47 protein-coding genes and 4 pseudogenes are annotated in these 52,831 nt (G+C 62.5%); 33 read left to right on the top strand and 18 right to left on the bottom strand.

Annotated elements, in window-relative coordinates; all coding sequences use genetic code 11:
• Together HDG37_RS38900 and HDG37_RS35070 are read left to right on the top strand one after the other, a co-directional pair.
• Positions 1-241: hypothetical protein (locus HDG37_RS38900; RefSeq protein ID WP_221312249.1), on the top strand; the 241-nt coding region annotated here is incomplete at its 5' end.
• Positions 213-611 carry a VOC family protein gene (locus tag HDG37_RS35070; RefSeq protein ID WP_184055671.1) on the top strand — a complete coding sequence of 133 codons (399 nt, stop codon included), beginning with the start codon at positions 213-215 and terminating at the stop codon, positions 609-611. The genes HDG37_RS38900 and HDG37_RS35070, both read left to right, overlap by 29 nt.
• Before the next feature lie 163 nt (positions 612-774).
• On the opposite strand, the gene HDG37_RS35065 is transcribed toward HDG37_RS35070, so the two are convergent.
• Entirely contained in the window at positions 775-1,035 is a 261-nt protein-coding gene (locus tag HDG37_RS35065) for a hypothetical protein (RefSeq protein ID WP_184055669.1), read from the bottom strand.
• Here HDG37_RS35065 and HDG37_RS39810 point away from each other — a divergent pair.
• Positions 1,034-1,171, top strand: a pseudogene (locus tag HDG37_RS39810) (IS5/IS1182 family transposase); the annotation flags it as partial. The gene HDG37_RS35065 and the pseudogene HDG37_RS39810 sit on opposite strands and share 2 nt — an antisense overlap.
• A 202-nt stretch (positions 1,172-1,373) precedes the next feature.
• On the opposite strand, the gene HDG37_RS35060 reads toward HDG37_RS39810, so the two are convergent.
• Both HDG37_RS35060 and HDG37_RS35055 read right to left on the bottom strand, forming a co-directional pair.
• Entirely contained in the window at positions 1,374-2,501 is a 1,128-nt protein-coding gene (locus tag HDG37_RS35060; protein WP_184055667.1) for an aminotransferase class V-fold PLP-dependent enzyme, read from the bottom strand.
• A gap of 146 nt (positions 2,502-2,647) precedes the next feature.
• Positions 2,648-3,157 carry a DUF1269 domain-containing protein gene (locus HDG37_RS35055; RefSeq protein ID WP_184055665.1) on the bottom strand — a complete coding sequence of 170 codons (510 nt, stop codon included), beginning with the start codon at positions 3,155-3,157 and terminating at the stop codon, positions 2,648-2,650.
• A 264-nt stretch (positions 3,158-3,421) separates the two neighbouring features.
• Between HDG37_RS35055 and HDG37_RS35050 the strand changes: the two genes are divergently transcribed.
• From HDG37_RS35050 to HDG37_RS35025, 6 genes are all read left to right on the top strand, one after another.
• Entirely contained in the window at positions 3,422-4,084 is a 663-nt protein-coding gene (locus tag HDG37_RS35050) for a dihydrofolate reductase family protein (RefSeq protein WP_184055663.1), read from the top strand.
• 62 nt (positions 4,085-4,146) lie between these two features.
• Positions 4,147-5,094, top strand: a complete 948-nt coding sequence (locus HDG37_RS35045) for a pseudouridine-5'-phosphate glycosidase (RefSeq protein ID WP_184055678.1) — start codon at positions 4,147-4,149, stop codon at positions 5,092-5,094.
• Between the two features lie 304 nt (positions 5,095-5,398).
• The gene (locus HDG37_RS35040; RefSeq protein ID WP_184055661.1) at positions 5,399-8,701 is read left to right on the top strand and encodes an adenylate/guanylate cyclase domain-containing protein; all 3,303 of its coding nucleotides are present in this window, start codon (positions 5,399-5,401) and stop codon (positions 8,699-8,701) included.
• Between the two features lie 118 nt (positions 8,702-8,819).
• Complete coding sequence (locus HDG37_RS35035) at positions 8,820-10,265, top strand: adenylate/guanylate cyclase domain-containing protein (protein WP_184055659.1); 1,446 nt, start codon at positions 8,820-8,822, stop codon at positions 10,263-10,265.
• Between the two features lie 75 nt (positions 10,266-10,340).
• Complete coding sequence (locus HDG37_RS35030) at positions 10,341-11,861, top strand: aspartate aminotransferase family protein (RefSeq protein WP_184055657.1); 1,521 nt, start codon at positions 10,341-10,343, stop codon at positions 11,859-11,861.
• Positions 11,753-12,268 carry a BON domain-containing protein gene (locus HDG37_RS35025; RefSeq protein ID WP_311541773.1) on the top strand — a complete coding sequence of 172 codons (516 nt, stop codon included), beginning with the start codon at positions 11,753-11,755 and terminating at the stop codon, positions 12,266-12,268. Before HDG37_RS35030 ends, HDG37_RS35025 begins: the two co-directional genes overlap by 109 nt.
• A 57-nt stretch (positions 12,269-12,325) precedes the next feature.
• Here HDG37_RS35025 and HDG37_RS35020 read toward each other — a convergent pair whose 3' ends face one another.
• Positions 12,326-14,806 (bottom strand): FAD-dependent oxidoreductase, encoded by a 2,481-nt coding sequence (locus HDG37_RS35020; protein ID WP_184055653.1) that lies wholly within the window; start codon positions 14,804-14,806, stop codon positions 12,326-12,328.
• Positions 14,807-15,089: 283 nt separating this feature from the next.
• Between HDG37_RS35020 and HDG37_RS35015 the strand changes: the two genes are divergently transcribed.
• From HDG37_RS35015 to phnY, 5 genes are all read left to right on the top strand, one after another.
• Entirely contained in the window at positions 15,090-15,983 is an 894-nt protein-coding gene (locus tag HDG37_RS35015; protein WP_184055651.1) for a DeoR/GlpR family DNA-binding transcription regulator, read from the top strand.
• A 129-nt stretch (positions 15,984-16,112) separates the two neighbouring features.
• The gene (locus HDG37_RS35010) at positions 16,113-16,964 is read left to right on the top strand and encodes an EamA family transporter (RefSeq protein ID WP_184055649.1); all 852 of its coding nucleotides are present in this window, start codon (positions 16,113-16,115) and stop codon (positions 16,962-16,964) included.
• Positions 16,965-17,171: 207 nt separating this feature from the next.
• The gene (locus tag HDG37_RS35005; RefSeq protein ID WP_184055647.1) at positions 17,172-18,329 is read left to right on the top strand and encodes a 2-aminoethylphosphonate--pyruvate transaminase; all 1,158 of its coding nucleotides are present in this window, start codon (positions 17,172-17,174) and stop codon (positions 18,327-18,329) included.
• An 11-nt stretch (positions 18,330-18,340) separates the two neighbouring features.
• Positions 18,341-19,612 (top strand): phosphonoacetate hydrolase, encoded by a 1,272-nt coding sequence (gene phnA, locus HDG37_RS35000; protein WP_184055644.1) that lies wholly within the window; start codon positions 18,341-18,343, stop codon positions 19,610-19,612.
• 75 nt (positions 19,613-19,687) lie between these two features.
• On the top strand, positions 19,688-21,136 hold the full coding sequence (gene phnY, locus HDG37_RS34995; RefSeq protein WP_221312248.1) for a phosphonoacetaldehyde dehydrogenase: 1,449 nt from the start codon (positions 19,688-19,690) through the stop codon (positions 21,134-21,136).
• Between the two features lie 187 nt (positions 21,137-21,323).
• On the opposite strand, the gene HDG37_RS34990 is transcribed toward phnY, so the two are convergent.
• Positions 21,324-22,238 carry an AraC family transcriptional regulator gene (locus HDG37_RS34990; RefSeq protein WP_184055642.1) on the bottom strand — a complete coding sequence of 305 codons (915 nt, stop codon included), beginning with the start codon at positions 22,236-22,238 and terminating at the stop codon, positions 21,324-21,326.
• 99 nt (positions 22,239-22,337) lie between these two features.
• Between HDG37_RS34990 and HDG37_RS34985 the strand changes: the two genes are divergently transcribed.
• On the top strand, positions 22,338-23,087 hold the full coding sequence (locus HDG37_RS34985; protein ID WP_184055640.1) for an SDR family oxidoreductase: 750 nt from the start codon (positions 22,338-22,340) through the stop codon (positions 23,085-23,087).
• Between the two features lie 36 nt (positions 23,088-23,123).
• Here HDG37_RS34985 and HDG37_RS34980 read toward each other — a convergent pair whose 3' ends face one another.
• Positions 23,124-23,864 carry an SDR family NAD(P)-dependent oxidoreductase gene (locus HDG37_RS34980; RefSeq protein ID WP_184055638.1) on the bottom strand — a complete coding sequence of 247 codons (741 nt, stop codon included), beginning with the start codon at positions 23,862-23,864 and terminating at the stop codon, positions 23,124-23,126.
• 121 nt (positions 23,865-23,985) lie between these two features.
• Between HDG37_RS34980 and HDG37_RS34975 the strand changes: the two genes are divergently transcribed.
• Positions 23,986-24,876 (top strand): LysR family transcriptional regulator, encoded by an 891-nt coding sequence (locus tag HDG37_RS34975; RefSeq protein WP_184055636.1) that lies wholly within the window; start codon positions 23,986-23,988, stop codon positions 24,874-24,876.
• 87 nt (positions 24,877-24,963) lie between these two features.
• Here HDG37_RS34975 and HDG37_RS34970 read toward each other — a convergent pair whose 3' ends face one another.
• The gene (locus HDG37_RS34970) at positions 24,964-25,854 is read right to left on the bottom strand and encodes a LysR substrate-binding domain-containing protein (protein WP_184055634.1); all 891 of its coding nucleotides are present in this window, start codon (positions 25,852-25,854) and stop codon (positions 24,964-24,966) included.
• A gap of 100 nt (positions 25,855-25,954) precedes the next feature.
• Between HDG37_RS34970 and HDG37_RS34965 the strand changes: the two genes are divergently transcribed.
• Together HDG37_RS34965 and HDG37_RS34960 are read left to right on the top strand one after the other, a co-directional pair.
• Positions 25,955-26,545, top strand: a complete 591-nt coding sequence (locus HDG37_RS34965; protein ID WP_184055632.1) for a LysE family translocator — start codon at positions 25,955-25,957, stop codon at positions 26,543-26,545.
• A 2-nt stretch (positions 26,546-26,547) separates the two neighbouring features.
• Positions 26,548-26,709, top strand: a pseudogene (locus HDG37_RS34960) (cupin domain-containing protein); the annotation flags it as partial.
• A 144-nt stretch (positions 26,710-26,853) separates the two neighbouring features.
• On the opposite strand, the gene HDG37_RS34955 reads toward HDG37_RS34960, so the two are convergent.
• A complete protein-coding gene (locus HDG37_RS34955) occupies positions 26,854-28,203 on the bottom strand; it encodes an NAD(P)/FAD-dependent oxidoreductase (RefSeq protein WP_184055630.1) in 1,350 nt (449 codons plus the stop codon).
• A 580-nt stretch (positions 28,204-28,783) separates the two neighbouring features.
• The gene (locus HDG37_RS34950; protein WP_184055628.1) at positions 28,784-29,254 is read right to left on the bottom strand and encodes a ribonuclease; all 471 of its coding nucleotides are present in this window, start codon (positions 29,252-29,254) and stop codon (positions 28,784-28,786) included.
• 660 nt (positions 29,255-29,914) lie between these two features.
• On the opposite strand from HDG37_RS34950, the gene HDG37_RS34945 reads away from it, so the two are divergent.
• Positions 29,915-30,334 (top strand): DUF1810 domain-containing protein, encoded by a 420-nt coding sequence (locus HDG37_RS34945; RefSeq protein WP_184055626.1) that lies wholly within the window; start codon positions 29,915-29,917, stop codon positions 30,332-30,334.
• Positions 30,335-30,407: 73 nt separating this feature from the next.
• Here the strand turns inward: HDG37_RS34945 and HDG37_RS34940 are convergent, their stop codons facing one another.
• Positions 30,408-31,562 (bottom strand): SMP-30/gluconolactonase/LRE family protein, encoded by a 1,155-nt coding sequence (locus tag HDG37_RS34940; RefSeq protein ID WP_184055624.1) that lies wholly within the window; start codon positions 31,560-31,562, stop codon positions 30,408-30,410.
• Between the two features lie 295 nt (positions 31,563-31,857).
• Here HDG37_RS34940 and HDG37_RS34935 point away from each other — a divergent pair, with 295 nt between their 5' ends.
• Together HDG37_RS34935 and HDG37_RS34930 are read left to right on the top strand one after the other, a co-directional pair.
• Positions 31,858-33,543 carry an FAD-dependent oxidoreductase gene (locus HDG37_RS34935; RefSeq protein WP_184055622.1) on the top strand — a complete coding sequence of 562 codons (1,686 nt, stop codon included), beginning with the start codon at positions 31,858-31,860 and terminating at the stop codon, positions 33,541-33,543.
• Between the two features lie 5 nt (positions 33,544-33,548).
• The gene (locus tag HDG37_RS34930; RefSeq protein WP_013094246.1) at positions 33,549-33,740 is read left to right on the top strand and encodes a DUF2783 domain-containing protein; all 192 of its coding nucleotides are present in this window, start codon (positions 33,549-33,551) and stop codon (positions 33,738-33,740) included.
• A 10-nt stretch (positions 33,741-33,750) separates the two neighbouring features.
• Here HDG37_RS34930 and HDG37_RS34925 read toward each other — a convergent pair whose 3' ends face one another.
• Both HDG37_RS34925 and HDG37_RS34920 read right to left on the bottom strand, forming a co-directional pair.
• Positions 33,751-34,605, bottom strand: coding sequence for an IclR family transcriptional regulator (locus HDG37_RS34925; RefSeq protein WP_184055620.1), 855 nt, complete (start codon positions 34,603-34,605; stop codon positions 33,751-33,753).
• A 5-nt stretch (positions 34,606-34,610) separates the two neighbouring features.
• The gene (locus HDG37_RS34920; RefSeq protein ID WP_184055618.1) at positions 34,611-35,414 is read right to left on the bottom strand and encodes an IclR family transcriptional regulator; all 804 of its coding nucleotides are present in this window, start codon (positions 35,412-35,414) and stop codon (positions 34,611-34,613) included.
• Positions 35,415-35,619: 205 nt separating this feature from the next.
• Between HDG37_RS34920 and HDG37_RS34915 the strand changes: the two genes are divergently transcribed.
• Together HDG37_RS34915 and HDG37_RS34910 are read left to right on the top strand one after the other, a co-directional pair.
• Positions 35,620-36,579, top strand: coding sequence for an MBL fold metallo-hydrolase (locus HDG37_RS34915; protein ID WP_184055616.1), 960 nt, complete (start codon positions 35,620-35,622; stop codon positions 36,577-36,579).
• Positions 36,580-36,703: 124 nt separating this feature from the next.
• Positions 36,704-38,029, top strand: a complete 1,326-nt coding sequence (locus tag HDG37_RS34910; protein WP_184055614.1) for an MFS transporter — start codon at positions 36,704-36,706, stop codon at positions 38,027-38,029.
• A gap of 56 nt (positions 38,030-38,085) precedes the next feature.
• Here the strand turns inward: HDG37_RS34910 and HDG37_RS34905 are convergent, their stop codons facing one another.
• Positions 38,086-38,391 carry a hypothetical protein gene (locus HDG37_RS34905; protein WP_184055612.1) on the bottom strand — a complete coding sequence of 102 codons (306 nt, stop codon included), beginning with the start codon at positions 38,389-38,391 and terminating at the stop codon, positions 38,086-38,088.
• On the opposite strand from HDG37_RS34905, the gene HDG37_RS34900 reads away from it, so the two are divergent.
• The 5 genes and pseudogenes from HDG37_RS34900 (at position 38,390) to HDG37_RS34880 (ending at position 43,081) form a co-directional block, all read left to right on the top strand.
• A complete protein-coding gene (locus HDG37_RS34900) occupies positions 38,390-38,596 on the top strand; it encodes a hypothetical protein (protein WP_184055610.1) in 207 nt (68 codons plus the stop codon). The genes HDG37_RS34905 and HDG37_RS34900 overlap by 2 nt on opposite strands.
• A 212-nt stretch (positions 38,597-38,808) precedes the next feature.
• On the top strand, positions 38,809-40,704 hold the full coding sequence (locus tag HDG37_RS34895) for an FAD-binding monooxygenase (protein WP_184055608.1): 1,896 nt from the start codon (positions 38,809-38,811) through the stop codon (positions 40,702-40,704).
• Between the two features lie 27 nt (positions 40,705-40,731).
• Positions 40,732-41,172: a MarR family winged helix-turn-helix transcriptional regulator gene (locus HDG37_RS34890; protein ID WP_018422184.1), complete on the top strand. Its 441-nt coding sequence runs from the start codon at positions 40,732-40,734 to the stop codon at positions 41,170-41,172.
• Between the two features lie 397 nt (positions 41,173-41,569).
• Positions 41,570-41,965, top strand: a pseudogene (locus tag HDG37_RS34885) (MetQ/NlpA family ABC transporter substrate-binding protein); the annotation flags it as partial.
• A 150-nt stretch (positions 41,966-42,115) separates the two neighbouring features.
• Entirely contained in the window at positions 42,116-43,081 is a 966-nt protein-coding gene (locus HDG37_RS34880) for a sulfonate ABC transporter substrate-binding protein (protein WP_184055604.1), read from the top strand.
• Positions 43,082-43,113: 32 nt separating this feature from the next.
• Here HDG37_RS34880 and HDG37_RS34875 read toward each other — a convergent pair whose 3' ends face one another.
• Complete coding sequence (locus HDG37_RS34875; RefSeq protein WP_184055601.1) at positions 43,114-44,514, bottom strand: MFS transporter; 1,401 nt, start codon at positions 44,512-44,514, stop codon at positions 43,114-43,116.
• Positions 44,515-44,801: 287 nt separating this feature from the next.
• Here HDG37_RS34875 and HDG37_RS34870 point away from each other — a divergent pair, with 287 nt between their 5' ends.
• The 5 genes from HDG37_RS34870 to HDG37_RS34850 all read left to right on the top strand — a co-directional run bounded on the left by HDG37_RS34870 (position 44,802) and on the right by HDG37_RS34850 (position 49,245).
• Complete coding sequence (locus tag HDG37_RS34870; protein WP_184055599.1) at positions 44,802-45,344, top strand: DUF488 family protein; 543 nt, start codon at positions 44,802-44,804, stop codon at positions 45,342-45,344.
• Between the two features lie 51 nt (positions 45,345-45,395).
• Positions 45,396-46,010, top strand: coding sequence for a uracil-DNA glycosylase family protein (locus HDG37_RS34865; protein WP_184055597.1), 615 nt, complete (start codon positions 45,396-45,398; stop codon positions 46,008-46,010).
• A 291-nt stretch (positions 46,011-46,301) separates the two neighbouring features.
• Positions 46,302-47,411 carry a sugar ABC transporter substrate-binding protein gene (locus HDG37_RS34860; RefSeq protein WP_184055595.1) on the top strand — a complete coding sequence of 370 codons (1,110 nt, stop codon included), beginning with the start codon at positions 46,302-46,304 and terminating at the stop codon, positions 47,409-47,411.
• On the top strand, positions 47,411-48,415 hold the full coding sequence (locus HDG37_RS34855; protein ID WP_018422192.1) for an ABC transporter permease: 1,005 nt from the start codon (positions 47,411-47,413) through the stop codon (positions 48,413-48,415). The genes HDG37_RS34860 and HDG37_RS34855 overlap by 1 nt, the downstream gene beginning before the upstream one ends.
• A complete protein-coding gene (locus tag HDG37_RS34850) occupies positions 48,412-49,245 on the top strand; it encodes an ATP-binding cassette domain-containing protein (RefSeq protein ID WP_260335214.1) in 834 nt (277 codons plus the stop codon). The genes HDG37_RS34855 and HDG37_RS34850 overlap by 4 nt, the downstream gene beginning before the upstream one ends.
• Positions 49,246-49,279: 34 nt before the next feature.
• Here HDG37_RS34850 and HDG37_RS34845 read toward each other — a convergent pair.
• The 4 genes and pseudogenes from HDG37_RS34845 to HDG37_RS34830 form a co-directional block, all read right to left on the bottom strand.
• A pseudogene (locus HDG37_RS34845) lies at positions 49,280-49,453 on the bottom strand (hypothetical protein); the annotation flags it as partial.
• Between the two features lie 45 nt (positions 49,454-49,498).
• The gene (locus tag HDG37_RS34840; RefSeq protein WP_184055593.1) at positions 49,499-50,647 is read right to left on the bottom strand and encodes a hypothetical protein; all 1,149 of its coding nucleotides are present in this window, start codon (positions 50,645-50,647) and stop codon (positions 49,499-49,501) included.
• An 82-nt stretch (positions 50,648-50,729) separates the two neighbouring features.
• Positions 50,730-51,968 (bottom strand): lipopolysaccharide biosynthesis protein, encoded by a 1,239-nt coding sequence (locus HDG37_RS34835; RefSeq protein WP_184055590.1) that lies wholly within the window; start codon positions 51,966-51,968, stop codon positions 50,730-50,732.
• 68 nt (positions 51,969-52,036) lie between these two features.
• Positions 52,037-52,831 (bottom strand): CpsD/CapB family tyrosine-protein kinase (locus HDG37_RS34830; RefSeq protein ID WP_184055588.1); only part of this gene is annotated, 795 nt, incomplete at its 5' end.

Below are 52,831 nucleotides of genomic sequence, written 5' to 3'. Positions count from 1 at the left end.
CACCTTCTCACACGACGTCGGCAAGGCAACATTGCGACAACAGAAAACCACATTTGTGCTTGCGCTCAATGGGGAAGCCCTTGTAGTAGCCTTAGTCGAAGCTTCCAGGTTTCCACTCGCACGCCCGACGCTCGCGAGCGTTCAAGAGGTCGAGCGCAACTCCGCCGTGATAACGTGCAAAGACATCGCAACTCGAACAGGAACAGATCAGGATGATTTCGCATGTTTTCGTTGGGGTTAATGACTTTGACCGTGCGTTGAAGTTCTATTCGGCCGTCATGAGCGAGTTGGGACATCGACTGAAGTTTTGCGAGCCAGATAAACCGTGGGCTGGTTGGATGGCTGAGGGTATGCCGCGCCCGCTCTTCCTTATCGGCAGGCCATATGATGGCAACTCAGCAGAACACGGAAACGGTCAAATGGTGGCATTGCTTGCGCCTGATCGTCGTTCAGTCGACAACGCATACGCCAGCGCGCTGGCAAACTCAGGTTCTTGCGAAGGTCCTCCCGGCTTGCGAGCACACTATCACCCGGACTATTACGGGGCGTACTTCCGAGACCCGGAGGGAAACAGGATTTGCGTTTGTTGTCACGATCCCGTGACTCCGTAGCATTCGCAAAGCCCCGAACACGCTATACACCGGCCTATTTTCGAAGCGGCGCGAGCGGTCGACGGGATCGGGCCCGCTACTGTTCAGTGAACCTAACATTCGGTTGACTTCCTGAGGCATTCGTCACCCCCGATGATCCCGTCGAGGGCTTCCATTCAGCAAGTCAGTCGTTAGCCGAGGTAATCTTGATGAACGGCCTCAGTTCAGGATTTGACAGAGCGAGAAGATTGAGCGTCGCCCCGCCGAACCGACGCGCGAACTCATCGTCCAGCGTATTGTTGTAGTCGGCCACCGGCAGTTCTAAAGGAAACTGTCGCGTGGTAACCGCCAGCACCTTTTCAACGTCAAGCGTATAGGAGACCAGTGCCTGCTTTTCCTCGGACCACATGACCACGACACATCGCTTTTGGGGGTGAGTTGCCATTCAATATCCATATCCGACTGATGCGTCGGATGAGAAATGAAGTTTCGCGGCGCCGTATCCGACGCTAATGGACGTCGACACGCCCCAGCGCAAATATGAACCGCGCGACATGTTTGATGCATTGCGCTGGATGGCTATTTTCAATTTAGGACACTTTTTCCCGATATATTCGGAACCTTAGCCCATCATTCTTCTTTGGAACGGTTTCTGTATCGCGCGGGAGACCAGTCGCACAGCCACTTGCAACCGGATGGTGCGCAGCCAGTCGCACCATCCGCGGCGCCGTGCGGCGGCCGGTCGCGAAAGCGAGCCACGCGCACGTGCTTTGGAAAGACGCTCTAAAGAATACTGTCCAACGCCTTGGCGAGCCTGGCGACCACACCTTCGACGTCATGCAGTTTGTCCAGGCCAAATAATCCGACGCGGAAGGTTTTGAAGTCGTCTGGCTCGTCGCATTGAAGGGGAACACCGGCCGCGATCTGCAAGCCGGCATCGGCGAATTTCTTGCCGGATCGTATGCCGTCATCGTCCGTATAGCAGACCACGACGCCAGGAGCCTGAAAACCTTCAGCCGCCACGCTTTTGAAACCTTTGTCACTCATGAGCGAGCGAATGCGCTTGCCGAGTTCAAGCTGCTCAGCTTTGACTTTCTCGAAGCCATATGCCTCGGTTTCCTTCATGACGTCGCGCAGCGTCGCGAGACTGTCCGTGGGCATCGTGGCGTGATAGGCGAACCCGCCGTTCTCGTAGGCTTCCATGATCTGCAGCCATTTCCCAAGATCACAAGCGAAACTGGTGCTGGTCGTGGCGTCGATTCTTTCGCGGGCGAGAGGGCTGAGCATGACCATTGCGCAGCAGGGTGACGCGCTCCATCCTTTTTGCGGTGCGCTGATCAGGACATCGATGCCGCTGGCCTGCATGTCCACCCAGATCGTACCGGAGGCGATGCAATCCAGTACAAACATGCCGCCGACGGCATGCACCGCGTCGGACACCGCGCGCAAGTAGGCATCAGGCAGCATCATCCCGGATGCGGTTTCGACATGCGGCGCAAAGACCAGATCCGGCTTGTTTTCCTTGATCGCAGCGACGACTTCTTCGATCGGAGCCGGTGCATATGCGGCCTGCCTACCTCGTTCGACCGGACGCGCCTTCAACACCACCGATTCAGACGGAATGTCGCCCATGTCGAAAATCTGCGACCAGCGGAAGCTGAACCAGCCGTTGCGGATGACCAGACACTTCCTGTTCGTCGCGAACTGCCGGGCGACGGCTTCCATGCCGAAAGTCCCGCTGCCCGGGACGATAACGGCCGACTTCGCGTTGTAGACTTTTTTCAGGGCGCCGGAAATATCGCGTACGACTCCTTGAAAGAGCTGCGACATGTGATTGATTGATCGGTCGGTGTAGACAACCGAATATTCGAGGAGTCCCTCGCGGTCGACATCGGGAAGTAAACCTGGCACGCTCGCCTCCGGTAATTGACGGGTAAAAGAATCGAAAACTGATTCTAACGAAAGCCGCCTGCAACGGTATCGGCCGAGACGCCCTCGCCCTTCTTCGATCGCAGTCGCCCCAAAGGTGGCGCCGCTCGGCTCCTCCCGACTGCTTCTCAGGGGAAGATCGGTGTCGTGGGCTCCGCGCCCTCGATATCGGCCTTCGGAAAATGCTGCGCGACCATCTGCTCGATCTCCTGTTCGCGCGATCCAGGCACGTCAGCCATGATCAGGAGCTGGCCGCCACGGATGGCGTCCCGAAAGCGCTCGAGTCGTGCATTCGGTTCGGCGACGCCGATCATCGCGGCCGTCCAGGCCCCGAAGCCGGCACCCGCCAACGTCAATGAGATGACGGCTCCGCCCGCAATAGCGAGTTCCGCGGGAGGAAACGCCAGCGCCACGAGGCCGACAAGCGCTCCGGTCGCACCGCCGAGCGCCACGCCGCGTTCGAGCGAGTGCACGACGTCGCTGCTCTGCAGCAAAGTTGCCTCGGGTAACTGTTCGAGTGCGACGCTGTGATTCGCGAGAACATGGAGATGTCGCCATGTGATCCGCGCCCGCAGCAAGTCGTCTACGATCGCCTTCGCCGTCGACGTGTCAGATGCGAGGAAATAAAGACGTCTCATCTCGACCCTCCGTCAATCAAGCCGTCCTCAAACGGGACTATGCCGTTCATCGTACGCCTGCGGCAGGCAAAAGTTGGCTCCGGGCAGGTGCGTGCCGTGTTTGGATGGATGCTCGCCGCTGTATGCCAGCTTACAAATTCGGAAAACTTCTCCTGGAGACATATGGTTGAGCAAAAATCTGCTGCCAGACTATTTCGCGTAGTTCCGGCAAACCATGCAGGTTTGCGGTCCACATTACGTTAGGCGTCTAAACGGAGGCAAACGATGACACGCGTTCGCGTTGCGGGCTTCACCATTTCGCTCGACGGATACGGTGCAGGCCCGAATCAAGACATCAACAATCCGCTCGGCGTTGGCGGGACGGAACTGCATCAGTGGCTAGTCCCAACACACACGTTCCAGCAAGCCTTGTTCGGCAAGGACGGCGGTACGACCGGGGTTGACGATGATTTCGCCGCCCGTGGGTTTCAGAATGTCGGGGCCTGGATTCTTGGGCGGAACATGTTCGGACCCATTCGTGGGGACTGGCCGGACACAAACTGGAAAGGCTGGTGGGGAGACAATCCACCGTATCACGTTCCAGTCTTCATCTTGACCCATCACGCTCGTCCCCCCATCGAGATGGCAGGCGGCACGACGTTCCACTTCATAACCGGAGGTATTCGCGAGGCGCTCGACCGTGCACGCGAGGCCGCTGCCGGAATGGACGTGCGGATTGGCGGTGGGCCGGACACCATTCAGCAGTATCTTCGCGAGGGCCTCATCGATGATCTGCACATTGCCGTCGCGCCGGTCCTGCTCGGCCGGGGAGAATCGCTGTTCGAAGGGGTCGACTTGCGGGCTCTGGGATACGAATGCGTTGAATTCGTAGCGTCGGAGAAGGCCACGCATGTCGTCCTAAGGCGCCAGGGGCACACGGACGCCTAAGCACTCGCTGAAGGCCTCTTGTACCGCATACTTCAGTGAATCACACCACCGAAAGGATCGACATGGTTGCTGACCTTGCACGCTCCTGGTTGACCTGGAGCGCGCCTGCGGCCGCTGCGCAGGCCTCCGGTCGCCCGCTCGTGGCGCTGGAATCGACCATCATCGCCCACGGCATGCCCTACCCGGAGAACGTTCGCACTGCGCGCGAAGTGGAAGCCTTGATCCGTGACGCGGGTGCCGAGCCGGCGACTATTGCGCTGATCGATGGGCGAATCCACATCGGCCTTTCGGATGACGAGCTGGAAACGATCGGCCGATCGGACCACGTACATAAGGTCAGCCGCCGCGACCTGCCGGCCGTGCTGGCCGGCGGCGGGCTGGGCGCCACGACCGTGGCTGGCACGATGATATGTGCGGCGTTGGCCGGCATCGAGGTCTTCGTCACCGGAGGCATTGGCGGCGTACACCGAGGCGCGCATGAAACCTTTGACATCTCGGCCGACCTGCAAGAACTGGCGAAGACCTCGGTGGCGGTGATCTGTGCCGGTGCGAAGTCCATCCTGGACATCGGGCTCACATTGGAATACCTGGAAACCCACGGCGTGCCGGTGCTCAGTTGCGAACAGGACAATTTTGCGGCGTTCTACACGCGTGACAGCGGCTTTCGCGCGGACTTCAGGCTGGACGACGCGGCGGAACAGGCACGGTTCATTCGCACCAAGTGGGACCTGGGCCTCGACGGCGGTGTGGTGTTGAGCACTCCGGTGCCGGAAGCCGCAGCGATGTCGTTCGAAGAGATCGACGCGCTGACCCAGCAGGCGCTCGACGAGGCCGCTGCACAAGGAATCACCGGCAAGGCCGTCACCCCCTTCCTGCTGGCGCGCATCAAGGCGTTGACAGGCGGGCGCAGCCTGGCGACAAACATCGCGCTCGTGAAACACAACGCCGAGGTCGGCGCAAGGCTGGCGCTAGCGTTGGCACGCTCAAAGCCCAGCACAGGCGCGGTGTAGCCTCACTGCGGTTTCGCGCGGCTGGTGATTTCCTTGACGGCCACCGCGCTGATTTCGAGCCAGTGCCGAAGCTGTTCGCCCGGCCGCTATATGAGGCGCTGGCTCGTCGATATCTGCCTCGCGGAAGTCCCAGGCGTCCAATCGGCAATGCGCGAGACGCACCTTCTCCGCTGCTTTCCACCGGTCGACAACCGCGCCCATGGGCGGCAGCGATGCGTCGGCCGCCGCCCCGGGGCGCAGGGCTGCACGAAGCCAGCCCCGTGCTATCTTTGACGGATTCGACACCTTCCTCTCAGGAGGGCTCGTGGACGTCGCCGTGTGGCTGCACAGCCTCGGAATGGAGCGGTATGAACCGGTGTTTCGCGAGAACGCCATCGACGCCGACGTGCTTCGCGATCTCACCGCGGACGATCTGAAAGAACTGGGTATTGCGTCGGTCGGTCATCGCCGCAAACTGCTCGATGCCTTGACTGAATTGCGGGCGCGAACCGGGCCCCGGCATAGCGCCGCGAGCCCAGGCGAGGCGAAAGGCGAACGACGGCAGGTCGCCGTCCTGTTCGCCGATCTGTGTGGCTTCACGCGGATGAGCCGTGAAGTCGACGCGGAGGAAGTACTCGCCGTGCTCGATCGCTACTTCGAGCAGGTTGACCGCACCATCGAGCAGCATGGCGGGCACGTCGACAAGCACGTCGGCGACTGCGTCATGGCAGTATTCGGCGCGCCGGTCTCGCATGGCAATGATGTCGAACGCGCCGTGCGGGCGGCACTCGCGATCAGGGACGGGATGCCCGACCTGTCGCGTGCGCTCGGCCGCCCGGTCTGCGTGCATATCGGCATAGCCGGCGGCGAAGTCGTCGCAAGCGGCTCCGGTAGCCCGACTCACAGGGAATACACCGTCACCGGCGACACGGTCAACCTCGCCTCGCGTCTCACCGATGCGGCTGAGCCGGGGACGATCCTGATCTCGGAAAGCGTGCGACGCCCGCTGGCTGACCGCCTGGACTGTGTCGAACGCGGCGCGCTGTCGGTCAAAGGCTTCGCGCAAGCGGTCACGGCGTGGTGTATTGCCGGCCTTCGGCGCTCACGCCCGGGCCGGCCGTTCGTCGGCCGGCATCATGAGATGCGGCAATTTCGAGCCGTGCTCCATTCCTGCCGCGAGACCGGAGGCGGACGCACCGTTCTGCTGCGCGGTGAGGCCGGGATCGGCAAAACACGCCTGGTCGAGGAATTCGAACGCGAGGCGCGGGAGTCAGGATTCCTTTCTCATACTGGCCTCGTGCTCGACTTCGGTGCGTCAACCGGACGTGGCGCAATCCGGTCTCTCGTGCGCGGCCTGTTGGCAGCCGACGGCTCAACCGACCGAGCGAGTGCCACTGGCGTCGAGCACGCGCTCGCCAGCGGTTTGATCGACGCTGGCGACGCACTCTTTCTCGAAGATCTGGTCGATTTGCCGATGGGGTTCGAGGACCGGGCAGTCTACGACGCCATGGACAATGAAATGCGCGTTCGCGGCCGACGCAACGCCCTGACCCGGCTCGTCCAACGCGCGAGCCGCCAGCAACCTCGGGTACTGGTCGTCGAGGACATTCACTGGTCGGACGAATCGACGCTTCGCGACCTCGCCGGACTATCGGAAACGATGGCGGGATGTCCGGCCGTACTCGTGCTGACAGTGCGGACGCACGGCGATTCGAGTGAACAGCCGTGGCGCGTGGCGACCGGCGGACCGTATTCGCTGATCGATCTGGGTCCGCTGAGCGCCGGCGACGCGCATGCGATGGCCAGATCGTTTCCCGGGACGCAGGCAGGTCTGGCGGGACGCTGCATCGAACGGGCGGCGGGCAATCCGCTGTTTCTCGAGCAGTTGCTGAACGATGCGCAGGACGGCGAAGGGACCGGCGTGCCGGGGTCGGTGCGAAGCCTCGTACAGGCACGGCTCGATCGGCTTGATCCCGCCGATAAGACAGTGCTGCAGGCTGCCTCGGTGCTCGGCCAGTTGTTCGAGAAGGAGGCGGTCGATTTTCTCGTCGATGGCGCTGGCGCCGATGCGGATGCCGGCGTTGCGCTGGAACCGCTTGTGATCGGTCTGCTGTTACGACGTCAAGGCACCGGATTCATCTTCCATCACGCACTGATTCGCGACGCAATTTATGACGGGCTGCTGAAAAGCCGGCGCCGCGATTTGCATCGTCGCGCCGCACAGTGGTACGGCGAGCGCGACCTCGTCCTGCGAGCCGAACATCTCGATCGCGCGGGAGAACCCGGGGCAGCGCTCGCCTATTGCGAAGCAGCGCGCTCGCAGGCGTCGGGGCACCGCCATGAAGCCGCGCTGCGGCTTGTCGAACGAGGGCTCGATCTCGCGGACCAACGTAGCGACCGCGCCGCACTCGAGTGTCTACATGGCAACGTCTTGCATGATCTGGGCGACATGAAGTCGGCACTTCATGCATTCGAAATCGCCCTCGAATATGCGACGACGGACGCGGAGCGGTGCCGCGCATGGATCGGGCGGGCCACGGTGAAACGGATCATCGACGATCTCGACGGTGCATGGGCCGACCTCGACTCCGCCGCTGAAGCCTCCCAAGGCCTGTTGCGCGAAGAGGCGCGCATTCACTTCCTGCGCGGCAATCTGTGTTTTCCCCGCGGCGATATCGACGGCTGCGTACGTGAGCACGGGCGCAGCCTTGCCCTCGCGCGCGACGCGTGCGATCCCGAACAGGAGGCGGCCGCACTCGGCGGCCTTGGCGATGGCGAGTACATGCGCGGCCGGATGATCAGCGCCCACGCGGCCTTCAGCCGCTGCATCGAACTCTGCCAATGCCATGGCTTCGGACGGATCGAGGTGGCCAACCTTCCGATGCGGGCGATCACGACGTGGTTTACCGGCGAAGCCGCGAGCGCACTCGACGCCGCGCTTGCCAGCGTCGCCGCAGCGCAGAAGGTGGGGCATCCCCGCGCACTCGCCGTCGCCCATCACGCTGCCTGGCACTGCCTGCACGATCGCGCGGAGTGGGATCGCGCGTGGGAGCACGTCGCTCCTGCGCTACAGTGCGCGCGCGAGCTGAAATCAAGGCGCTTCGAAGGTGAAGCGCTCGCGTTTCGCGCGGAATTGCATCGGGTCGCCGGCCGTCCGCGCGAAGCGCGCGCCGATATCGAAGCGGCGCTGTCGATCAGCCGGGAGACCGGCATGAACTACCTGGGCCCCGCTTATCTCGGCGTGCTCGCGCGCACGACGGACGACCCCGTTGTCTTCGCACAGGCGCTCGCGGAAGGCGAAGCTTTGCTCGCGGCCGGTGCGGTGAGCCACAACCACTTTCTGTTTCGACGTGATGCGATAGATGCATGCATCGACCGCAAACGCTGGGATGCAGCCGCGCACCATGCTGCGGCCCTTGAAGACTACGCTCGCCGCGAGCCATCGCCCTTTTCCGGATTTTTCGTGGCGCGCGCACGGGCGCTTGTCTCGTATGGAACCGGCAATCGCGATCCGGCATCGCTGAAGGAACTCCAGCGGCTACGGCAGGAGGGCAGCGGCCTGGGTTTCCTTTATGCGCTCCAGGCGATCGAGGCCGCGCTTGCGGGCGAAGCCGATAGAGGAGGATAGGGTCGCCGCGCTCACTCCTGTTGACGCCGTCCAACCATCACCGTATCTTGCAATCCAAGGTAAAGCGACATGACACGGCAGTTGTGTCTGACTGTTTTCCGTTGACCTGGCCACGACGATGAACATTGACGATCGGCTTCTCGAGAGCAAAATGATCGCGATCGAGCAGGCGAGATCATGGAGTCCGCGCGTCATTTCCAAGCTCGAGACTCTGATCAGGAGCGGCGACGAGCTGTCCGTCTACCGGGTCAATCCGCTGGCGTTTGCGCGAGATCGCGGCATAAGCGAGGCTGAATGCATTGACCTCTTTCTTCATGCGGCGCGATACGGATTGTTCGAGATGAACTGGGACGTTCTTTGTCCGCAGTCGGGAATGGTCCTCCACAGCTTCGGATCATTGCGCACTCTCAAGACCCATTACGTCTGTGGGCTATGCGACGTTACGGGCGAAACCGACCTCGACGATTTCATCCAGGTCACGTTTTCAATATCACCCGAACTTCGGAGGCTGACGTTCCACGATCCCGAGTCGCTTTCCGTTGAAGATTTCCACTGGAAACTGCGATTTAACGGTGACGGTCGGTTCGCCGGCCAGCAAGTCCGGTTTCTCGACTTCTTGCGGGGGCTCGTGCGCGGCCTCACGTTCCTGCCGCCAGGTTCGACGACGACCCTGCAGGCTGTTCTTGGCCCCGGTGCCTTGACGGGTGTGAATGTCGAGACACAAGCCGCTCTCATTGTTCCGATCGCTGGTGAGGCCGCTACCTCGCCGACACTGTTGCAGGTCGGTTATGACGGTCAACGGTTTGCCCCGGCGCTCTCCGTTGTGCCGCCTGGTCCTGTCGTCATTCAAGTAAGGAATACCGGGAGCACGCGCGGGTCGCTGCTCTTGATCAATTGGCCTCCAGAGGTCGTTGCTCAGGCCATCAAGCCGCCGCTCGAATTCGAACCGTATCTCTCCGGAGGGGCGCTGGTGGCACGACAAACCTTCCGGCGCCTGTTCCGCTCGGAGAACGTTGACGAGAAGGAAGGCCTTGGGATTCGGCAGGTGACGTTCGTTTTCACGGATCTCAAGGGTTCGACGGCCATGTATGAACGCATCGGTGATCTGAATGCGTACGGCCTCGTCAGACAGCATTTCGCCTTGCTTGAGATGATCGCACAACGGTACTCCGGCGCTATCGTAAAGACGATTGGCGACGCTGTGATGGCCGTCTTTTGTCGACCAACGGACGCAGTTTGCGCGTCGTTGAGTATCGTGGAGGAAATCGGCCGCTTCAATCGCGAACGTGGAGAACCGGCGATCATCCTGAAGATCGGGGCACATTGCGGGCCGTCGATTGCGGTGACACTGAACGACAATCTCGATTATTTCGGCCAGGCCGTCAACGTCGCCGCGCGCGTGCAGTCTCTCGCCGACGCCGGGGAGATTTGCATTTCGGAAGCGCTCTATAGTGCGCCTGGGGTCCGCGACCTCCTTGGTGGCCGCACTGTCGTCGAATTTGAGGCTCCGCTTCGCGGCCTCCAGGGCAGGGCAAGCGTGTATCGCATCGTGTCCGAGTGGTGACGGCTTACGGCGCCGATCCTGCCTCCTCCTGGGGCTATTCTTGTTTGCTCAACATTGAACCCGACAGGTGCCGTGATGGAGAAGAACGACGCAGCCGGTTTGCTCCCTATGCACGGCGTTCAGCCGCGTTCCGAGGAAACGCTCGATCCGGACGATTGGACCGCGCTGCGGACACTCTCGCACCGCATCGTCGACGATGCGGTCGACTACCTGCGCGACGTGCGCAGCCGGCCAGTGTGGCGAAGCATGCCCGAGGGCGCCAAGGCCTTGTTCGGGCAGGCGCTGCCACACTCGGCGTCATCGGCGGAAAGTATTTATCACGAGCTTGGCGAGAATTTGATGCCCTATCCACTGGGCAACGTACATCCTCGCTTCTGGTCCTGGTATATGGGGGCAAGCAACTTCACCGGCGCACTGGGAGACTTCCTGGCGGCAATTCAGGGTTCCAACCTGGGTGGCGGCAATCATGCGGCGGCTTTGATGGATCAGCAGGTCGTCAACTGGTGCAAGGAGATGGTTGGCTTTCCAGTTTCCGCCAGCGGCACATTGGTCAGCGGCGGCTCGATGGCAAATATCATTGCCTTGACAGTGGCCCGCAATGCGAAGGCTGGAGTCGACGTGCGCGAGCTTGGTGTAGCCGCCATCGACCGACCGTTGCGATTTTATGGCTCGGATCAGATGCATAGCTGCCATCGTAAGGCGATGGAGTCGCTAGGCCTGGGAAACGCGGCGTTGCGGCGGATCCCGACAGACGCGGCGCTGAGAATCGACGCCGCCGCTCTGCGGATTGCGATCGCAGAGGACCGGTCAGCGGGATTTCAGCCTGCTTGCGTGATCGCAACTGCGGGGACAGTCAATACAGGTGCGATCGACGATCTGATGGCGCTGGCGGATCTGGCCGCTGAAGAGGACGTCTGGTTACACGTAGACGGATGCATCGGCGCGCTGCTTGCGATCGCACCCGACAATTCATATCGCGTCGCGGGCATTGCACGCGCTGATTCGATCGCCCTCGATCCTCACAAGTGGCTGCACGCTCCGTTTGAGGTCGGCTGCGCCCTCGTTCGCGACGCTGCGGCGCATCGAGGCGCATTCGCGGTGACACCGGAATATCTGCAACCAACAGCGCGCGGAATTGCTTCGGCCCCCTGGCTCTACGAGTATGGATTGCAGACGTCCAGAGGTTTCCGTGCGCTAAAAGTCTGGATGGCTCTAAAAGAGCATGGAGTCGAGAAGTTCGGCCGTCTGATCGACCAGAACATCGCGCAGGCTCGCTACCTCAGCGACCTCATCGAGTCCGAGCGACACCTCGAGTTAGTCGTGCCAACCGACATCAACATCGTATGCTTCAGATATCGACCGGAGGAGATGGAAGAGGCAGCATTGAAGGCGCTTAACATCGAGATCATGTTGCAGCTTCAGGAAGCTGGCATCGCTGCCTTGTCCGACACAACGGTGCACGGCGTGCATTGCCTCAGGGTCGCGATATGCAACCACCGAACCAGCAAGGACGACCTGGATCTGCTGGTCAAAGAAATCGTTCGACACGGACAGCGGATTTTGCAAGGTTGGCAGAACCCAAAGGAGCCAGCATGAACATAAGCAATGCGAGCAGAATAATCGGCGCAATGTTAATTACGGCCATCGCGAGTGGCGCGGCCTATGCGAACGCGCAACAAGGTATGAGCGCGACGGCCGGCGCGGTCGCACAAAGGGTGGCGGCCTCGGGCTCACCGCCTCGACCCAGGCCGGATACTTCGATAGTTCGTGACGTTCGCCGCGCCCTCAGGCGTGTACCGGATATGGATGATTCAGAGATTCACATCAGGGCGAGCCACGGCGTCGTCACGCTCACCGGATCGGTGCCGGAAAGCTGGCAGATCTCGCGCGCTGGCAATGCAGCAAGATCAGTGCTCGGAGTCAAGTCAGTGACGAACAGATTGACAGAGCGAAAGAGCGATGCAGCAAGCATTGAGCAACGTCTCGCGGCATCGGCCGGATAGGCTCGATGTTATTTTCATCACTTCGGCGTAGACGATGCTCTACTCAGCTCGCTGCATTTAGCCCTTCACGCGTTCCGATCGCGGATCGTACGGCGCCCTGAGATGCACGGTTGCCATCACCTGTTCGCCCGCCACGTCGATCGTATAGCGGCCTTGCGTGAGCCACGCGGCATCGGCGGCACCATCGGCACGGTTCACGAAACCCATTGCAACCGGACATCGCAATGTATGCCCAAACGCGGCTGAGGTTACCGCCCCTACCGGCTTGCCGTCGCGCAAGATTGCTTCGCCACCCCACAGCATCAGATGTGCGGCGCCGTCGACCGTCAGGGTAACGAGACGCCGGCGCAGCGGCGCCTCGCGCAGACGCAGAAGGGCGTCGCGACCGCGGAAGGCGATGTCCTGGTCGAGCTTGCAGGCGAACGCCAGGCCTGCCTCGAAGGGATTGCAATCCGGCGAAAGCTCGCGGCCCCAGGCCCGATAGCCTTTTTCGATCCGTAGCGATTCGATCGCGTAGTAACCGGCGTTGACGAGGCCGAACGGCTCGCCAGCCGCGCGCAAGGTCTCGTAGACGCCGACCGCGAATTCGACCGGCACATACAACTCCCAGCCCAACTCGCCTACATAGGTAAGGCGCGTCGCCCGCACCGTCGCGTAGCCGATGTCGACTTCGCGGCTCTGGCCGAACGGGAACGCCCCATTGCTCCAGTCCGCCTTCGACACGCTTTGCAACAGCGCGCGAGCGTGCGGCCCCATCACGGCGAGCACGGCGTACTGACTCGTGACATCGACCAGCACGCAGTGGCGCTCGGGCGCGATCGCCTTCTCCAGATAATCGAGGTCGCGCGTTGCCTGCGCCGAGCCCGTCACGATCAGGTATTGGTCGTCGGCGAGGCGAGTCAGCGTAACGTCCGATTCGTAGTTGCCGCGCTCGTTCAGCACACCGGTATAGACGGTGGTGCCGGGCGGCACGGCGACGTCATTCGCTACGATGCCTTGCAGCACCGCTTCGGCGTCGCGTCCCTTGACCAGCAGTTTCGCGAACGAGCTCGTGTCGAAGAGGGCGACCCGCTCGCGGCACGCGCGGTGCTCGGCGCCGCTCCACGGCAGCCAGTTCTGCTGGCCGAACGCGTAGTCGATGCGCGCAACGCCTGGGCTCGGTGCGAAAAAGTTTGCGCGCTCCCAGCCCATCTTGCTGCCGAAGCACGCGCCGTCGTCGCGCAGCAGCGCATACAAGGGCGAACGCCGGAACGGCCGCGCCGTATCGAGCTCGCGGTTGGGCCACGGCATCGCGTAATGCAGGCCGAGCGTTTCCTTCACACGGTCGTGCAGCCACGTGTCGTTGCCATTGAAACGCGCAAAGCGGCGGATGTCGACGGGCCACAGGTCGATGGTCGGCTCGCCGGCGACGATCCACCCGGCGAGCGCCATGCCCGCGCCGCCCGCCGACGCGATGCCCATCGAGTTGAACCCGGCGGCCACGAAAAAGCGGCGCAGTTCCGGCGCTTCACCGAGGATGAAGTTGTTGTCCGGCGTGAACGATTCGGGCCCGTTATAGAACTGCCTGACCTGCGCGGTTTCGAGCGCCGGCACGCGCACGAGCGCGTTTTCCATCAGGATCTCGAACTGGTCCCAGTCATCCGGCAGAAGCTGAAACTCGAAGTTCTCGGGGATGCCCGCCATGCCCCACGGCTTCGCGTTCGGCTCGAAGCCGCCCATCACGAGGCCGCCCACTTCCTCCTTGAAGTAGATGTAGCCGTCCGGATCGCGCATCACGGGCAGATCGCGATGCACGCCGGCGATCGGCTCGGTGACGATGTAGTAGTGCTCGGCCGAATGCAGCGGCACCGTGACGCCGCACAGCCGCCCGACCGCCTTGGCCCACTGGCCTGCGCAGTTGACGACGATATCGGCGTGCAGCGTACCTTCGGCGCCGTCCTTGCGGCGCCATGTGACGCCGCAGGCCTCGCGGCCCTGACGCGTCGGGCGAGTCTGCACTGCGGTGATGCGAACGTTTTCGACGATACGTGCGCCGCGTATGCGTGCCCCACGCGCGAGCGACTGGGTCAGATCAGTCGGGTTCGCCTTGCCGTCGCCCGGCAGCCAGACCGCGCCGAGCAGATCGTCGGTGCGCATCACCGGCCACAGTTCGCCGGCCTCGCGCGGCCCGATGACTTCGCAGGCAACGCCGTAGGCGCGGGCGACGGCCGCAGTGCGCTTCAGTTGCGTCATGCGTTCGGCGGTGCGCGCGACCGACAGCGAGCCGCACTGCTTCCAGCCCGTGGCGAGACCCGTCTCGGCCTCGAGCTCCGCGTAAAGCTTCGTCGAGTAGCGGATCAGTTTCGTCATGCTTTCCTGCGCCCGCAACTGCCCGACGAGACCGGCCGCATGCCAGGTGGTGCCGCACGACAGATACCCCTGTTCGAGCAGCACGATGTCGGTCCAGCCGAGCTTCGTCAGGTGCCAGGCAACCGAGCAACCGACGATGCCGCCGCCGATGATGACGACACGAGCATGGCTTGGGATTTCCGTGGACATCGATGGACCTCGCCGTGGAAGTGTGTGGCAATGTGTGGAAAACACTGTTGGCATAGACTGCAACAAAACGCCGCAACAAACAACATCCATAGGCCGATGACACATGACTGGAACCTGTGGGACGCCTCGGACCTTGTTTTTTCGAGTGGTGGCTCCGGGTAATCTGACCTCAATAAAACTCCAAATTACGAGGAAATGTGTGTTATTTTGTGGCGTTGTGGCGGTCGAATCCTGACCCACCCTTACGCGTCGCGCCCCTTTTATTTTTGTCGCCTGATCGCTTATGTATCCGTTGCTGCGTCGTGCCGAAATTTTGCGGATCGCCCAGGCGCAGGGCACCACGTCGATCGCCCAGCTCGCACAGGCGCTCGCCGTATCGGACGAAACGATCCGACGCACCGTCAAGCCGCTCATCACGGAGGGCCTGCTCGTCAAGGTGCATGGCGGCGTGATGCTGCCCAGCCATCTCGAAGAGTCGCCGTTCCGGCGGCGTATGCACGAGCACCGGGCGGAAAAAGAAATCGTCGCGCAGCAGATTTGCCAACTGGTGCAAGACGGCGATTCGCTGATCCTCGACAGCGGTACGACCTGCACGCACATCGCCCAGGCGCTGCGCAGCCGCTCACGGCTCACGGTGATCACCAACTCTGCCGCCATCGCCAGCCTGCTCGCGCAGCACAACGGCAATCGCGTGTTCATGGCGGGCGGCGAGCTTTGCGCGGACGACGCCGCCGCGCTCGGCGAGCCGGTGCTCGCCTACATCCGGCAGTTTCATGTCAAGTACGCAATCGTCTCGGTCACGGCCGTCGATGGCGCGGGACGCTTGATGGACGCACAGCCCTGGGATGTCGAGTTCACGCGTGCCGCGTTCGGGCAGGCGCGGCAGCGGGTCGTCGCCGCCGTGCACGCCAAGTTCGAGCACAGCGCGCTAGTGCGCGCGATGGACGCCGACGAGATCGACATGCTGGTCACCGATGCGCCGCCAGACGCGCACTTTGCGCAGATCTTCGCCGCGGCAGGCGTCGAGGTGCGCTATCCGGGCAGCGCGGCCGCGCCGATGACCGTTGCGCCCGAAGCGGAGCCGACGCCCCCGCGCGGTCTGCCCGACGCGACTTGCCATCCATCCAGCGGCGCCATCGCCGACGATGCGCACGGAGAGCCACACCATGCTCGATAACCGGTCAGCTGCGCCCGTGCCCGCTTCATTGCACCCGAACCGGCGGCTCGCGATCAAGCGCATCGACTATCGTCCGCGCATGCGCCGAACAGCGCTGGGAAATCACCATCGCCAATAGCCACAGCTAACATGTCGATGACGCTTCCCGTCTTTTTCGCCGTGCTGTCGGCCGCGCTTCTGCATGCGGGCTGGAACGCGGTGATCAAGGTGCGGCTCGATCCTTTTCTGGCGATGACCCTGCTGTGCATCGCCTGCGGTCTCATCGCGCTGCCGCCGCTGGTGTTCATAGGGCTCGCTCGTCCAGCTTCGTGGCCTTGGGTGGCTGCATCGGTGGTGCTTCATTTCGGTTACTACGTGTGTCTGAGCGAGGCATACCGTCGCGCCGACATGAGCCAGATCTACCCGATCGCGCGCGGCTCCGCTCCGCTGATCACCGCCCTCGTCTCCGTCACGATATTGCGCGAGACGATGAGCGCGGGCAGCGTCGCGGGAATCGTGCTGCTCGGCAGCGGCGTCTTGCTGCTGTCGCTGCGCGGCCGCCATCACTCCGCGTCGGAAAACCGTGTCGCGCTCGGCTTCGCGCTGCTCACGGCGCTGACGATCGCGGGCTACACGGTCGTCGACGGCGTGGGCGCGCGCGTCGCCGGCAACCCCAACGCTTATGCGGCGACGCTGTTCGTCTTCGATGCGTTACCGATGCTGGCGCTTTGCCTCTATCGCTACGGCCCGGCTGGCATGGCACCGATGCGGCGTTTCCTGCTGCCGGGTTTCGCGGGCGGCGCGATGTCGCTCGCGGCGTACTGGATCGTGATCTGGGCGATGACGCGCGCTCCCATCGCCCTCGTTGCGGCAGTGCGCGAGACGAGCGTGGTATTCGCCGGTTTCATCGCCGTGTATGTGCTCAACGAGCCGTTCAGCCGCGTGCGCACCGCGGCCGCTACTTTGACGGTGGCCGGCCTTGCGCTGATGCGGCTTTTCTGAGCGCAGGCTCCACCTCCCAATGCGGGTTTGTCCCGAGCGGAGGCGGCTTTCCCATATCCATCGCGGACTTCGCCATCCTCCGGGCGGGATTCCGCGCGTCCTAGACGAATGCGGCAATTTGTGGCATCTTGAATGTTTTTGTTGCACCTTCTAGAGTGGGTCTCACGCACCGACGCAGCACTCAAATCGACCCGCAAGGAGACATCGATGACCGGTTCCACGTATGCATCGCCGGCTTGTTCCGAAACTGGCGATCCGCTGTTGCTGACACCAGGCCCTTTGACCACGTCGCGCACCGTCAAGGCGGCGATGGTTCACGACTGGGGCTCACGCGACGCCAACTTCATCGAGATCAATCGCTCGGTGCTCGCGCGCCTTGCCGCGATCGCCAATGGCGCGCACGACTGGGTGACGGTGCCGATGCAGGGCTCGGGCACCTTCGCCGTCGAGGCGATGCTCACCACCTTCGTGCCGCCCGCCGGCGAGGTGCTGGTGCTGATCAACGGCGCGTATGGCAAGCGCGCGAAGCGCATCCTCGAGATAGCTGGCCGCAAGAGCGTCGTCCACGAAACGGCCGAGGACACGCCGCCCGATCTCGCCGAGATCGACAAGATGCTGTCCGCCACGCCATCGATCACGCATGTGTTCGCCGTCCACTGCGAGACCACCGCGGGCATTCTCAATCCGATCGCGCAGATCGGCGCACTCGCGGCCCGCTACGGCAAGAGCTATCTGGTCGATTCGATGAGCGCGTTCGGCGCGTTGCCGCTCGACGTCCAGACGATGCATATCGATGCGCTCGCCGCGTCGTCGAACAAGTGCATCGAAGGCGTGCCCGGCCTCGGCTTCGTGATCTGCCGCCGTGAGGCGCTCGCCCGCACGCAGGGCAACGCGACCACGCTCGTGCTCGATCTGCACGAGCAGTGGACCAACCTCGAAAAGACGAGCCAATACCGCTTCACGCCGCCGACGCACGTGATCGTCGCATTCCATCAGGCGCTGGAGGAATTCGACGCCGAAGGCGGCGTCGCGGGGCGCGGCGCGCGCTATCGCAACAACTGCCGGATTCTCGTTGAAGGCATGCGCGCGCTCGGCTTCAAGCCGCTGCTGCCTGAAGCGCTGCAGGCTCCGATCATCGTGACCTTCCACATGCCCGCGGACCCGCGCTTCGAATTCCAGCGCTTCTACGACCGCCTGAAGGCGCGCGGCTATGTGATCTATCCGGGCAAGCTGACCGTCGCGGATTCGTTTCGCATCGGCTGTATCGGCCGGCTCGGCGAGCGCGAGATGCGCGCCGCGCTCGGCGCGATCGGCGAGGTGCTCGATGAGATCGGCGCGAGCCGGCCGCTGGCGAAAACGGCATGAAGGGGGACACCATGGTTACGCAGCAAGACACCGTGCTGAGCATCAACGGCCGCGACTATCGCTTTCCGTCCGAGCCGATCGTCGTGATCTGCCTCGACGGCTCGGAGCCCGCCTATATCGAGGAAGCCGCGAAGGCCGGACACGCGCCGCATCTTGCGAAGCTGCTGCGCACGGGCACGAGCCGCATCGCCCAATGCGTGATGCCGAGCTTCACGAACCCGAACAATCTGTCGATCGTGACGGGCCGTCCGCCGAAGGTACATGGCATCGCGGGCAACTACTTCTACGACCGCGCGAGCGGTGAAGAAGTCATGATGAACGATGCCCGCTTCCTGCGTGCGCCGACGATCTTCGCGGCGTTCCACGACGCCGGCGCGAAGGTCGCCGTGATCACCGCGAAGGACAAGCTGCGCATGCTGCTCGGCAAGGGGCTCGACTTCACTAGCGGCCGCGCGATCGCCTTTTCGGCTGAAAAGGCCAACGAGGCTTCGCGCGCACAGAACGGCCTCGGCGACGTGCTCGCCTACGTCGGCAAGCCGCTGCCGGATGTCTATTCGGCGGGCCTGTCCGAGTTCGTGTTCGCGGCAGGCGTAAAACTGCTCGACACTTTCCGGCCCGATCTGATGTACCTGTCGACGACCGACTACGTGCAGCACAAGGCGGCGCCGGGCTCGCCAAAAGCCAACGAGTTCTACGCGATGTTCGACCGCTACGTCGGCGCGCTCGATGCGGCAGGCTGCGTGCTTGCGATCACCGCCGATCACGGCATGAACGACAAACATCGCGCGGATGGTGCGCCCGACGTGCTGTACCTGCAGGATCTGTTCGACGAATGGACCGGCAAAGGCCGCTCGCGCGTGATCCTCCCCATCACCGATCCGTACGTCGCGCATCACGGGGCACTTGGCTCTTTCGCAACCATCTACCTGCCCGAGGGGATCGGAGCGGCTGACGCAGCGGCGCTGCTCGAACAGCTGCGCCGGACCGAAGGCATCCAGCTCGCGCTGACGAGCGCCGAGGCCTGCGAGCGCTTCGAACTGCCGCCCGACCGTATCGGCGACGTCGTCGTGATCGGCACACGCGCCAAGGTGTTCGGCACGAGCGCCGCGCGTCACGACCTGTCGGGCCTGACCGAGCCGTTGCGTTCGCATGGCGGGCTATCGGAACAGAACGTGCCGCTCATCGTCAACCGCAGAACCGACTGGCCGGCGGAGCGCGCACTGCGCAACTTCGACATCTTCGATGTCGCGCTGAATCACGTAGCGCAGGGCGCCGCGGCATAACGAGCCGCTCACGACCCGCTCGCCCCGCTTGCGCGGCGGCCTGCGGGCTCCACCGATCATTGAACGAGGTATTCGATGAACGTCATGACCAAACCCGCCGTCAGGCAGGAATCGATGCGCATCGCCGGACAACACACGACCACCGATGAGCTGATCGAAGTCTTCAACCCCTACACGAACGAGGTCGTCGGCACCGTGCCCGCGGGTCGTCCCGAACACGTGCAAGAGGCGTTCGCCAAGGCGCACGCATTCAAGCCGCGGCTCACGCGCTTCGAGCGTCAGCGCATCCTGCAGCGCACGGCCGAGATGCTGAGCGACCGTAAAGAAGACTTCGCATGCCTGATCACCGCGGAGTCGGGGCTGTGCTGGAAGGATGGGCTTTACGAGGCGAGCCGCGCCTACGACGTGTGGTCGTTTGCGGCGCAGCTCACGATCAGGGACGACGGCGAGATCTATTCCTGCGATGTCAGTCCGAACGGCAGGAACCGCAAGATTTTCACCACGCGGCTGCCGCTGCTCGGCGTGATCTCGGCGATCACGCCGTTCAATCATCCGCTGAACATGGTGAGCCACAAGCTCGCACCCGCGATCGCGACCAACAACCGCGTGGTGCTCAAACCCACCGAACTCACGCCGCTCACGGCGCTCGCGCTTGCCGACGTGCTGTATGAAGCGGGCCTGCCGCCGGAGATGCTAAGCGTCGTCACCGGCAATCCGCGCGCCATGGGCGACGCGATGATCACCGATCCGCACTGCGATCTCGTCACGTTCACGGGCTCCGTGCGAGTCGGCAAATACATCGCGCAGAACGCGGGCTATCGCCGCACGGTGCTCGAACTCGGCGGCAACGATCCGCTCATCGTGATGGAGGACGCCGATCTCGACAAGGCCGCGCAGCTCGCGGTAACCGGTGCGACGAAAAACTCGGGGCAGCGCTGCACGGCGGTCAAGCGGATTCTCGTGGTGCAAAGCGTGGCCGACGCGTTTGTCGAGCGCGTGCTCGTGCATGCGAAAAAGCTCAAGTGCGGCGACCCCATGGATCCGTCCGTCGACGTGGGCACCGTCATCAACGAGGCATCCGCGCAACTGTTCGAGCGCCGCGTGGCCGACGCGCAGACCCAAGGTGCCCGTGTCCTGTACGGCGCACCGCGCGAGGGCGCGCTGTTTCATCCGACCGTCGTCGACCACGTGCCGTACGGCTGCGAGCTCGTGCGCGAGGAGACCTTCGGCCCGGTGATTCCGATCATCCGCGTGCCCGATGCGCTCGATGAAGTCATCCGGATTTCGAACTCGACGGCGTATGGCCTTTCGTCGGGCGTCTGCACGAACCGGCTCGACTACATCACGCGCTTCGTCAGGGAACTGGAGGTCGGCACCGTGAACGTCTGGGAAGTGCCCGGCTATCGCACGGAGATGTCGCCGTTCGGCGGCATCAAGGATTCAGGCAATGGTTACAAGGAGGGCATGGTCGAGGCAATGAAGAGCTACACCAACGTGCGGACCTGGTCGTTGCCCTGGGAGTGACCGGCCGCGCGACTCAGTGAAATGCTGAGCTCATCCGAACTCAATTCGCGTCAAGCTCATTGCATCTCGACGTGCTGCGCGACCTCGTGCGGATCCAGTCGCACATCTGTGCCCTCGCTTATCCGCTGCTCGAGCGCGAGGCAGCTATCGATGGCGATGCGCAGGTCGCATGAGGCAAACCACGACGCTATCGAGCGACGACATTCGCTGCGTCTCGAGCATACTGCGTGGGCGGCAGCCCGACATGACGCGTGAACGCGACGCTGAATGCGCTCGCCGAGCCGTAACCGACACGTTCCGCGATCACCGCGATGCTGACTTCGTTCCGGCGCAGCAGGCTCCTCGCGACGGCCATGCGCCACGACAACAGATACTCCATCGGTGCCACGCCGACTGCGCGGCTGAATCGATCGAAGAAAGAGGACCGTGAAAGCGCGGCGGTTTTTGCGAGTTGTGCGATCGTCCAGGGCTTGTGCGGACTCTCGTGCATATGACGGATGGCGAGCGCAAGACGGGCGTCGGCGAGGCCGCGGACGAGTCCGGGCGAGGCCCCCGTCCCCGTGGCTCGCAACGCTTCAATGAAGAGCACCTCGAGCAGTCGCGCCAGCACGACCTCGCGCGCGGGCCGCTGCGCGCGCGATTCTTCCCTCACGAGCTTGACGAGCGTCGCCAGCCTGGGTTCACCGCGCACGTGCGCGAGCCTGGGCAAGAGCGAGACAAGCAAGGCCGCATCCGGCGAACCGAACGCGCAGAGCCCCGCAAGCCATTGGGCTTCTGGCGCGACCGATGCATCGCCGAAACGAAAGCTGCCGTCGGGCAGTGCCGCGGGCGCGATATCGGAGACGTCGTCATCGTCGGGCGGGTTGATGCTCGTCATCGTGAAGCTAAAAACTTCGGGCACGAGCACGAAGTCATCGGCCTGAAGAACGAACGGCTCGCAACCATTGACGGATAGACGGAAGGAACCTTCGAGCACCACGCAATAGAACGGCTGGCCGACTTCCGTGCGGCTCGCGCGCCAGCGCCCGGCGCCGCTCAGCACTTTCGAGAACGTGGGCGTCGGCTTCAGCAATGTGACGATTTCGGCGAGCGGGTCGATCATGATCGGACGATTTCGAATGAAACCTGGACGCTCAATTGTAGCGAGTCCGGACGGTCAGGACTTATTGTGTTGGGACTGTCACCAACCACAGGATTCGACATGAAGACCGTCTTGATTACCGGTTGCTCGTCCGGCTTTGGCCTCGAAATCGCGCGTTATTTTCTGGATCGCGACTGGCGCGTTATCGCCACGATGCGCGCGCCACGCGAAGACATCTTGCCGCGCTCCGATCGTCTTTCGATTCTCGCCCTCGACGTGAAGGACCCGCAAAGCATTCGCGCCGTCATCGAAGCCGCCGGTCGGATCGACGTGCTCGTCAACAATGCGGGTATCGGTTTTCTGAACGCGCTCGAAGGAACGCCGATGGACACCGTGCGCGATATCTTCGAGACCAATACGCTCGGTACCATTGCGATGGCGCAGGCCGTGTTGCCGCAGTTCCGCGAGCGCCGCGAAGGTGTGATCATCAATGTGACGTCGAGCGTCACCTGCAGACCGCTGCATTTGCTGTCGGTCTACACCGCGAGCAAGTCCGCGGTCAACGCGTTCAGCGAATCGCTCGCGCTCGAACTGGAGCAGTTCAATGTGCGCGTGCGTGTCGTGCTGCCGGGACGCGCGCCTTCCACCCGCTTCGGCGAGAACGCGCAGGCACGTATGAAAGACGGATTCGCCGAGCCGTACGGCGCGCTCGTGGAGCAGATTTTCGCAAACTGGCAGAAAGAAACGGCCGTCACGCACGCATCGGATGTCGCCGAAGCGGTTTGGCTCGCAGCGACCGATTCATCGAGCCCGTTCAACATCCCCGCCGGCGAGGACGCTGTCGAGTGGTACAACGCGGCCACTAAATAGCACGAGTAAAAATCGCGGCGGTGAGAGCCTCGGTCCTCAGACCTGGCCGATGCCGCCGTCATTCATCAAATCCGCGCCCGTCATATAGGAACTCTGTTCGGAGGCGAGAAAGAGCGCCGCGCTGGCCATCTCCTCGGCGCGGGCGAGTCGACCGATCGGGACCATGCTCTTGTACATGCTCACCAGATCCTCGCGTGTCGCCGACTGGGAGTCGAGAATCGGGGTGTCGGTGACACCGGGGCTAAGCATGTTGACGCGAATGCCGCGATCCTTGAATTCGGCGGCCCAGGTGCGGGCATAGGAACGCAACGCGGCCTTGGTCGCCGCATAGGCGGTATGACCTGGGATGCCCATCACGTGCATGGCCGACGAAACCAGGATGATCGACCCACCACCTGTCATCATCGGCAGCAGCTTCTGCACCAGAAATACCGGGCCGCGCGCCATGAGGTTGAATGCCTTGTCGAAATGCTCAGGCGTGATGGTGTCGATCGAAGCCTGCTCGGTAAAGCCCGCGTTCGACACGATGATGTCGACGACACCTTTTTCGTCCCTGACTGCCGCAGCGACACGGTCGAGGTCATCGAGATTCGCGGCGTCGGCCTGAAGCGCGGTAACGTTGCGTCCGAGCAGTTTGACGGCCTCGTCGAGCTGGCCTTGGCGCCGACCGAAGATAAAGACGTGAGCGCCTTCGGCGACGAATCGCCTGGCGATCGCCAGGCCGATACCCGTCGTTCCGCCGCTAATAACCGCGATCTTCCCTGTGAGAGTAGACATTGAAGCTTCTGCCTGTTGGTGAATGGAAGTGACATCGTAATTGCGGCCACTTCGAATGATAATCGGCGGATTTATCATAAGATCCATTCACCGAGAGAATAGATCGCACGAGAGAAATACAATGGATCGGTTTCACGAATTGAACGCCTTCTTCGCCGTCGTTGAAGCGGGTGGCTTTTCCGCCGCGGCGCGCAGAACCGGCGAGTCACAGTCCGCGATCAGTAAGTCGATCGGCGCGCTGGAAAAGCGCCTGGGCGTGCTGCTATTCAACCGAAGCACACGCAGCGTGACCCTGACGGATCAGGGGCAGAAATACTACGAACGCACCAAGCCGTTGCTGGACGAGATTGAGGTGGCCGACAGCGAACTGACCAGCAGCACGCTGGATGTCTCGGGGCTTGTCCGGATCGCCTCTGCCTCTACGTTCGGTCGCCTGCACGTTGTTCCGCTCATTCCCGAGCTGCTGTCGCGCTATCCTGGTCTGCGGGTCGATCTCGTGTTGTCGGATTTCGTACGCGATATGGTCGAGGATCGAATCGATCTCGCGATCCGAGTGGGCTCCGTCAACGATCCGGATTCGGTCGTGAAGCGGATTGCCAGCACCCCGCTGGTCTGCGTCGGATCGCGTCGCTATTTCGAGCAATACGGTGTACCGAAGGATCCTACCGAACTCGCCAATCACAATTGCCTGCTCTACGGCGGTCTGATGGAGTCGGCAAACTGGCCGTTTCATGGGCCACGAGGCCGATTCAGCGTACCGGTGCGAGGCAACCTGTCGTCGAATAGCGTCGAGACAATACGATCGGCCGTGCTCGCGGGCGTGGGAATCGGCCTCTTCGCGAAGCTCTCGCTCGCCGACGAACTCAAGCATCCCGACATTGTGACCGTGCTGGACGACTTCATCCACGACGCCCGTGATGTAAGCATCATCTGGCCGAGGCGTCGTTTCGTGCCTGCGCGCGTGCGCCGGGTGACTGACTATTTTGCGGCTGCGCTGCCGCAGCGCTTGTAGGAGCGACGTCCGTGAACTAAAAGCTGGCTGGCGGCACTGCGTGCGTCTGAATCAGTCGATTCCGGCGCGCACTTCAAACGCCGTCCGTCACGCAATGTTCGCGAGCGGCGCGCGTCGAGTGCCTGCGTCGTTCGACATCGAATCCCGCACATGGCGCGCGAATTCCTGTGCCGCTGGCTGAACCGTCGCGGGCAATCGCAGACAGATCGCGAACGCAGGCAGTGCAGGCAAGCCGCTGACTCGAAACGTGAGCGTCTCCAGATCGGCCGGCACCGTGGAGGCGAGCCAGGCCGTGATCGCGAGGCCCGCGCGCACCGTTGCGGCGGTCGCCTCGATGTTTCCGCTCTCGAACACCGTGCGCCACGCAATGCCCTCGTCCGCGAGCGCGCCGAGCACCACCGGACGGAAAGCACAACGCCCGTCTACCATCGACAGCGGCAACGGCCGCTTCTGCCATGCATCACTGCCGCGCCCCTTGACCCACACCAACGGCTCGATGCAGACCACTTCACCTTCGGCTTCGCTTGCGACATATTCGACCAACGACACGTCGACGCGACCGCTATTCACCGCTTCGCTCAGCTCTGGCGACGCCGCGCACACCAACGAAATTTCGACGTGCGGATGCGCCTCGGCGAATGCCTTCATCGCGGGCGCGAGCCGCGTCACGAGATCGTAAGGCACGCCCACACGCAAGGCGCCGCGCAACGGCTGGCCGGTCATGTCGGCCCAGATTTCATCGTTCAGCCGCAGCAGCTTGCGCGCCTTCACGAGAAACTGCTCGCCCTGGTGCGACAGTTCCAGCCGGCGCGTCTTGCGAACGAACAGAAGGCAATCCAGCACATCTTCGAGGCGCTTCACCTGTTGGCTCACGGCGCCTTGCGTCATGTGCAGCAGATTCGCGGCGACCGTCATGCTGCCGCTATCGGCGACGGCAACGAAGGTGCGGACCAGATCGAGGTCGAGGTTTCGGCTCATCTATGCATTATGCGGCGTAATGTACCGCATCAATATTATTAGCTTTCACGATGCTTTGACGATCCGTACAGTGCAAATTCACTGATCCGAATGTGCACCGATGACCTCGATTCTGCCGCTTCTGCTCTTCGTCGCCGTCGCGACCGTGACGCCCGGCGGCGCGACCACGCTCGCCGCCGCCTCAGGCGCACGCTTCGGCTTCGTACGCTCGATACCGCTGATGCTCGGCATCGCTATGGGCCTCGCCTTGCTCGCTGCGCTCGCCGCACTCGGGCTTGGCGGTCTGCTTCTCACGCTGCCGTCGCTGCAAACGGCGGTGAGGACGCTCGGCTCCGCGTATCTGCTGTGGCTCGCGTGGCGCATCGCGCGCAGCGGGCCGCCAAACGCGAGCAATGGCCCCGTGCGCCCGGTTTCGCTCGTCAACGGTTTCCTGCTGCTCTGGCTCAACCCGAAAGGCTGGGCGATGACGGTTGGCGCGGCGGCGTCTTTCGCGCTGCTCGCAAACAGTCCGAACCGCCTCGCGATGCTGCTCGGTGCAGCGTTCGGGGTGACTGCGTGCGCGTCGCTCGCGCTGTGGTGTGCGCTCGGCGTGCTATTCGCGCGGCTGTTTCGGACGCCGCGCCACTGGCGCATTCTCAATCTCGCGATGGGTGTGCTGCTCGCCGCATCCCTCATTCCGACCTGGAGATAAGCATGTCTTCCCATCCGTTCGCCGAATCGTTCGACCTTGAAGCCGCGTTCGCCGATGTGTCGGATCATTGGTCGCCGAAAGTTGTCGCACAGGTCGACGATCAGTACGTGAAGGTCGCGAAAGTGCGCGGGCGGCTCGTGTGGCACGACCACGAGCACGAGGAGCTTGCCGAAGAACACGAGCACCCCGATATCGAGACCTTGCTGGATGAAGCCATTCGAGACGCCGGAGACGTCGGCATCGTCTGGCCGAGGTGCCGTTTCGAGCGTGCATGGCGCCTCCGCTCGAGTCGACGCTGAAAGGCGTGCTCAGTGCAGTTTGACGTGCGGCGCGGTGCTTCGACGGAGCCGATGCGCGAGGGTATTGACGATCATGCGTGCATAGCCATGCAGCGCTGCAACGTGCATCCGATACAGCGACAAATACATGAAGCGAGCAAGCAGTCCGTCCACGAGCATGCTGCCGCCGATAAGACCTCCCATCAGACTCCCTACCGCATTCGCGTGCCCGAGCGAGACTAGCGAGCCGAGATCGCGATAGGCAAACTCCGGAAGCTTTTGCCCCTCGATGCGTCGCGCAAGTGCCTTGACTAAAAACGATGCCTGCTGATGAGCCGCCTGGGCGCGCGGTGGAACGTTGCGCTCGAAACCCAACCATGGACAGGCCGCGCAATCGCCGAATGCGAATATATGGTCGTCGAGATCCGTTTGAAGCGTGCGACGCACACTGAGTTGCCCCAGATGATTGACGCTCAGCCCATCGAGCGTTGAAAGCACCACGGGTGCCTTGATGCCCGCGGCCCACACCATGAGATCCGCACGTATCGTCTTGCCGTTTTTCGTGCGGATGAGTCCGGGCGCGACCTCCGCGACCCGCTCGTCGACCATCAACTTGACATTGAGTTTGCCCAGCAGTCCGGCCGCTGCGGTGGAAACGCGTTCTTTCAACGCTGGCAGAATCCGCGGCCCAGCTTCAATGAGCACGATCCCAATGTCATGTGTGGGGTCGAGCCGATGCAAGCCGTATGATGAAAGTACCTTCGCCGTATTGCGCAATTCGGCGGACAATTCCACGCCCGTAGCGCCCCCGCCAACGATCGCGACCTGGACACGAGGCGCGTGATCGACGGGCACTCCACATGCACTCCGCTCACCGGCGTCTCGTTGTTGTTCGGCGCGAATGCAAGCTGAAATCAGGCGCTTTCTGAAGCGTTCCGCTTGAGCGACGTTGTCAAGCGCGAGCGAATTTTCCGCCGCGCCCGGCACGCCGAAGTAGTGCGTTGTACTGCCGATGGCAAGAATCAACGAGTCGTACCCGATTCGGCGCGGCGGTACCAGTGCGGCTCCGTCGTCATCGAGCAGTGGCGAAAGCAGGACCTGCCTCGAGCCACGATCCAGTCCGACAAGTTCGCCATGGATGAACTGGAAGCCGTGCCACTGAGCTTGCGCGGCGTACGCCAGTTCCTGTGCGAATGGGTCCAGACTTCCCGCTGCGACCTCGTGCAACAGGGGCTTCCAGATATGCGTCGGGTTGCGGTCGATCAACGTAACGGAGGCACGTTGCGCCCCGCTTCTTCGCCGACCACCATAACGATCGCCTAGCCTCGTTGCGAGTTCGATGCCACCCGCCCCTCCTCCCACGATCACAAAACGATGCATGAAGATTCTCCCTGGACGACGACGCGCGGTACGGAAATCCAACACAACGGTTGAGAACAACTATCGCAGAAGCCCGACGGCAGGAAAATCTCATAGTTCTGATGGTTGCCTTCAGGTTTTCTGATTGAGAGATCTCCTACTGACCTCGCCCTCAACGGCGTACTCGCACTGTCTGGAAACCCTCCAGGTTCACACGCACGATGCCCGAGACCCGACGCGCGACTTCACTTCGGCGCAGTCGGCTCGCCGCGATGGCCAGGTGCTCGAACGCACTGCTGAACGCAGTTCGGCGCCCTTCCACTCGGCGTGGTCGTCAAAGGGATGATCGTAGGTGCCGCGCTGATGGCTGGGGGTCGTTCTTCGCCAGATCTGTGGGTGATCAGGATGAAGCCATCAACGTTCAGACTTTTGGTCGATGGACTGATGCCGTCGGCAGGTATCTCATCGTTGTGGGCCTCAATGGCACGATGACTGCGTCGCCGAACTCGCTCAAACAGGCACCATCGCAGCTAGCGAAAAGATGCCTTGCGACGCCGCCGCCAGTTCGCAGATAGCGTCGCTGATGCAGTTCATTCCGTCTTTATTCTCCAATGCGCTTAAAGCTGGCGTAGTAATCGTCGGTGTAATAGCACTCGCCGGTTTGCTTGCGCGGCCCACCACATACGATCCGACGCTGCCCGCGATCCGTCGCGCCTGGTGTGCGAACCGTATAGGTGTGGTAGTAACCGCGCGGATGCTTCGGCAGCAAAGCCGCACTGTTACGAAACAAGACCCCGTCATCGCTAAACGGGAAGGGGCCGCCCGCTTTGATCAGTCGCAGAGTTTCGGCCGCTTCCGCCGGCAACTGCGCCTTGGTGACGGTGACCAGCGCGCCCGTTCCTTGGGCGCCTGATGCAGCGGTTGCATCGCTCGCACCCTGTGCTGGCTGAACCGGCGCCGAACTCGCGGATGCGCCCGATGCCTCAGTGGCGCTTTGCGGTCCCTGCTTGCCGCATCCGCCGAAGATCGCGCTCAATGCGACGATGCAGGAGACAGTCCACGCTCTCTTCACGAAACGGTTCTCCCTTCGTTGACCAGCACCCGACGACCTGGATAGACGTAAAGGTATCGCTAATGACGGAGCGAATCAACGTTCGATCGGAAATAGTCTGCGCGCGATCGGAATCCAGCCGTTTCCCCTATCGCGAACCTTCGTCGCATGCGGCGAAAGGGGCCTGCGCATACGATAAATCAACAGCTAGTTGCCGTTTGGAGCAGTCATGAAGCGGACCATCAGGATCGAACCAGATCAAGTCGACACATCGCCGCGCATGGCAAGCCGGGTTGAAGTCCCCATCTTCCTCGAAGCGGCCAGCAAACGACATCCGTCTTAGCCGCATCAAACGCCTCCACTTCGCCCCACGACCGACCATCACGATACGTCGCATGTCCATGAAGCATGGCCGCGATGCACCCGACATATCCGATTGCGCCTGGCGTTATTGTTCATGGCGTAGTCCGTCGCCGCGTTGGGCCGCGAGCGCGCGAGGCGAGAGAAGTGGCAACCTGGTTGAACTCCAATCGATAACCGAGGGCGAGTCCTGCCCAATACCTGAATTGGCGACCGCGTGCTTGCAAGATACGGCGGTTCGAATCCATCGTAGACCCGTGCCTTCATGCGCGCGAGAATCGTGGTTTAACGATGGTTTCCACGCCTGCAGCGGAGTACGAAATGGACGATCCCTATGATCTTCAGCGCTTCCTCGATGCACAAGAGCCGGTCTACGACCAGGTATGCGATGAACTGAGGCACGGACGCAAGCGAAGCCACTGGATGTGGTTCGTGTTTCCTCAAATCGAGGGGCTCGGAACCAGCGCAATGGCTCGGCGATTCGCGCTTTCGTCGCTGGACGAAGCGCAAGCCTATCTGCGCCACCCGATACTCGGCCCACGGCTGCGCGAAACGACGCACCTGGTCAACCTCGTCAGCGACCGCTCCGTCGAGGAAATATTCGGGTATCCGGATGACCTGAAGTTTCGCTCGTCGGTCACCTTGTTCGCGCACGCCACGAACGACAACGACGTATTCGTCGAAGCTTTGCGCAAGTATTTCGGCGGAGAAGCCGATCCGCGGACCCTCCAACTGCTCTAGACCATTTTGGTAGCGGTCCCGCGCACGCGGGGCGCAGCGGACCGCGCAATTCCGCTCCCGGTGCAGTGCGTGGTCACTGCCCGCTCACATCGGCTGCACGGGATCGAAAGAGCAGCAGGTGATCCGTGCCGGATTCGGACAGCCAGACCTCGCCCGGACGACCCATCATCTGACGCACGTTCGCGTGGTCACGCGGCAACGGCAACACGTCGAACCGCTCGGCACGCGGATCGAAGCGCACCAGCGCATTAGCGCTCCATTCGCTGAGCCAGACGATGTCCTGGTCGTCGACGAATATTGCATACGCGTGCGGATCGTTGCCGGGCAGTCGCCATTCGCGCCAATGATGCGTGCCAGGATCGTACACGCCGACTTTTCCGGCGTTCCACTCGCTGACCCAGATGCGCCCCCTGGAATCGGCCCAGACGCGGCGCGCGCCCTGATTCGACGTTGGTGGCTCGATGACCTGTGCCGCGCCTGTGGTCGGGTCGATGCGACCTACGTAATTTCCCGCCAGCGAAGCGAAATACAGATCCCCGGAGCGGGTCACGCAGATACCGTAGGGCCCGGCGCCGCGTGGGGCATCAAAGACGCGCATGCGCGATCGCTGCGGATCGAGTTCGCCGTAGATACCACTTTGCCCCGTAAACCACAGATGCCCCTGTTTGTCGAACACGGCGGTATTCAGATTGGCGTCCGGCCGGTCCTTGGGTAGCGGAAAACGCGTGACGGCGAGCGTCTTCGGATCGATACGCACGATTGCGTTCTGGCCGCCGTCAGTGACCCACGCCGCACGATCGGGGCCGACGATCACGCCATGCGGCGCCGATCCGGCGCCGAGCGCGATCATGTCGGTTTTGCCGCTGCGCGGGTCCAGCCGCCCGAGCGCTCCCCGCGCCTGCGCGGTGTACCACACGGTGCCGTCATGCGCCGGTGCGACGTCATGCGGTGCGCTGCCGGCCGGGACGGCGAAGCTCTCGAACGACGGCGGCTGTGCTTGAGCCTGCGCGAGGCCAAGGTTGTCTGTGCTGATCGCGCAAGCGATGGCGTAAAGAGCCAGGGCAATCGCAGACCGGGCAGTCGATTGCGGGGCAAGCTTCGGAAAATGTTTGAAGTCCAAGCGGGCGAATTCCATCATCGCACGAAGTCGCTCGAGCGCCGCATGCCCCGGATGGATCGCGAACATCCACCAAAGAAGCCCCACAAGTAACAGCAGAGGAATCAGCATGGGTGGTCTCCATCGCTGCTTGTGCCAGCTAACGTATCACGAATGCCACTTGCCAAGGTCAACCCGACGTTTCAATGCCTGCCGGCGCTCCTCTAGCGCGGCGTGCGCTTCCTCGACGTTGTCGAAAGTGCGATTCGCCGGGATATTCGTTGCCGGGTTTGCGGGCAATGGAACCGCACCAGGGTAAATACAGATTCGATCGCTCAAAAAGCTTTATAGAATGGCTAATATTAGCAAGGAGCAATACTGCTTGCTATAGATTAATCAAAGAGATCCCGCAGAACCCGGAGACGCCATGCAGATCGACTACCAAACGATGCGGTTCGACTACGAGCGAGCCGTCGACCACGATGCCGGTGCACCGCTCACCTATCCGGTCGTGGTGATCGGCGCTGGCCCGGTCGGGTTGTCAGCGGCCATCGATCTGGCCCAGCAGGGCGTTCGCACCGTGCTGCTCGACAATGACGACACGCTGTCGAGCGGTTCGCGCGCAATCTGTTTTGCGAAGCGGACGCTGGAAATTTTCGATCGGCTCGGCTGCGGCAAGCAGATGGTCGACAAAGGCGTGAGCTGGAACGTCGGCAAGGTGTTCCTGCAGGATGAACTGATCTATACGTTCAACCTGCTGCCCGAGACAGGCCACGCGCGCCCGGCATTCATCAATCTGCAGCAGTACTACGTCGAGGGCTATCTGGTAGACGAGGCGAAGCGAACCGCGAATCTGCAGATGCGCTGGAAAAGCAATGTGATCGGTGTGACCCAGCAAGACGACCATGTCGAGTTGCGGGTCGAAACGCCCGACGGCATTTATCCGATGCGCGCGCAATACGTGGTCGCCGCCGACGGCGCGCGCAGCGCGGTGCGCAAGGCGCTCGGTCTCGACAGTCATGGTCGCACCTTCAAGGACCGCTTCCTGATCGCGGATGTGAAAATGAAGGCGCCGTTTCCGACCGAACGCTGGTTCTGGTTCGATCCGCCCTTCCATCGCAATCAATCCGTACTGCTGCACAGGCAGCCCGACAACGTCTGGCGCATCGATTTCCAGCTCGGCTGGGACGCCGATCCGGTCGCCGAAAAACAGCCTGAAAAAGTGATTCCGCGCGTGAAAGCGCTGCTCGGCGACGATGCCGGGTTCGAGCTCGAATGGGTCAGCGTCTACACGTTTTCGTGTTTGCGGATGGACAGTTTCCGGCATGGCCGCGTGCTGTTCGCGGGCGATTCGGCGCATGGCGTGTCGCCGTTCGGCGCGCGCGGCGCGAATAGCGGCGTGCAGGATGCCGACAATCTCGCCTGGAAGCTGCGGCTCGTCGTCAACGGCGACGCGCCGCCGGCGCTGCTCGATACCTATGCATCCGAGCGCGAGTATGCGGCGGACGAAAACATCCTGAACTCATCGCGCGCCACCGACTTCATCACGCCGAAAAGCGCGGTTTCGCGGATGTTCCGCGATGCCACGCTTAAGCTCGCGAAAGAGTGTCCGTTCGCGCGGCGCATCGTCAACAGCGGCCGTCTGTCGGTGCCGGCGGTTCTACGTGACTCGCCCCTGAACACGCCCGACGCCGACGCGTTCACCGGTGCGATGGTGCCCGGCGCGGCCAGCACCGACGCGCCGGTCAAGCTCGCTGGCGAACACGCCTGGTTGCTGAATCAGACCGGACACGGCGGCTTCACGGGTGTGCAATTCTGCGGCCCGGGAGACGACCTGACGAAATGCGCCGAACGGCTTCGCGCGCTCGCATGCCTCGCGGTGCCGGTTCACTCGTTGATCGTCGTGCCGCGTGGCGCGGCCGCGACCGCGCTGCCGGAGATGCCTCACGTCACGGTGATCGAGGACGTCGAAGGCATCGTCACGCATCGCTTCGATGCGCGGCCCGGCACCTTTTATCTGCTGCGTCCGGACCAGCACGTCTGCGCGCGCTGGCGCGCCCTCGACACCGCCTCGGTCGCCAAGGCCGTGGATCGCGCAACCTGCAACGGATAACCATCATGACCAAGCTGAACATCGAAACGAATATGGCCGATCCGGATGCGTTCTATGAAAAGCTCATCGACGCGCACAATGGACTGACCGACGAGCAAAGCCATTTCATGAACGCAAAGCTCGTGCTGCTGCTCGCGAACCACATCGGCGATGCCGACGTGCTGCTAGAAGCGCTGGCGCTGGCGCGCGCGGATTGACGACCCAGGCTCAGCGCCCGATCCAGCCGAACCGCCACGACAGCCGTCGTGTCGTGGCGAGCAGCCTCTGCGCGGTCGTGCCGTGCGTGCTGAAATCAAAGCCGCCCGACGGACCGATCACCGCGACCACCAGACTGACGCTGCCCGTATGATCGAACACGGGCGCGGCCAACGCGCCGATGCCCGGCACCGGCGCATCGAGTGCGTCATCGATGCCGTCGCTCACAACCTTCGCGCGACGTGCCAGATAGGCCGGAGCCAACGACGGCGAACCCTTTTTCGGCGCCACGAGCACTTCCGCAACCGGCGCGCCCGCGAGTCTGATCGATTCCTGCGACAACAGCCCGACCAATACGTCGTCCGCAAGATGCGCGGCGAACACGCGCCCTATCGCCGTGTTGACGAGCGACATCACGGTGCCCACGCGCAGGCTCACGTGTTGTGGTCTCGCCGATTCTTCGAAGCGGATGACCGTAGGACCCAAAGGTCCAAGAATCGCCACCGCGACGCTCATGCCGGACTCCGCCGCAAGCGTGACGATCTCCGGTTCGGCATCGCGAATCGGCGACATGCGCTGCAACGCGATCAGGCCGAGCTCCATGCCGAGCGGTCCCCCACTGAAAAGACCGGCGTCGTCGCGGCTCAGCAAGCCGACCTTGAGCAGACTCACCAGATGCGGAAACGCCTTGGCGGCGGGCATATCGGCGGCCGCGGCCAGATCGCGCAACGACAGCGGACGGCCGGCGGCAACGAGTGCCAGCAGGAGTTCGCCTGTGTTGTCGAGCGCGCTGATTCCGCGCTGAGCTTTCGTGTCGTTGAGTTGGGGCGTGTTCGCGTCGGACGCGTCCGGGGTTTCGATCTGCATGATTCTCAGCTGGGTGTGACCAGCGCTTCGGTGATACGTCGGGAAGTTTCGAGCAACTGACGCGCGACCACACCATCCCACGCGACTTCGATCGAGCCCGACGAGCCGATCGCCGTCAACGCGAGTTGCATCCGTTGATCGCCATCGAACACCGGCACGCTCAGACTGCTGATGCCCGGACTCGGCGCATCGATTCCTCGCTCGATGCCGCGCGCGCGGATCTCATCGAAGCGTTTGCGCCACTCCGTGCTAGTCGGCCCTTTGGCGGCGCGGCCGCGCGCCGGCGTCGGGTCCGCCGAATGCGCCTGGCTTCGCGCCATTTGCGCGACCTGCTCGGGCGCGCAGAACGCGCAGAATACGCGGCCCGTCGATGTCGCTTCGAGCGACATCACCGTGCCGATGTGCAGATTGACATGCAGCGGCGCACCGCTGCGCTCGTATCGGACGATGGTGGGGCCCTGCACGCCCGCCACGCAGATCGCCACGCTAAGACCGATCCGCTCCGCGAGCGAAGCCGCGTGGGCAGCAGCGATGCGATAGACCGGCTGCTGTTCGATATGCATGAGGCCAAGCCGCAACGACAGCGGCCCCGGCTCGTAGTTGCCGGTCAGGGCATCGCGCTTGACGAGGCCGAGGCGCGTCAGGCTCACGAGATAGGTATGTGCCTGCGCCGACGACAGTTGCGCCTCGCCGGCCAGTTCGGTCAGCCCGAGCGGTTCGCGCTGTCGCGCCAGCGCCTGCAGCAGACGTCCGCCGACCTCGACGCTCTGAATCCCCCGCTGTTTCTTTTCGCTTGTCGTATCAGCCATCGTGTTGTCCGCCCTTGACCCGAAGGAGATTCGGCCCGTCCGGTGTCGCCCGTGGAAGGCCTAGATGGTATCCGATCGGACCGTGCCGACCAACCAACGGAGTTTACCCTAACTTAGTGAATGACAAGGTATTTTGTCATTGACAAATATAAGCACGACGACGACTATTAGTCATCCCCCAACGAGTCGTGAGACGGAGACAGACATGGCGAAGGCTTTCGCATCCCAGGCCGACCTGGAAGAGAAGAAGATCACGTGGACCCAATTGTCGGAAAACGCGTATGCATATACGGCCGAGGGCGACCCTAACTCGGGCGTGATCATCGGCGACGACGGCGTGCTGATCGTCGACACCACCGCCACGCCGGCCATGGCGCAAGACCTGATCGCGAAGATCCGCAGCGTCACCGACAAACCGATCAAATACGTCGTGCTGTCGCACTATCACGCGGTGCGTGTGCTGGGTGCGTCGGCGTACTTCAAGGAAGGGGCACAGCAGGTGATCGCCAGCCGCGGCACCTACGAAATGATCGTCGAGCGCGGCGAAGCCGATATGAAGTCGGAGATCGAACGCTTCCCGCGTCTTTTTGCAGGCGTCGAAACGGTGCCCGGTCTGACGTGGCCGACGCTGGTTTTCGAAAAGGAAATGACGCTCTTTCTCGGCAAGCTCGAAGTGCGCATCGCGCATCTCGGCTCGGGCCACACGAAGGGCGACACGGTCGTCTGGCTGCCGTCGCAGAAGGTGTTGTTCTCCGGCGACCTGGTCGAATACGACGCGGCCTGCTATTGCGGCGACGCGCAACTCGAACAATGGCCGACGACGCTCGAAGCATTGCGCGCCCTGAACGCGGAGAAGCTGGTGCCGGGTCGCGGCCCCGCGCTGCTGTCGCCGGCGGAAGTGAACAAGGGCCTCGACTACACGAAAGACTTCGTCACCACGCTGTTGCAGGCGGGCCGTGACGCATTCAGGGACAAGCTCGATCTGAAGGGCGCGATGGCGCTCACGCGCAAGTCCATGGACCCGAAGTTCGGCAACGTCTTCATCTACGAGCATTGCCTGCCGTTCGACGTGTCGCGAGCCTACGACGAAGCAAGCGGCATCAGCCATCCGCGCGTCTGGACCGCGCAGCGCGACAAGGAAATGTGGGACGCGCTGCAAAACTGATCGCACCACGCACTCGGGAAAGGCCGTTCGGTCTTTCCTCTTTTCCGTTCAAACCATGAAGGCGCGCTAGACGCCTCGGGCGCGCTCGTCTTCGCACAGGCGCGCTCCGCACCTGGAGCGAGACATGCAGCATTCCCTCGATGGCAACGCCATTGGCCACGCCGCGCCCGTCGCGAGCGACGATTCGATGTTCAGGAAGGTCGCGTGGCGCATCGTGCCGTTTCTGTTTCTTTGCTATGTCGTGTCGTTTCTGGACCGGATCAACATCGGCTTCGCGCAATTGCAGATGAAGCATGATCTCGGCTTCAGCGACGCGATGTACGGACTCGGCGCAGCCGTGTTCTACGTCGGCTACGTGCTGTGCGAGGTGCCGAGCAACATCCTGTTGGCCAAATACGGCGCGCGTAAAACCTTCATGCGGATCATGCTGCTGTGGGGCATCGCGTCGATGTGCATGATGTTCGTGTCGAAGCCCGCGCACTTTTACGTTCTGCGCTTTATGCTGGGCGTTTTCGAGGCGGGCTTTTTCCCGGGCATCGTGCTGTATCTGACGTATTGGTTTCCCGCCAGCCGGCGCGCCGCCGTGATCTCGGTGTTTTTCGCGGGCGTTGCGGTCGCGGGCGTGCTCGGCGGACTTTTCTCCGGCTGGATCATGCGCGACATGAGCGGCGTGCTGAACCTGTTCGGATGGCAGTGGATGTTTGCGATCGAAGGCGCACCCGCTGTGATTCTCGGATTGCTCTCGTGGCGCTATCTGGTCGACAAGCCGCACGAGGCAAGCTGGCTCACGCAGGACGAACAAGAGCGACTCGTCGCGCTTTGCGCGCAAGGCCAGTCGAAAGACCACCGGCATGACAGTCGCGGCTTCGCCGCCGCGTTGCTCAATCCGCGCGTCTATCTGTTCGCGTTCATCTATTTTTCGCTGACCTGTGCGTCGCTGACGCTCAATTTCTGGATGCCATTGATGATCCGCGATTTTGGGGTTCAGGATGTCGTGGCGGTGAGTCTTTATACCGTGGTGCCGAATGCGATCGGTGCGGTGGGTCTGATTCTGATTGCGCGCCGCTCGGATCGAACTGGGGAACGGCGTAAGCATTTTGCTTTCTGCACGGTGGGCGGGGGTCTCGCGCTCGCGTCGCTTACGCTGCATCTGAGCAGCTTTCCTGTGATGCTGGCTATCTTGTCGCTCGCTGCCGTGTTGATTTTCGCGGCGCTGCCGATCTTTTGGGCGGTGCCTACCAGCTATCTGTCCGGGAAAGCGGCTGCGCCGGGGATCGCGTTTATTAGCAGTATTGGGATTACGAGCGGGATCGTCAGTCCGTGGGTGATCGGTCAGATTCGCACGACGACGGGGAGTATGGATCTCGCCGTTTATCTTCTTGCGGGGCTGCTTGTGGTTAGTGGGGTTGCGTTGATGGCTGGTGTGAGAGCGGATGCGAGGGGGCGTTGAAATGTCATCGCAATGGGCGCGGGCGGTGGAGCGACGGCGATGATGACTTTTCGCTATCAGATCACGCCGGCGCTGACGAAGGCAGCAGGCGCAAAGGATACGGTGTGATGTCGCTGCGGTTGGCAGCCCGTCACGATGACTGCGATCGGCGTGCCGTCGGTGGCGACGCGGTGTTTGTCTTCAGCAGATACGTCGGGAACCAGAATTCCACGGTTCATTGCATCGCGTACCGGAACAACCTCGCCTATCCGGCGAAGCTGCCGCTTTACTTCGCCGCCGACGAATGGGTACTGTCGACATGGTGGCAGAAGACGGCTGGACTGAATCTTGCGTCTCCTCAATGATTGGAGGAAAACGATCATGACCAGACTACTCTTTGCAATCATCGTGGCAGTCGGCCTGGCGGGCTGCGTCGTCGCCCCGCCGCCGCCCAGCTATGGCTACGGTTATGAGCCAGCGCCCGCCTATGGCTATGCCCCCGGGTATTACGTCGCGCCCTCCGTGAGCCTCGGCATCGGCATTGGCGGCTACTGGGGTGGCCATGGGGGTCATTGGCACGGCCATTGAATCAGACGTTCTCGAAGGAAACGACGGCATGCGGTTGCGCCGCATCTAGGGCCATGACGCGGTGTCGATCCCGCATCGACCGTCGTTTCCGACAATCCACTAGCTCTTCCGAACCAGGGTAAACATCCATCCTCCCACGAAGCACTTCAAAATGGTTGGTGTACGGAGTATATTCGCGTTCAGCAGATATCTACTGAACGGAGGAGGACGTCATGCAATTTCATCTCAACGGTTTCCGGGTCGGCGATCCGACGATCGAGCCAGTCATCGGCAATGCGCATGCGGCGCAGATGCCCGAGACGGTCGACGTGCTGATCGTCGGCAGCGGCCCTGCCGGACTCGTACTGGCGGCGCAGCTGTCGCAATTCCCGTCGATCGGCGTGCGCGTCGTCGAGCGTCGCGACGGACCGTTGCAGATGGGACAGGCCGATGGCGTGGCGTGCCGTACCGTCGAGATGTTCAATGCGTTCGGCCTCAGTGACCGCCTGCTGCAAGAAGCCTATTGGGTCAATGAAACAGTATTCTGGCGACCCGATGCAAATGACCGCGGCGCGATCAGTCGTACCGGCCGAGTTCAGGATACCGAGACAGGCCTTTCGGAATTTCCGCACGTCATCGTCAATCAGGCCCGCATCCAGGAATATCTGCTCGACGTGATGCGCCGCTCCGCGCGACGGATCGAACCGGACTACAGCCTCGAAGTGGTCGACGTTCAGCGCGACGATACGCACGAATACCCGGTGCTGGTCACGCTGCGCCATACCGATCCCGCGCGGCTCGACGAGACCGTGTCCGTGCGTGCGCGCTATGTCGTCGGTTGCGACGGCGCTCGCAGCCGCGTACGCGCCGCCATCGGACAAACGTTGCGCGGTGACGCGGCCAACCACGCGTGGGGCGTAATGGATGCGCTGGCGGTCAGCGACTTTCCGGACATCCGGCTGAAAGCGGCGATTCAGTCCGCGAGCAGGGGCAACCTGCTGATCATTCCGCGTGAAGGCGGATATCTGGTCCGCTTCTACGTCGACCTCGGCGATGTCACCCCGGAGAACCGCGACAGCATCAAGCAGATCACGGTCGATCGCATCATCGAGACGGCGCAGCGCATCCTCCATCCCTATACGCTCGACGTAAAAGAAGTGGCGTGGTTCTCGGTCTATGAGGTCGGGCAGCGCCTCACCGACCGCTTCGACGATGCCATCGCCGCCGACGGCACTTCGCGCGAGCCTCGCGTGTTCATCGCGGGCGACGCCTGCCACACGCATAGCGCCAAAGCGGGTCAGGGCATGAACGTGTCGATGCAGGACGGCTTCAATCTCGGCTGGAAGCTCGGCGCGGTGCTGGAGGGCCGCAGCGACGCCGCTCTGATGCGCACGTATTCGGACGAGCGCCAACCTATTGCGCAGGAGCTGATCGATTTCGACAAGGAATGGTCGGCGATGATGGCCGCGCCGCCGAAGGATCCGAACCGGCCCGAGGCGGGCGGCGTCGATCCCGCGGAGCTTCAGGCGTACTTCGTTCGCGCCGGCCGCTACACGGCTGGCGTCGCAACGCGTTACCGGCCGGCCACCCTGACCGGTGAGGCGACGCATCAGGCGCTCGCCAAAGGCTTTGCGATCGGTACGCGCTTTCACTCGTCGCCTGTCGTTCGCCTCGCTGATGCAAAACCGTTCCATCTAGGGCATGCCGCGCAAGCGGACGGCCGCTGGCGCCTGTACGCTTTCGCGGACGCGTCGCGTCGTGCGCTGGATGCGCTGTGCGAGCATCTCGACAAGTCGTCCGATTCCGTTTTGAGGCGCTTCACGCCGAAGGACGCCGACGTGGATAGCGTTCTCGATCTGCGCGCGGTGCTGCAACAGCCGCATCGCGAAGTCCGCCTCGAAGACGTCCCCGCCCTCCTGCTGCCGCGCAAGGGTCGCCACGGCCTCATCGACTACGAAAAGGCATTTACGAGCGACGCGACGACTGATATCTTCGACGAGCGCGGCATCGATCGCGAACAAGGTGCACTCGTCGTGGTACGTCCCGATCAATACGTGGCCCATGTTCTCCCATTGAATGCGTATGCGGAGTTGAACGCCTTCTTTCGGCCCATCATTCGCGTGCGTTAAACCACAACGAAACCCAAACCTCCGAAATTGCCGATCAAACCCGAAGACGCCGGCGCGCTCCCCAAATTTACTGGCAGCCTGGTGCGCCGTGCCCAACAGCGCCATGCAGCGGTCTGGCTGAGCGAGGTTTCCGCGGAGATCACGAGCGTGCAGTACGCGGCGCTCGAGGTCTTGCACGAGACGCCTGGCGTCAGTCAGCGGCAACTCGGAGACAAACTCGACGTGGATCGTTCGACGATTGCCGATCTCGTTGCACGCATGGTGCGCAATGGCCAGATCGAGCGCGCGGACGATCCTGTCGACAAGCGCAGTTATGTGCTGTTTCTCACCACTGCCGGTAAGAAGCAGCTCTCGGCCTTGCGTCCGCGCGTCGAGCAGGTCGAGCGCATTCTCACTGAAAGGCTGACGGCAAGCGAATTGGCGCAGTTGCGTCGGCTGCTTTCGGCACTGTTGCCGCCGCGGGCTTGATGCGCTTGCTTCTGAAGACCGCCTGCCGTCGCGGTCTGCCAGACAGCGCCTCCATTTCGGCTCCCATAGCCCCCTCCCCGCCGCCGCCTGGTTAGAACCGGGCGCCTTTCCAGAACAAATGACGGACGACGCACGCGAGCCCGCACATTTGTTCCGGCACGCAACCTGAAACGAAAACCGCGCCAGCGGACATTCGCACGATCCGGCGTCCGTCAACCCCGCTGCGGCTCGCTACATGCCAACGCGGCGATCGCGCTTGGCTTATTCCCAGCAGCGCCATGCACGTCGAACCGCCGCTTACGCTCAAGCGCGATAACGATAGCGCTCGATATTATTTGTGCACTAACGAGCGCCTCTCTACGATCTCCGGACCTTCACTTCGATCTCTTTTCAAAACATGGCTACGACAAAAACGCTCAAGGCCGCACTCCTCTCGGTTCTCGTTTCATGCGGCATCGTCAGCGCGCAACCGGCGCTCGCGGCGGGACAAACGGTGCGAGTCGGCATCATGTCCGGCGAGGACGAAGACGTGTGGCGTGCGGTCGCGGCCAATGCCGCCAAGCAGGGCGTCACCGTCAAGATCACGACCTTCTCCGACTATACGCAGCCGAACGAAGCGCTCGCGGAACACGACCTCGATGCGAATTCGTTCCAGCACAAGCCGTATCTCGACGCGCAGATCGCGGCGCGCCACTATCGGATCGTGCCGGTCGGCTATACCTACGTGCAGCCGATCGGTCTCTACTCGCGCAAGGTTAAATCGGTCGCGGCGCTGCCGCAGGACGCGGCGATCCTGACTGTTTATCACGGCGCCACGCTGCCGGCATGGGATGGCGCGCCCCAGCACTAACCTGACGCACGAACAACGCACGTCTCAAGCCGCGGCGCTTCGGCCGCCGCGCATCCTGCCTTCTTCATTGCCCTCCTGATCGTATCGTCCGTCATGTCCATTAACAGAACGCTCCACGACCGCCGCACCTTCCTGAAACTTTCGCTCGGCGCCGCAGCGGCCGCGGCGGCACCGCTTTCGTTCGCGCAAGGCAACGCGCGCACGCTGCGCGTCGGCAATCAGAAGGGTTACCTGAATCTGCTGAAGGGCCGCGGCACCCTCGAAAAACGGCTCGCGCCGCTGAACGTATCGGTTACATGGACCGAGTTCGCGGCGGGCCCCGTGCAACTGGAAGCACTGAACGTCGGCTCGATCGATTTCGGCGACGTCGGCGAAGCACCGCCGATCTTCGCACAGGCCGCCGGCGCACCGTTGGCCTATGTGGCGGCGACCGTCAAGCGGCCGCAGTCGGAAGCGGTCCTAGTGCCGCCGCAATCGACGATCCGCTCGGTCGCGGACCTGAAGGGCAAACGGATCGCGCTCAACAAAGGCAGCAACGTCCACTACTTTCTCGTCAAACTACTGCGCCAGCATGGCCTGCAATACGGCGACGTAAAGCTCGTGTTCCTCGCGCCCGCCGATGCACGCGCCGCGTTCGAGCGGGCGTCGATCGACGCGTGGGTCATCTGGGATCCTTTCTTCGCCGCGGCGGAGCAATCGCTCGGCGCTCGCGTGATTGCCGATGCAAGCGGCGTAGTCGGCAATCGGGCGTTCTACTTCTCGTCGCAGAGTTATGCGGCGAACAATCCCGACGTGATCCGGATCCTGCTCGAAGAACTCGACAAGGTCGATCAGTGGGGCAAGCAGAACAAGGATCAGCTCGCCAGCGAACTCGCGCAGCTATGGGGTCTGCCGAAGCAGGTCGTGGACGCGGCGGTGCAGCGTCAGCAGTTCGGCACGCAGCCGATTAGCCGCGCGATTCTCGGCGAGCAGCAACAGATCGCCGATACGTTCCTCGATCTCGGCCTGATTCCGAAGCACGTCGACGTGCTGAAGGCGGCGCCTTCGAATCTCGCGTAGGCGTATGTGCGGCGGAACGACCTGCACCCGCGTCAACGCTCGGAGACCGGCCGCGTTGGCGTAGCCTGCTGTTCCGGCGGGGCGTCGCTGTGCTCCGTCATACGCCGCACCGAACTCACGCCGGCCGCGATCAACGCGAGCGCCGCGGCAATGCCGGCGATCAACGTGAGGTGCCGGCCATGCACGAGTCCGAACACGATGGACACCGCCACCGCGCCGCTCGACTGGCCGAGCAGACGACCCATCGATTGCAGGCCGGACGCGCCGCCGCTGCGATGCCGCGGCGCACTGCCGATGATCACGCGGTTGTTCGGCGACTGAAAGATACCGAAGCCGAGGCCGCAGACCGCGAGCCGCCACACGATGTCGAAACGCGTCGCCGTTTCGCCGAGCTGGCAGAGCATCGCGAGTCCGCACCCGAACACGACGAGCCCGACGCTGCTGATGCGTCCCGGCGCCCACCGATCGGACAGCCGGCCCGCGACCGGTGCGATCAACGCGGTCACGAGCGGCCACGGCGTCATCAGAATGCCTGTCTGTGTTTCCGACAGCTTCAGCGTCTGCTCGAAGTAGAACGGCAGCATGATGTACGCCATCGTCTGCGCCGCGAACGAGCAGATCGACGTCGCCATCGACAGTGAAAACACCGGCATGCGCAGCAGGTCGATGGGCAGCATCGGGGTCGCGAGCCGGCTTTCGCGTCGCACGAACAGCACGCCGGCCACCAGGGCGATCGCGACCATCACGGCGCCGCGCTGCGTCGCGCCCGCCTGGTTGAATGCCGCGAGACCGGAGATCAGCAGGCCGAATGTGAGCGCGTTGAGCAGGACGCTCAGGCCGCTCAGGCGAGCCCCCGAGGTCGGCGTCGCGGGCAAGGTGCGCGCGCCGATCGACAGCGCCAGCACGCCGAGCGGCACGTTGACGAGGAACAGCCACTGCCAGTGCGCGACCGACAGAATCGCCGACGCGATACTCGGCCCCGCCGCCGACGAAACGGCCACCACCAGCGACGAATAACCGACGCCGACGCCAAGCCGTGCCTTCGGGAAAACGAAGCGCACCAGCGCGATATTCACGCTCATGATGCCGGCCGCGCCGAAGCCCTGAAACACGCGAGCGACCGCAAGCACCAGCAGCGTGTGCGCATTCGCACAGGCGAACGACGCCAGCGTGAAAAGCGCGAGTCCGTAGCAGTAGACCCGCTTGTAGCCGAGGCTGTCCCCGAGCACCGCGAGCGGCAGCAAGGACACCGTGATCGCCAGTTGATACGCGTTGACGACCCAGATCGCGTTTGCGGGCGATACCGCGAGGTCGTTGCTGATGGTGGGCAGCGCGACGTTGACGATCGAGGTGTCGAGCACCGACATCGTCATCGCGATGGCGATCGCGATGTACGCAAACGCACGTTGGGGATTGGGCAGGCCGTCGGTCATGGTGCAAGCGGGTCGAAAGAAAATGCGCGGGCGACTGCGTGCGGCGCGGGCGCCGTCGCGGGTGCATTGTTGCAACTCCGACTCGCGGGGGCAAGGTTGCACTCGATACCGGAATGATGGCTACCCGGCTTGTCTCCCCGGGGTCTTGCGATTCGCGAGCGCGTGGATACGCGCGCTCGTCAGGCATGACACGTGCAACCCCTGAATCGGGACACAGTTGACGTTACTGCGCCACACGTTGTAAATCTGTAGGGATCGTCGCCGCTATCGGCGCCGGCGAAGCACGCATGGAAACGAAACGCCCTTTTTTCACGATCGGCCACTCGACGCGTCCGTTGCAGGAATTCGTCGACTTACTGAAAGGCGAGCAGATCGCCTTGCTCGTCGACGTGCGCAGCATCCCGCGCTCGCGGACCAACCCGCAGTTCAATCGCGACACGCTGCCCGCCTCGCTCGCACCGGAACATATCGACTACATGCATCTCGCCGCGCTCGGCGGACGCCGCAGCAGGCGCAAGGTTGACGCGCCGTCGCCGAATGCGTACTGGACGCATCCGGCCTTTCGCAACTATGCCGACTATGCAATGAGCGACGCGTTCCGCGAGGGACTGGCGCAACTTCTGACGCTCGGTCATCGGCAGCGCTGCGCGATCATGTGCTCGGAAGCGGTCTGGTGGCGCTGCCACCGGCGTATCATTACGGACTATCTGCTGATGCACGATGAAACCGTGCTGCACATCATGGACGCACATCACACGAACGCCGCCACGATGACACCGGGCGCCGAGCCCCAGGCCGACGGCACGCTGATCTATCCGGCTCAGGTGTAGAACTGAGCCGACTCACGACACGACTGCGCACCAGTCACCTCGCACCGCTTTATGGCTGTTACCACCAAACGTCCGTCGAAACTCGACACGCTGCTTCACGACATCCGCGCCTGCACGCTGTGCGCACCCATGCTGCCGCACGCGCCCCGCCCCGTGCTCGCGGCGTCCACGCGCGCGCGCATTCTGATCATCGGACAAGCGCCAGGCGCGCGCGTGCATGCGTCGGGGGTGCCGTGGAGCGACGCGAGCGGTGCGCGTCTGCGGACATGGCTCGGCGTCGACGACACGACCTTCTACGACGCTTCCAGATTCGCCATCGTGCCCATCGGCTTCTGTTTTCCGGGCCGCGGCGCGAGCGGCGACCTGCCGCCTCGGCCGGAGTGCGCCGGCCGTTGGCACCGCGAATTGCTCGCGCAAATGCGTTCGGTGAAATTGACGCTGCTGATCGGACAATACGCGCAGCGCTTTGGCCTCGGCGACGCGTTTGGCCCGACCTCGACCGAAACGCTCGTCCGGTGGGCCGAGTTTGGACCGCATGTGATGCCGCTGCCGCATCCGTCGCCGCGCAATATCGCGTGGTTCAAGCGCAATGCCTGGTTCGAGGGCGCGGTGCTGCCGACGTTGCGCGAGCACGTGGCGACGGTGTTGGCGGGCGGCGAGCTTTGAGCGCCGCGCACCCATCCGCGTGATAAGCCGCTCGTGGTAAACACGCATCCTGACACGGTGTCCCAATCTTCGGAACGGTTACGGGTATACATGGATTAGGAGTCGCTACCGCACTGCACTAACATTTTTCCGGTACCGCACGGCGCGTATCGAGCGCTTCCGAATCGGGGTTGCACGTCCCACGCCAAACTCTCGCGCTGCCCCGCGAACTCCCGGTGCCGTCCAGCATCTGCACGCAATCGACGCAACGTCGACCACATCGACCAATGAAGACAAGAACCGGAGGATCAGATGGCACAGCAACGGGATGACGATCAGAAAAACAGCGGCAACGGTTTCAGCACGGCGCGGCGGGGGCTGATGCAGGGCGCGGGACTCGGCGCAGCGCTTTCGCTGATGGGCGCGCTAGGCGGCGCGGGCGGTCTGATCGGCACCGCGCAGGCAGCGCAGACGGCTTTTCCGTCGCACAAGAAGTGGAGGATCGTGTTCGTCAATCACGTCACCACCAACCCGTTCTTCGTGCCCACGCAGTACGGCATTCAGGATGCCTGCTCACTGCTCAACATGGATTATCAGTGGACCGGCTCGGCCACTTCGGACGCGGGCGAAATGGTCCGCGCCGTGAACTCGGCGATTGCCGCGAAGGCCGACGCCATCGCGGTGCCGATCGTCGATCCGACCGCTTTCGACAAGCCCATCCTGGCCGCGCTCGACGCCGGAATTCCGGTGTTCGCGTACAACGCCGACGCGCCGCGCGGCAAGAAGAATCCGCGTCTCGCGTATATCGGCCAGGACCTGTATCTGTCGGGCTACCAGATGGGCGAGCGCATCGTCAGTCTGATCGACAGCGGCATGGTCGGGCTGTTCATCGCCACGCCGGGGCAGCTCAACATCCAGCCGCGTCTGGACGGTGCGAGCGACGCCATCAAGAAGTCCGGCAAGAAGATCGACATCCAGACCGTGGCCACGGGCGCGACCGTCAACGAGGAGCTGTCGAAGATCAAGGCGTTCTACCTGGGCCACCAGGACTTGAAAGGCATGTTCGCGGTGGATGCGGGCAGCACGCAGGGCGTCGCGCAGGTGATGAAAGAGTCGAACCTGCCGTCCAAAGGCGTGCACGGCGGCGGCTTCGACCTGCTGCCGAGCACGATCCAGCTGATCCACGAAGGTTTCCTCGACTTCACCATCGATCAGCAGCCCTACGTCCAGGGTTTCTATACGGTGATGCAGGCGTTCGTGTTCCTCGCCTCCGGCGGCCTCGTCGGCCCGGCCGAAATCAACACCGGCCTGAAATTCGTGACGAAGGATAACGTCGAGCCGTACCTGACTACCTCGACGCGCTTTGAAGGCAAGACCGACAAGGAGCAAATCGTTCCGAGATCCGGCCCAATCAAGTCCTGATGAATACAGTGAACGAAACCGGCAAAGCGGTCCGCGCGTCCCGGCGCGCGGGCGTTTCATTCGCGTCTCAATGGGCGGCCGAGCTGCGCATCCTGCTCGTGGCCGTGCTGCTGGCCGCCTACTTCGAATTCGCGAACCACGATTTCCTGCTCACCAACGCGAGCCTCGTCAACCTGTCGCAGTTCATCGCGCCGGTGGCGATCATCGCGTTCGGCGAAATCATGTTGATGATCGGCGGCGACATCGATCTGTCGGCGGGCATGGTGTTCGCGTTCGCGCCATTCATGATGGTGTTCGCGAATGACGCGGGCGCGCCGATGTGGCTCGCCGTGATCGCGGGGCTCGTGGCCGCGGGAATCGTCGGCTTCGTGAACGGGGCGGTGTCGGTTTGGCTGCGGCTGCCCTCGTTCGTTACGACGCTCGGCACGCTCTTTCTGATCAACGGTATCACGCTCACGATCTCGCGCGGCACGCCCGCCGCCACGCCGGGATCGCCCACCTTCGCCGCGTTCATGGGCGCCTGGGGCTACAGCGAGATCATCTGGACCCTGGTGATCGCGGCCGCGATGCACGTGCTGTTGCGACATACACGCTGGGGCCTGCATACGCAGGCCGCGGGTGCGAATCCGCTCGGCGCGAGCGAGGCCGGCATACATGTGAAGCGACTGCGCCTCGGCAACTTCGTCCTCGCCGCGGTGCTGGCGGGCTTCACCGGCATGCTCGAAGCCTTTCGCATTACCTCGATCGACCCGCAGGCCGGCGGCAACCAGATCATGTTCCTTGCCGTGGCCGCCGCCGTGATCGGCGGCACGCCGCTCACGGGCGGCTCGGGCACCATCGTCGGCGGGCTCATCGGCGCAGCGGTGCTCGGCATTCTGAACGACGGCTTTACACTGATCGGTATCAACGCGTTTACGTTCAACATCATTCTTGGCGCCGCGATTCTGGCGGCGATGATCTTCAACATCCACGTCGGGCGCATTCGCCGCAAGGGTGGACGATGACGGACCAATCGCAAACCTCCTCCGCGGGCGCCAATGCCACGGCCGCTGCGCGCAGCGCGCCGAACGCCCCACTCGCGCTGCGCGGCGACAGCCTCGTCAAACGCTTCGGCGCGGTGACGGCGCTCGATGGCGTCTCGCTCACGCTCGGCAAGGGCGAGATCCTCGGCATACTCGGCGACAACGGCGCGGGCAAGTCCACGCTCGTGAAGATCCTCACGGGCTTTCATCAGCAAACGAGCGGCACGCTCCACATCGACGGCGAGGAGACGCTGTTGCGCTCGGTCGATCATGCGCGTTCGCTCGGCATCGAATGCGTGTATCAGGATCTCGCGCTCGCGAATTCGCTGAGTATTTACCACAACATGTTCCTGAACCGCGAAATCGTGCGGCGCGGGCCGTTCAGGCTGCTCGACCACAAACGGATGCGCGAGCGCGCGGCGCAATGCCTCGACGATATCGGCGTGCACGTGCCTTCGGTGGATTTGCCCGTGGAGCGTCTTTCGGGCGGCCAGCGCCAGGCGATCGCCGTGGCGCGCGCCGTGCATTCGAACGCGAAAATCCTGTTGCTCGACGAACCGCTCGCCGCGATGGGCGCGCGCGAGGCGGGACTCATCATCGACCTACTGATGCGCTTGAAGGAAAAAGGCGGCCTCTCGATCATCATGATCATGCACAACTATGCGCAGACGCTCGATATCGCGGATCGCATCATGTTGATGCAGCGCGGCCGCGTGACCTACGAGCAACAGAGCGCGCTGACTTCGGTGGCGGAACTGATGGACATCGTGCAGCGGGAATACCGGGCCATGCGCGCCGGCGGCGCACAGTGAGCCCGCCACGGCCCGCGACAACGCGCAACTCAGATCAGAAATCGATCTTCGCGTTCACGCTGACCATGCGCGGATCGCCCGGCGCGATGTAGTCCGAGTACTGGAACATCCAGTAGCGGCGATTCGTGATGTTGCCGATCGCCGCGCGCAGCGTCACGTCGTGCCCACCGATGCGCGTCAGATAGTTCGCCCCGATGTTTACGATCATGTGCTTCATCGACGGCCTACTGAATCAGCGGACCGTCATTGCGATTCAGGAGGCGCTGCGATGCTTCGACAATGTGGACTGGTGATGGGCGCCGTCGTTCACTCGCGACGCACTCTGCGCCGATACCGTTATGTGTTCATCGTACGAGAGCCGCAGGACGAGAAACATGATCATCGGCGACACCGGCGAAAGATGCCGCAGAAATGACCCGTAGTCCGGCTCGAAAATAGCTTGCGTTGACAGGAAACTGACCAGAAAACAAAAACAAAGCGTCTCGAATCGGCCCACCGGAAATAGCGCCGCCGCGGAGCGATAACGCACAAACACAGTCGCAAAAGTGAAAAACACGCCAATGCCGCCCAGCATTTGCAGCGGAGAACCCGACGTAATCAACCGCACCGGCAAAACGAAGGTCGCCAGCGTGATGGCGACGTTCGCTACGCCAATGAACATACCGCTGCCTGGAATGAACTGTACGATCATCGACCCCACTTCCTCCGGGTCCCGCCACTCATTGGCGTTCTGCCTTGCGAAATCCAGTGATTCGCCATAGGCCTTCTGGAACACGAAGGCGACCATCACAAACAAGGCCAGCGCGAAAAAGATCAATGAAACCGGCCTTCTGAAGCCGTTTGGCGCGATATAAAGAAACACGGTTGCGGCCAGTGTAATGCCCCAGTACGATCTGAAGTACACGGCTACCAGCGCTGCCAGGACGACAAACAGAACCAATATCGCACGCGACGAGTTGTAAAACAGCATCAAAAGAACCAGAACCGAAATGATGATTTCTTTCGATGGAACGCCGATGTAGACGGTCTGATTGGCGAGCCAGAAGGCAACCAGCAAGAACTCGACCGGTTTTAGCGAAGCGACACCGGAACGCCAGATGGCGACAAACATGCCGATAGTCGATGCGAGAAATCCTATCAAAGAAATGGAGAAACTCTGGAGACCGAAAAAGTTGAACAGCCACGCGAGATTGTCAAATGAGTCGCCAAACGCCCTGAAAGCCGTGACGGTCTTCATCCGGTCGAAGATCACCAGTTCATCCAACAGAAAACGCGCCGGCAACGTGCTCTCGTGAAACGCGGAGATCGCATAAAGTGCGATGAACAGAATGAACCAGACCACGGCCGACACGCCTGGACTCGCATTCCTGCCGATGATGCCGGGGAGTTTTACAATGCGCATTCTCTTTCCCTGAACAAGTGAGCGACTCGCCTCGCGGTGGAGGAGCTAAACTTGCAGCGTCGCTGATTTTTGAGCGCAGAGATCACGGCGCTTCAAAACTAGGTTGGCGATTCAAATAAGCGTCCGGCTCCTTGCCGATCTTGAGCGCCTGGTAAGTACCCGCACTTGCCACGATCGTTCCACAGACGCTGAGCAGAAGAAGCGAGTGGATGAACCCGACACCGAGGAATTGAGCCGTCGCAAAGATCAGGAAGATCGATACGGCATTGACTGCTTGAATCATCAAGTCGATCTTCAGCCGGTTCGCGACAATGAATACCTGAGCCATCGAGCCATAGATCGCCATCGTGATGAAATAGGGAACAAAGATCAGGTACACGGACATCGACGGTTCCCATTCGTCGCCCATCTTCATGTGGATAATGAGGCTAAAGCCTGCATAGCACGCTGCCACCAGAGAAATGCTGATAAACGTCAGCATAGTAAAAAACTGTTTCGAGGGATTCACTCTGTCTTTTCTGTGGCCGTCAAAATAATCGATCAGATCGCGGCGGAAGACAGCGCCCAAACTTTGCGACAAGAGGGACGCAGGGAAGTACCCCACACGATACGCCAGCGCAAAGATGCCGGCTTCACGATGATCGAAGATCATCGGCATCAAAATGGCGGACGCATAGATCACGAATGAATTCAGCGTAGTGGTCGGCACACCAAATTTTGCATACTGGATCTGAAGCGCGGAGAACCTGATGAAGGCCAACGGGATCATCCGGCGCGCCGAGTAAAGGCAGATCGCGGCGGGCACAACGGTCGAGGCCAGAAAAATCCAGCTATAGATGTTGAATACGGTGGTGCCTGTGCACTCCCCTTTCGAAAACATCATCATGCAGACGAAGTAGACGGCGAACGCGGCATTAGGGAAGAACCGGATCGTCGCGATTTGCGTGTACTTTCTTTCGGTGGTGAGTGCTCCGCACAACGCCTGTTGCAGGAACACGCCAAGTGCCAGACCGATAACAGGTACGTATTCCGTATGCCCGGCCGCTGCCGTGGCCACCACGAGCGCCACGCCGATCCCTATGGCGACCGCACTGGAACTCGCCATTGCGCGCACGGCCTGGGCCTTGTCCGCCGCCATGCACGCAACCTCCAGCCGCAAGCCGATCACCGACCCGATAAAAAGACCACCGGCCGTGAGCTGGCTGAAATACCCGAGAGCCGTCGGCCCGCAGAACTTTCCGATCAATAGAATCGAAACGAAATTGAGCGCCTGACTCAGTACGACTCCAGCGATACTTACGATCGAATGTTTGATATTCACAATTTATCTACATCGAAGTCCGGGTGAATTTTTCATCGCTCTACACGACGATGGTTGTCGTCTGAAGGCTAGCCTTTCTGCGTCTTTCCGCTGGCCGGCAGTGCATCGAGATAGGAAGCACTGCGATAGAGGCCGGCGCGCGCGCCCAAACTATAGCGATAGACATCCGTATCGATCCCGTTGAAGATCACGCCCTTCACCCGGGCATTCGCCTGCTTGAGCTGCTTGGTGGCCTCCACCACCTGCGCAATGGAAGTGGTCTCGAAGCGGGTCACCAGCAACACGGTGCCGCAGCTATCCGCAAGCGCGGTCGCGTCGGATACGGCGAGCACCGGCGGCGTGTCGATCAGCACGATATCGTATTCGCTCGTCTTCGCGAGGAATTGCTGCATGCGTTCGCTCACCAGAAGCTCGGCCGGGTTCTCCGGTATCGCTCCGCGCGCAACGAAGTCGAGGCCCGGACGCACGTCACGCATGATCACCGGGTCGGACGTCACGTCCGACGTCAGATAGTCAGCCAGGCCGGGGGTCGAGTCGAGACCAAAGTATTGCTCGAGATGACCTTTGCGCAGGTCCGCGTCGATCAGCAACACCCGCTTGCCGGCCGCCGATACGACCGCCGCCAGATTCGCCGAAAGGAACGACTTGCCCACCTGTTCCGTCGGCCCCGTCAGCAGCACGCGATTGTCGCCCGATTCCGATTCAAGCATTGCAAAATGAAGCGCGGTTCTGATTCGGCGCAGGCTTTCAATCGACGGGTCGCGCGGAAACTCGCTCGCCAGCAGGAACTTCTCGCCAGCGGGCAGCTTCGGCGTCTTGCCGATTCGCGCGATTTTCGCCTGCGACAGCGGCACGCTCGCATA

Origin of the sequence: Paraburkholderia sp. MM5384-R2, from assembly GCF_014201025.1 — a bacterium.
Lineage (GTDB): Bacteria > Pseudomonadota > Gammaproteobacteria > Burkholderiales > Burkholderiaceae > Paraburkholderia > Paraburkholderia tuberum.
This window is presented reverse-complemented; position numbering and strand designations above follow the sequence as displayed.

Coding starts and splice junctions, on each gene's coding strand:
- HDG37_RS35070 (WP_184055671.1), top strand. CDS start 213: ATGATTTCGCATGTTTTCGTTGGGGTTAATGACTTTGACCGTGCGTTG.
- HDG37_RS35065 (WP_184055669.1), bottom strand. CDS start 1,035: ATGGCAACTCACCCCCAAAAGCGATGTGTCGTGGTCATGTGGTCCGAG.
- HDG37_RS35055 (WP_184055665.1), bottom strand. CDS start 3,157: ATGAGACGTCTTTATTTCCTCGCATCTGACACGTCGACGGCGAAGGCG.
- HDG37_RS35050 (WP_184055663.1), top strand. CDS start 3,422: ATGACACGCGTTCGCGTTGCGGGCTTCACCATTTCGCTCGACGGATAC.
- HDG37_RS35045 (WP_184055678.1), top strand. CDS start 4,147: ATGGTTGCTGACCTTGCACGCTCCTGGTTGACCTGGAGCGCGCCTGCG.
- HDG37_RS35035 (WP_184055659.1), top strand. CDS start 8,820: ATGAACATTGACGATCGGCTTCTCGAGAGCAAAATGATCGCGATCGAG.
- HDG37_RS35030 (WP_184055657.1), top strand. CDS start 10,341: ATGGAGAAGAACGACGCAGCCGGTTTGCTCCCTATGCACGGCGTTCAG.
- HDG37_RS35025 (WP_311541773.1), top strand. CDS start 11,753: ATGCAACCACCGAACCAGCAAGGACGACCTGGATCTGCTGGTCAAAGA.
- HDG37_RS35020 (WP_184055653.1), bottom strand. CDS start 14,806: ATGTCCACGGAAATCCCAAGCCATGCTCGTGTCGTCATCATCGGCGGC.
- HDG37_RS35015 (WP_184055651.1), top strand. CDS start 15,090: ATGTATCCGTTGCTGCGTCGTGCCGAAATTTTGCGGATCGCCCAGGCG.
- HDG37_RS35010 (WP_184055649.1), top strand. CDS start 16,113: ATGTCGATGACGCTTCCCGTCTTTTTCGCCGTGCTGTCGGCCGCGCTT.
- HDG37_RS35005 (WP_184055647.1), top strand. CDS start 17,172: ATGACCGGTTCCACGTATGCATCGCCGGCTTGTTCCGAAACTGGCGAT.
- phnA (WP_184055644.1), top strand. CDS start 18,341: ATGGTTACGCAGCAAGACACCGTGCTGAGCATCAACGGCCGCGACTAT.
- phnY (WP_221312248.1), top strand. CDS start 19,688: ATGAACGTCATGACCAAACCCGCCGTCAGGCAGGAATCGATGCGCATC.
- HDG37_RS34990 (WP_184055642.1), bottom strand. CDS start 22,238: ATGATCGACCCGCTCGCCGAAATCGTCACATTGCTGAAGCCGACGCCC.
- HDG37_RS34985 (WP_184055640.1), top strand. CDS start 22,338: ATGAAGACCGTCTTGATTACCGGTTGCTCGTCCGGCTTTGGCCTCGAA.
- HDG37_RS34980 (WP_184055638.1), bottom strand. CDS start 23,864: ATGTCTACTCTCACAGGGAAGATCGCGGTTATTAGCGGCGGAACGACG.
- HDG37_RS34975 (WP_184055636.1), top strand. CDS start 23,986: ATGGATCGGTTTCACGAATTGAACGCCTTCTTCGCCGTCGTTGAAGCG.
- HDG37_RS34970 (WP_184055634.1), bottom strand. CDS start 25,854: ATGAGCCGAAACCTCGACCTCGATCTGGTCCGCACCTTCGTTGCCGTC.
- HDG37_RS34965 (WP_184055632.1), top strand. CDS start 25,955: ATGACCTCGATTCTGCCGCTTCTGCTCTTCGTCGCCGTCGCGACCGTG.
- HDG37_RS34955 (WP_184055630.1), bottom strand. CDS start 28,203: ATGCATCGTTTTGTGATCGTGGGAGGAGGGGCGGGTGGCATCGAACTC.
- HDG37_RS34945 (WP_184055626.1), top strand. CDS start 29,915: ATGGACGATCCCTATGATCTTCAGCGCTTCCTCGATGCACAAGAGCCG.
- HDG37_RS34940 (WP_184055624.1), bottom strand. CDS start 31,562: ATGCTGATTCCTCTGCTGTTACTTGTGGGGCTTCTTTGGTGGATGTTC.
- HDG37_RS34935 (WP_184055622.1), top strand. CDS start 31,858: ATGCAGATCGACTACCAAACGATGCGGTTCGACTACGAGCGAGCCGTC.
- HDG37_RS34930 (WP_013094246.1), top strand. CDS start 33,549: ATGACCAAGCTGAACATCGAAACGAATATGGCCGATCCGGATGCGTTC.
- HDG37_RS34925 (WP_184055620.1), bottom strand. CDS start 34,605: ATGCAGATCGAAACCCCGGACGCGTCCGACGCGAACACGCCCCAACTC.
- HDG37_RS34920 (WP_184055618.1), bottom strand. CDS start 35,414: ATGGCTGATACGACAAGCGAAAAGAAACAGCGGGGGATTCAGAGCGTC.
- HDG37_RS34915 (WP_184055616.1), top strand. CDS start 35,620: ATGGCGAAGGCTTTCGCATCCCAGGCCGACCTGGAAGAGAAGAAGATC.
- HDG37_RS34910 (WP_184055614.1), top strand. CDS start 36,704: ATGCAGCATTCCCTCGATGGCAACGCCATTGGCCACGCCGCGCCCGTC.
- HDG37_RS34900 (WP_184055610.1), top strand. CDS start 38,390: ATGACCAGACTACTCTTTGCAATCATCGTGGCAGTCGGCCTGGCGGGC.
- HDG37_RS34905 (WP_184055612.1), bottom strand. CDS start 38,391: ATGATCGTTTTCCTCCAATCATTGAGGAGACGCAAGATTCAGTCCAGC.
- HDG37_RS34895 (WP_184055608.1), top strand. CDS start 38,809: ATGCAATTTCATCTCAACGGTTTCCGGGTCGGCGATCCGACGATCGAG.
- HDG37_RS34880 (WP_184055604.1), top strand. CDS start 42,116: ATGTCCATTAACAGAACGCTCCACGACCGCCGCACCTTCCTGAAACTT.
- HDG37_RS34875 (WP_184055601.1), bottom strand. CDS start 44,514: ATGACCGACGGCCTGCCCAATCCCCAACGTGCGTTTGCGTACATCGCG.
- HDG37_RS34870 (WP_184055599.1), top strand. CDS start 44,802: ATGGAAACGAAACGCCCTTTTTTCACGATCGGCCACTCGACGCGTCCG.
- HDG37_RS34865 (WP_184055597.1), top strand. CDS start 45,396: ATGGCTGTTACCACCAAACGTCCGTCGAAACTCGACACGCTGCTTCAC.
- HDG37_RS34860 (WP_184055595.1), top strand. CDS start 46,302: ATGGCACAGCAACGGGATGACGATCAGAAAAACAGCGGCAACGGTTTC.
- HDG37_RS34855 (WP_018422192.1), top strand. CDS start 47,411: ATGAATACAGTGAACGAAACCGGCAAAGCGGTCCGCGCGTCCCGGCGC.
- HDG37_RS34850 (WP_260335214.1), top strand. CDS start 48,412: ATGACGGACCAATCGCAAACCTCCTCCGCGGGCGCCAATGCCACGGCC.
- HDG37_RS34840 (WP_184055593.1), bottom strand. CDS start 50,647: ATGCGCATTGTAAAACTCCCCGGCATCATCGGCAGGAATGCGAGTCCA.